The sequence below is a fragment of the Streptomyces sp. NPDC059649 genome (assembly GCF_042734445.1).
Classification (GTDB): domain Bacteria; phylum Actinomycetota; class Actinomycetes; order Streptomycetales; family Streptomycetaceae; genus Streptomyces.
In genome coordinates, this window is record NZ_JBHWDV010000025.1 from 1 (window position 1) to 57,671 (window position 57,671).

Annotated in this window: 41 protein-coding genes and 3 pseudogenes (1 of these 44 running past the window's edge); 27 read left to right on the forward strand and 17 right to left on the reverse strand. The window is 70.1% G+C overall.

What is annotated here, in order from left to right; genetic code table 11:
• Positions 1-80 precede the first annotated feature (80 nt).
• The 4 genes and pseudogenes from ACFV1J_RS23940 to ACFV1J_RS23955 form a co-directional block, all read right to left on the reverse strand.
• The gene (locus ACFV1J_RS23940) at positions 81-800 is read right to left on the reverse strand and encodes a hypothetical protein (RefSeq protein WP_385861106.1); all 720 of its coding nucleotides are present in this window, start codon (positions 798-800) and stop codon (positions 81-83) included.
• A 939-nt stretch (positions 801-1,739) separates the two neighbouring features.
• A complete protein-coding gene (locus ACFV1J_RS23945; RefSeq protein ID WP_385861266.1) occupies positions 1,740-2,981 on the reverse strand; it encodes a hypothetical protein in 1,242 nt (413 codons plus the stop codon).
• 274 nt (positions 2,982-3,255) lie between these two features.
• Positions 3,256-3,362, reverse strand: a pseudogene (locus ACFV1J_RS23950) (universal stress protein); the annotation flags it as partial.
• Positions 3,363-3,627: 265 nt separating this feature from the next.
• A complete protein-coding gene (locus tag ACFV1J_RS23955; protein WP_385861107.1) occupies positions 3,628-4,494 on the reverse strand; it encodes a LysR family transcriptional regulator in 867 nt (288 codons plus the stop codon).
• A gap of 149 nt (positions 4,495-4,643) precedes the next feature.
• Between ACFV1J_RS23955 and ACFV1J_RS23960 the strand changes: the two genes are divergently transcribed.
• Both ACFV1J_RS23960 and ACFV1J_RS23965 read left to right on the forward strand, forming a co-directional pair.
• Positions 4,644-5,501, forward strand: coding sequence for a DMT family transporter (locus tag ACFV1J_RS23960; protein WP_385861268.1), 858 nt, complete (start codon positions 4,644-4,646; stop codon positions 5,499-5,501).
• Positions 5,502-5,660: 159 nt separating this feature from the next.
• Positions 5,661-6,062, forward strand: a complete 402-nt coding sequence (locus ACFV1J_RS23965; protein WP_385861109.1) for an ATP-binding protein — start codon at positions 5,661-5,663, stop codon at positions 6,060-6,062.
• A 17-nt stretch (positions 6,063-6,079) separates the two neighbouring features.
• Here ACFV1J_RS23965 and ACFV1J_RS23970 read toward each other — a convergent pair whose 3' ends face one another.
• On the reverse strand, positions 6,080-6,835 hold the full coding sequence (locus ACFV1J_RS23970) for a TetR/AcrR family transcriptional regulator (RefSeq protein ID WP_385861111.1): 756 nt from the start codon (positions 6,833-6,835) through the stop codon (positions 6,080-6,082).
• Between the two features lie 97 nt (positions 6,836-6,932).
• On the opposite strand from ACFV1J_RS23970, the gene ACFV1J_RS23975 reads away from it, so the two are divergent.
• Both ACFV1J_RS23975 and ACFV1J_RS23980 read left to right on the forward strand, forming a co-directional pair.
• Entirely contained in the window at positions 6,933-7,319 is a 387-nt protein-coding gene (locus ACFV1J_RS23975; RefSeq protein WP_385861113.1) for a darcynin family protein, read from the forward strand.
• A 1-nt stretch (position 7,320) separates the two neighbouring features.
• Positions 7,321-7,821: a hypothetical protein gene (locus tag ACFV1J_RS23980; protein ID WP_385861115.1), complete on the forward strand. Its 501-nt coding sequence runs from the start codon at positions 7,321-7,323 to the stop codon at positions 7,819-7,821.
• Between the two features lie 282 nt (positions 7,822-8,103).
• Here the strand turns inward: ACFV1J_RS23980 and ACFV1J_RS23985 are convergent, their stop codons facing one another.
• A complete protein-coding gene (locus tag ACFV1J_RS23985; protein ID WP_385861116.1) occupies positions 8,104-9,069 on the reverse strand; it encodes an alpha/beta hydrolase family protein in 966 nt (321 codons plus the stop codon).
• Positions 9,070-9,239: 170 nt separating this feature from the next.
• On the opposite strand from ACFV1J_RS23985, the gene ACFV1J_RS23990 reads away from it, so the two are divergent.
• Entirely contained in the window at positions 9,240-9,836 is a 597-nt protein-coding gene (locus ACFV1J_RS23990; protein WP_385861118.1) for a TetR/AcrR family transcriptional regulator, read from the forward strand.
• A 132-nt stretch (positions 9,837-9,968) separates the two neighbouring features.
• Entirely contained in the window at positions 9,969-10,145 is a 177-nt protein-coding gene (locus tag ACFV1J_RS23995) for a hypothetical protein (protein WP_385861120.1), read from the forward strand.
• A 58-nt stretch (positions 10,146-10,203) separates the two neighbouring features.
• Here the strand turns inward: ACFV1J_RS23995 and ACFV1J_RS24000 are convergent, their stop codons facing one another.
• Positions 10,204-11,247, reverse strand: a complete 1,044-nt coding sequence (locus ACFV1J_RS24000) for a PP2C family protein-serine/threonine phosphatase (protein ID WP_385861122.1) — start codon at positions 11,245-11,247, stop codon at positions 10,204-10,206.
• A 500-nt stretch (positions 11,248-11,747) separates the two neighbouring features.
• Between ACFV1J_RS24000 and ACFV1J_RS24005 the strand changes: the two genes are divergently transcribed.
• On the forward strand, positions 11,748-12,647 hold the full coding sequence (locus tag ACFV1J_RS24005) for an aminoglycoside phosphotransferase family protein (RefSeq protein WP_385861124.1): 900 nt from the start codon (positions 11,748-11,750) through the stop codon (positions 12,645-12,647).
• Positions 12,648-13,131: 484 nt separating this feature from the next.
• On the opposite strand, the gene ACFV1J_RS24010 is transcribed toward ACFV1J_RS24005, so the two are convergent.
• On the reverse strand, positions 13,132-14,337 hold the full coding sequence (locus ACFV1J_RS24010; protein ID WP_385861126.1) for a GH25 family lysozyme: 1,206 nt from the start codon (positions 14,335-14,337) through the stop codon (positions 13,132-13,134).
• Positions 14,338-14,476: 139 nt separating this feature from the next.
• Entirely contained in the window at positions 14,477-15,421 is a 945-nt protein-coding gene (locus tag ACFV1J_RS24015; RefSeq protein ID WP_385861127.1) for a peptidoglycan-binding protein, read from the reverse strand.
• Positions 15,422-15,688: 267 nt separating this feature from the next.
• Between ACFV1J_RS24015 and ACFV1J_RS24020 the strand changes: the two genes are divergently transcribed.
• Complete coding sequence (locus ACFV1J_RS24020; RefSeq protein WP_385861129.1) at positions 15,689-19,531, forward strand: helix-turn-helix domain-containing protein; 3,843 nt, start codon at positions 15,689-15,691, stop codon at positions 19,529-19,531.
• A gap of 232 nt (positions 19,532-19,763) precedes the next feature.
• On the forward strand, positions 19,764-20,129 hold the full coding sequence (locus ACFV1J_RS24025) for a peptidoglycan-binding protein (protein WP_385861131.1): 366 nt from the start codon (positions 19,764-19,766) through the stop codon (positions 20,127-20,129).
• Between the two features lie 539 nt (positions 20,130-20,668).
• Here the strand turns inward: ACFV1J_RS24025 and ACFV1J_RS24030 are convergent.
• Positions 20,669-21,880 (reverse strand): acyltransferase family protein, encoded by a 1,212-nt coding sequence (locus tag ACFV1J_RS24030; RefSeq protein WP_385861133.1) that lies wholly within the window; start codon positions 21,878-21,880, stop codon positions 20,669-20,671.
• 598 nt (positions 21,881-22,478) lie between these two features.
• On the opposite strand from ACFV1J_RS24030, the gene ACFV1J_RS24035 reads away from it, so the two are divergent.
• The 8 genes from ACFV1J_RS24035 to ACFV1J_RS24070 all read left to right on the forward strand — a co-directional run bounded on the left by ACFV1J_RS24035 (position 22,479) and on the right by ACFV1J_RS24070 (position 40,772).
• A complete protein-coding gene (locus tag ACFV1J_RS24035; protein ID WP_385861271.1) occupies positions 22,479-24,752 on the forward strand; it encodes a PQQ-binding-like beta-propeller repeat protein in 2,274 nt (757 codons plus the stop codon).
• A 118-nt stretch (positions 24,753-24,870) separates the two neighbouring features.
• On the forward strand, positions 24,871-25,215 hold the full coding sequence (locus ACFV1J_RS24040) for a winged helix-turn-helix transcriptional regulator (RefSeq protein ID WP_385861135.1): 345 nt from the start codon (positions 24,871-24,873) through the stop codon (positions 25,213-25,215).
• Between the two features lie 607 nt (positions 25,216-25,822).
• A complete protein-coding gene (locus tag ACFV1J_RS24045) occupies positions 25,823-27,148 on the forward strand; it encodes a hypothetical protein (protein WP_385861137.1) in 1,326 nt (441 codons plus the stop codon).
• A 13-nt stretch (positions 27,149-27,161) separates the two neighbouring features.
• Positions 27,162-31,496 carry a DUF6603 domain-containing protein gene (locus ACFV1J_RS24050; protein ID WP_385861139.1) on the forward strand — a complete coding sequence of 1,445 codons (4,335 nt, stop codon included), beginning with the start codon at positions 27,162-27,164 and terminating at the stop codon, positions 31,494-31,496.
• Between the two features lie 798 nt (positions 31,497-32,294).
• Entirely contained in the window at positions 32,295-33,788 is a 1,494-nt protein-coding gene (locus tag ACFV1J_RS24055) for a hypothetical protein (protein WP_385861141.1), read from the forward strand.
• A gap of 14 nt (positions 33,789-33,802) precedes the next feature.
• Positions 33,803-37,609: a hypothetical protein gene (locus ACFV1J_RS24060; protein ID WP_385861143.1), complete on the forward strand. Its 3,807-nt coding sequence runs from the start codon at positions 33,803-33,805 to the stop codon at positions 37,607-37,609.
• 54 nt (positions 37,610-37,663) lie between these two features.
• Positions 37,664-39,193: a hypothetical protein gene (locus ACFV1J_RS24065; RefSeq protein ID WP_385861145.1), complete on the forward strand. Its 1,530-nt coding sequence runs from the start codon at positions 37,664-37,666 to the stop codon at positions 39,191-39,193.
• Positions 39,194-39,242: 49 nt separating this feature from the next.
• The gene (locus ACFV1J_RS24070) at positions 39,243-40,772 is read left to right on the forward strand and encodes a hypothetical protein (RefSeq protein WP_385861147.1); all 1,530 of its coding nucleotides are present in this window, start codon (positions 39,243-39,245) and stop codon (positions 40,770-40,772) included.
• A 264-nt stretch (positions 40,773-41,036) separates the two neighbouring features.
• On the opposite strand, the gene ACFV1J_RS24075 is transcribed toward ACFV1J_RS24070, so the two are convergent.
• Positions 41,037-41,900 (reverse strand): LysR family transcriptional regulator, encoded by an 864-nt coding sequence (locus ACFV1J_RS24075; protein ID WP_385861149.1) that lies wholly within the window; start codon positions 41,898-41,900, stop codon positions 41,037-41,039.
• A gap of 92 nt (positions 41,901-41,992) precedes the next feature.
• Between ACFV1J_RS24075 and ACFV1J_RS24080 the strand changes: the two genes are divergently transcribed.
• On the forward strand, positions 41,993-42,727 hold the full coding sequence (locus ACFV1J_RS24080; RefSeq protein WP_385861151.1) for an SDR family oxidoreductase: 735 nt from the start codon (positions 41,993-41,995) through the stop codon (positions 42,725-42,727).
• Positions 42,728-43,447: 720 nt separating this feature from the next.
• Here ACFV1J_RS24080 and ACFV1J_RS24085 read toward each other — a convergent pair.
• Positions 43,448-44,095, reverse strand: coding sequence for a hypothetical protein (locus ACFV1J_RS24085; RefSeq protein WP_385861273.1), 648 nt, complete (start codon positions 44,093-44,095; stop codon positions 43,448-43,450).
• 291 nt (positions 44,096-44,386) lie between these two features.
• On the opposite strand from ACFV1J_RS24085, the gene ACFV1J_RS24090 reads away from it, so the two are divergent.
• The 5 genes from ACFV1J_RS24090 to ACFV1J_RS24110 all read left to right on the forward strand — a co-directional run bounded on the left by ACFV1J_RS24090 (position 44,387) and on the right by ACFV1J_RS24110 (position 49,307).
• A complete protein-coding gene (locus ACFV1J_RS24090; RefSeq protein WP_385861152.1) occupies positions 44,387-44,545 on the forward strand; it encodes a hypothetical protein in 159 nt (52 codons plus the stop codon).
• A gap of 777 nt (positions 44,546-45,322) precedes the next feature.
• Entirely contained in the window at positions 45,323-46,114 is a 792-nt protein-coding gene (locus tag ACFV1J_RS24095) for an IPT/TIG domain-containing protein (RefSeq protein ID WP_385861154.1), read from the forward strand.
• A 156-nt stretch (positions 46,115-46,270) separates the two neighbouring features.
• Positions 46,271-47,527 carry an IPT/TIG domain-containing protein gene (locus ACFV1J_RS24100; RefSeq protein WP_385861156.1) on the forward strand — a complete coding sequence of 419 codons (1,257 nt, stop codon included), beginning with the start codon at positions 46,271-46,273 and terminating at the stop codon, positions 47,525-47,527.
• Positions 47,528-47,664: 137 nt separating this feature from the next.
• Positions 47,665-48,498 (forward strand): S1 family peptidase, encoded by an 834-nt coding sequence (locus tag ACFV1J_RS24105; protein WP_385861158.1) that lies wholly within the window; start codon positions 47,665-47,667, stop codon positions 48,496-48,498.
• The gene (locus ACFV1J_RS24110) at positions 48,495-49,307 is read left to right on the forward strand and encodes a S1 family peptidase (protein ID WP_385861159.1); all 813 of its coding nucleotides are present in this window, start codon (positions 48,495-48,497) and stop codon (positions 49,305-49,307) included. Before ACFV1J_RS24105 ends, ACFV1J_RS24110 begins: the two co-directional genes overlap by 4 nt.
• A gap of 32 nt (positions 49,308-49,339) precedes the next feature.
• Here ACFV1J_RS24110 and ACFV1J_RS24115 read toward each other — a convergent pair whose 3' ends face one another.
• From ACFV1J_RS24115 to ACFV1J_RS24125, 3 genes and pseudogenes are all read right to left on the reverse strand, one after another.
• Entirely contained in the window at positions 49,340-50,068 is a 729-nt protein-coding gene (locus tag ACFV1J_RS24115; RefSeq protein WP_385861161.1) for an ATP-binding protein, read from the reverse strand.
• Positions 50,069-50,162: 94 nt separating this feature from the next.
• Positions 50,163-50,731, reverse strand: a pseudogene (locus ACFV1J_RS24120) (PP2C family protein-serine/threonine phosphatase).
• 252 nt (positions 50,732-50,983) lie between these two features.
• Positions 50,984-51,946 carry an alpha/beta hydrolase gene (locus ACFV1J_RS24125; RefSeq protein ID WP_385861163.1) on the reverse strand — a complete coding sequence of 321 codons (963 nt, stop codon included), beginning with the start codon at positions 51,944-51,946 and terminating at the stop codon, positions 50,984-50,986.
• A gap of 173 nt (positions 51,947-52,119) precedes the next feature.
• On the opposite strand from ACFV1J_RS24125, the gene ACFV1J_RS24130 reads away from it, so the two are divergent.
• From ACFV1J_RS24130 to ACFV1J_RS24145, 4 genes are all read left to right on the forward strand, one after another.
• Complete coding sequence (locus ACFV1J_RS24130) at positions 52,120-52,773, forward strand: TetR/AcrR family transcriptional regulator (RefSeq protein WP_385861165.1); 654 nt, start codon at positions 52,120-52,122, stop codon at positions 52,771-52,773.
• 569 nt (positions 52,774-53,342) lie between these two features.
• Positions 53,343-53,903, forward strand: coding sequence for a hypothetical protein (locus ACFV1J_RS24135; RefSeq protein ID WP_385861167.1), 561 nt, complete (start codon positions 53,343-53,345; stop codon positions 53,901-53,903).
• 10 nt (positions 53,904-53,913) lie between these two features.
• Complete coding sequence (locus ACFV1J_RS24140) at positions 53,914-55,131, forward strand: MAB_1171c family putative transporter (RefSeq protein ID WP_385861169.1); 1,218 nt, start codon at positions 53,914-53,916, stop codon at positions 55,129-55,131.
• A gap of 9 nt (positions 55,132-55,140) precedes the next feature.
• Complete coding sequence (locus tag ACFV1J_RS24145) at positions 55,141-55,953, forward strand: class I SAM-dependent methyltransferase (RefSeq protein WP_385861171.1); 813 nt, start codon at positions 55,141-55,143, stop codon at positions 55,951-55,953.
• A gap of 219 nt (positions 55,954-56,172) precedes the next feature.
• On the opposite strand, the pseudogene ACFV1J_RS24150 reads toward ACFV1J_RS24145, so the two are convergent.
• Positions 56,173-56,895: pseudogene (locus ACFV1J_RS24150) on the reverse strand (alpha/beta hydrolase).
• A 145-nt stretch (positions 56,896-57,040) separates the two neighbouring features.
• Positions 57,041-57,671, reverse strand: partial view of an MFS transporter gene (locus ACFV1J_RS24155; RefSeq protein WP_385861173.1) — the 3' portion only. 614 nt of this gene lie beyond the right edge of the window; the window shows 631 of its 1,245 coding nt (coding positions 615-1,245); its start codon lies off the right edge, out of view; it ends in the stop codon at positions 57,041-57,043.

Genomic DNA, 57,671 nt, shown 5'->3' on the forward strand with positions numbered 1-57,671 from the left:
CCGGAACAGCACCCACAACTCGTCCGGCACCAACCGCTCCACCAGATCCGCCATGCACAGCTCAACGAGCGATCACGCCATCAGAAACGGCGTCTAAGACCCGACGGGAGCACGGGGAGGGTGAAGGAGACGTCCAGGTTCCTGCGCTGCTGTTGGAGTCGTGCGACGGCCCGGGCGCGGAGGTCGGTGGCTTGGGTGTCCACCAGGGCTGGGCCTTCCAGGTCGAAGTCGACTTTCGTCAGGCGGTAGGCGTCGATGACGGTGCGGTAGGCCTTCACCAGCGCGTCCACCGAGCCGCAGGCCCTGGCGAGTTCGTTGCCGCTCTGCCCGCCGAAGGAGACTCGTACGTCACCGCCCTGGGCCCGGAGCCGGTCTGCTTGCCGTGCCATCGGGTTGGCGTCCAGCGGCTGCCTGCCGCCCCACTTGGGCACGCAGCCGCGCCCCGGAGAGACGAAGGCCAGGGTGTACTCCTTCGCCCCGGTCTCCTCGGCGGCCTTGAGAAGGTCCAGCGAGGGCCTGAGTGAGGTGTCCACGTAGGGCGAGAAGCCTGCGGGCTTATGGGTGGGCGGCGGGCTCGGATGCTGCGTAGCTGTTGGCTTGGGGGCTTTGGGCTTGGCCCGGTGGTGGTGGCTCGTGTTCGGGGAGGGCGTCGCTTGTGGGTGTCCGGGCTTGTGCTGGACGTCGCTCGAGCAGCCGGCGAGCAGCGCCGCGGCGGCCGCCGCGGCCGTCGCCGCCACCGTGGCGGTCCTTATCGGCCGACGGCTCGGGCGGGCGGCGGGCGCGTGGGCGAGGTTCGTCATCGTCGAGCTGTCCTTTGTGCCGTGACGTGGTCGTGCGGTGTGCGGTGCGAAGCGGCATCCGCGCCGCGGCGGACAGCGGTGCTGCATGCCTCGAACGCCGCCGAGGACGGGCTGATTCAAGGCCTCAGCTGTGATCCTACGTACCCGCCCCGCGCAGCAGGATCCGTAGAGGTGAGCGACGTCACCGAAGGGCGGGTTCCACGCGGTGATCTCTGTGCGTGACAAGGGCAGCGTGTGACGCCAGTCCGAAGGTCGCGGTGGCGGCCGGCGCACATCGGCTGCTCCGGACTCTGGGAAGCAGCTGGCGGCGACAGCTAACGGTGGGCTTTGTGCCGCTCGGGAAGGGGCGGGACAAGAGTGCCGACCATGCCCCTGCACGAGGTCCTCTTCGCTGGTACTGCAACGGCGTTTGTGCTGATGCGCCGTCAGTCTCACGGACTGTGGCCGCGTCGTTTGTCGGTCATCGGTCCATGAGAGGGGCACGCACAGAAACCTCCCCATAGTGACCGAGCGCTCGGTCGACCTCGAAGCAACCCGGCTCGCTGCACCGAGCAACGCTTACGTCGACATACAACGCTCAAGGCTGGGGTTTTCCTGGCTCGCCCGGAGTCGGCAGAGCACCTTGTCGGGGTTATAGACGCAGGTCAAGAAGGCATTCGGGTTGTCGTGAACGGCCAGGGTGGGGTTCGTCAGGAGCTTGCGGGCCTGCCGGGCGGTGAAGACGACGCCCTCGAACGCGGGGGCCTGGCTGGCGGCGAGGACAGCCCGCCGCGCGGCCGGTCCGGAGATCCCGCCCCCGGCGGCCCGGTCCGCGGCGAGGGTCGCGAGGGTCGGCGGCGACCGTGCACTCTTCCGGCTCGGAATAGTGACGCGGAGGGCCCCGCACGAAACCGGGAGGTCGGGGGTTCACGTGCGGGGCCGCTCACGGGGTGTGGGCCGTCAGACTCCGGTCAGGGTGTACGTACCCGTACCGTCCTGCCTGCCGCTGGAGTACTGGCGTATGAACTCCCCGTCCGCGTACCGGTCGTGGCCCATCATGGAGCCGGTGTACTTGTTCTGCACACCGATCTTCGAGCTGCCGGGTACGTCGCGGTAGATGTAGAACCGCTGGAGGTCGTCCTCCGTGCAGGGGGCCGTCTGCAGGACCGCCCGTTCGGTGGCCGCGTTCTGCTCGGCGATGGTCGCGCACCCGCCGTTGCCCCAGTTCCACAGGGACGCCTCGAGGACCCCGTTGTGCTCCGTCACGTTGCACAGGCGCCAGTTGTCCAGGTGGGCGCTGAAGATCGTCGAGGGCCGCAGGCGGACACCGTCGGCCGCCAGGAGCGGCGCGCCCCACGACAGGGGCTGGCCGGGTACAGCGATCTTGTAGGCGCCGGACTCGCAGTTGAGAGCGGCCCGCGCGCTACGCCCGGTGGCCTTGGGCTGTTCGGCGAACGTGCCGCTGGTGAGAGCCGGGCGCTGCACGAGGCGGTCCCGCATCTGCTTCGCCGTCGGCGCCACCGCACCCGCCGGGTGCTCGGCCTTCGCGGCGGCCGAGCCGCAGTCGAGGAGGCTCTGTGCCTTGGCCATGATGCTGTCTGCGGGCACCTTGTCCTGGCAGCGCACCGCGCCTTCCTCGAGGGTGGTGTAGGTGGTGAAGTTGCCGCTGCCGGGCCCCTCGATCCACTTCAACGCCCAACCGCCGTCGCCCTGTTGGACGCGGTTGCAGTTGAGGCTTCCGTACGTGCCGGTGACCTTCTTGGTGCCCTTGTAGACGCCGTAGTAGCCGGGCTGGTTGAAGTTCCACGTGACCGCATTCGACTCAGTGCTGGTGGAGGAGTAGTCGACCTTTACGTTCAGGCCCAGGCTCGCGCCGGCCTTGCCGAGGGTCTCGACGGCGAAACTGCCCTCGACATTGCCGTTGAGGCCGACGGAGACCGAGATGGTCGTCTGGGTGCTGGTGCTGACGGTCTGGTTGCCGGTTGTGCCCTCGGTGACGTACCAGCCCTTGAAGTGGGTGATGGTCGGGGACACTTCGGTGGTCTTGATGTACGGGTGGCGTGTGCCCAGGTCGGCCGCCGCACAGGTGTCGCCGGGCGCGGGCGTCTGCGCCGTCGTGGTGGTGGGTGCTGCAGCAGCCGGTGAGGCGGCAAGGCCCATGGCGGTGACCGCCCAGGCGGCCGCCGTAGCGGTCACCGCCATGAGTGATCTGCCGTTGCGGCTGACGGGTCCTATGGGGCGCATCGTTGCCCTTTCCCCCTGGTCGTGTGGTTCGGTCAAGGGGCGAACGTAGCGGCCACGGGGGTCCCGGCGGGAGCCCGGAACGGGCCAAAAATGATCATAGAGGGTCTTATTTCGCCTCTGTCGCGCACGGGCGGCGGACCGGTTCCGTCCCTGACGGACCTGTACGCCACCGAACAGGGCCGGCTCTCCAGATGATGCTGACGCCGCAGACCCAGCGGACGGACGGCGGTGGTCATTCCTTGCCGCGGACCACGGCGACGGAGCAGTGCGCGTGATGCAGCAGAGCCTGGCTGACCGAGCCGAGAACAGGCCGGTGAAGCCACCGCGGCCCCGCGCACCGGCCCTGGTCTGGTCCCCCTCGGTCTGGTCCAGCACTTCGGATGGGTCGAACGTCGTTGGATGCGTTGGGGTTTTGCAGCCGAGGAGGTCGTTGCCTGTCCGCCCGGCGGAGACGCCGCCCAGTGGGCTGTCGCCGTCGGCGTCCACCACAAGCCCTCGCCACCTACAACGCCGAAGTGGCCGCAGCAAAAACTCCTGGCGTCGTCAGCCGCCTTGTCCGACAAGGCTCGCCTCGGTGGCGGTTCCAGCCGGCGGCATCTACTTGTCAGGTGCCGTCGCGATAGAGGTCGGCCAGGAGGGCGGTGGCGGCGTGGGTGGAGGGGTGGGGGGCTTGCCGGTGCCAGATGAGGTGGACGGGGACGGGGTTGGCGTCGCGTAGGGGGCGGTAGGCGATGCCGTCGCGGCGGTACTGGGTGGCGGTTGCCTGTGGGGTGATGCCGACGCAGCGTCCGGTGGCGATGGCGGCAAGCCAGTCGTCGACATCCTGGGTGTACTCCACGATGGGGCGGGCGCCTTCGGGCCACAGGTCCAAGCTGGTCGTTCCGGTGCGGCGGTCCACCACGAGGGTGCGGTCGCGCGTCTCGGCCAGAGGGATGCTTCGGCGCTTTGTCCACGGGTCGTCGGAGGCGAGAGCGAGGTACCGGGGTTCGTGGCCGACGCAGTGGTGGGCGTAGCGGCGGGTGTCGATGGCAGTTCGGACGATGGCCATGTCGCACAGCCCCTCGGCGAGACCCCCGGTGGGTGAGTTGTGGCGGACGAGGTGGAGTTCCGTGTCGGGGTGGAGGTTGTGCCAGCGGCGTTGGAACTCAGCGGTGTGGCGGCCCATTGCAGACCAGGCGTGGCCGATGCGCAGCCGTGTGCGGCCGGTGGTGGCCTGGCGGACCAGTTCGTCGGACTCGGCGAGTAGGTGTCGGGCGCGTGCGATGACCTGCGCTCCAGCGGTGGTGGGGGTGACCGTGCGGCTGGTGCGGTGCAGGAGCCGCATACCCAGGATCTGCTCCAGGGCGAGCAGTGTGCGAGAGGCCGTTGCCTGAGAGATGCCCAAGTCGATCGCTGCGTCGGTGAAACTGCCGGTGTCGACGATCGCCACCAGACACCGCAAGTGCTTCAGCTCCAAGTTCCCACGGTCCATGCAGCCAGCGTATAGATGGTGTACCGGATGCATTATGCGGATGCGGTGGCGTGCCAGAGGGTCATGGCATGACACTCGATGCTCGGGCGCAGACCATCAGGGCCGATGCCACGCCTGCGATCGCACCGCGGTGGCCGGGTCTGGCACTGATGATGGGCAGTGGCCTGTCCAATCAAGCCGGAGCGGCGATCGGCGCACTCGCCTTCCCGGTCCTTGGGCCGGTGGGGGTGGTGGCGGTGCGCCAGTGGGTCGCCGCGGCGATTTTGATGGCCGCCGGCCGGCCGAGGTTGCGCTGCTTCACCCGCGCGCAGTGGCGTCTCGTACTGGGCCTGGCCGCGGTTTTCGCGACGATGAATGTCACGCTGTATGCGGCGATCGATCGCATTGGCCTCGGTCTCGCCGTCACCCTCGAGTTCCTTGGTCCGCTCACCGTGGCCTTGATGGGCTCCCGCCGTCGCATCGACCTGGTGTGTGCGCTGGCTGCCGGGTGTGCCGTCGTCGTCCTTACCCGCCCCCAGCCCAGCACCGACTACTTCGGCATCGCCCTGGCACTGCTCGCGGCTGGCTGCTGGGGCTGCTACATCTTGCTCAACCGTACGGTGGGTAAGCGTCTTCCGGGCCTGGAGGGATCGGCCGCGGCAGCGGCGGTCTCAGCCGTGTTCTACCTGCCCGTCGGCGCCGGCAGCTTGCTGGCCCACCAGCCCACCGTCGAGTCCTTGATGTGTGCGCTGGCTGCTGGAGTTCTCTCCTCTGCGGTGCCGTTCCTGTGTGACCTCCTGGCACTGCGCCGGGTTCCCGCGAGGTTCTTCGGGGTCTTCATGAGCATCAACCCGGTATGCGCCACGTTGATCGGCATGCTCGTCCTCGCTGAGCGCCTCGATCCGGCCTCGTGGCTGGCGATGGCCGTGATTGTCACCGCAAATACGGTCGCCGTGGGGAGCTCGGCGCGCCGCGAAAGAAGCAGCCCTCGTGACCTGAGGGACACCTCCGCTGCGCGATCCGGCTGACGGTCACGGGAATGCACACGGCGGGCGTGACGCGACTGGGGCCGCGCAACCCGCGACGACCAGCCCGCTCGGCTCCCGTGCCGGCATACGACGAGGAAGCCGGACGATCCGTCCGGCCCCTTCGGGCGTGCATCCAGGTGTCCCCGTACCGCACCAACCGTGACGGCTTTTCAGCAGGTCAGAGTACGCATCGCCCTCGGTTTCGCATCGCTCGCCCTCGCGAGCGGTGGTCTCGGCGGGGGTGTCGTCGTAGCCGCCGACGACGGAGAAGCGACGACACAGCAGCCCACGACGGAGGTCTCCCGCTCCGCACGGGCCGGGGACAAGCAGACGACGGGCCGGGCGTGCCGCACGCAGACCGGGAGCGGGTCTTCGAACGGTTCGTCCGAGCGGACGACGCCCGCGACTTGCGATGCCGGAGGGGCTGGCCTGGGGCTGGCCATCGTCCGCGACGTCGTCCTCCGGCATGCCGGAACCATCTCCAACGACGAAGCGGACGGCAGCGGCGCCCGCTTCACCGTCACGCTGCCTGCGGCCCCTACGGCAGACCCGGCGGGCTGAGCGCGCCGAACGCCCGGTCAGGCCCCACCATCGGGGCTGGAAGGAGCGTTCGTCTTCGGCGCAGACTCGCCCAGCGCCGTGAGGATGTCGCGGACGGTGTGGTCGAAGAGCGGTTCGGGGTCGGTCAGGGCGAAGTCGAGGTGGCCGAAGACCTCCACGGCCACCGCCCCGTACAGCCGCGCCCAGCAGGAGACGAAGACGTAGATGCCCTCCAGGGGCACGGGCTCGCCGGAGAGGTGCTCGCGTACCTCCTCCAGCTGGGCGGTCCAGGCCGGGTCCAGGTCAGTGGGCGGCTGGATGTTTCCGCGGCGCCACAGCTGGACCATCAACTCCAGCAGGACACCGCCGAACCGCCAGCTGGGGTCGTGTGCGGCGGCGCCGGGTGCGGTGTCGGCGTCCGTGAGCGGTTTGGCGAACAGCAGCCCGAACTCCTGGGGATGGGCCAGTGCCCAGCGGCGCAATTCGCGGCAGGCTTCGCCCAGTTGCTGCCCCGGTTCGGAGGCGGGGTGGCGGTCGCGGGCCGCTGCCAGGGCCGTGGCCAGCTCGTCGTAGAGGGACGAGGTCAGCGCCTGGATCAGGTCCCGGTGAGCGGCGTAGTAGCGGTAGAGGCCAGGCGCCGTCATGCCCATCTCGCGGGCGATGGCCCGCAGCGTGACGGCGGCCGGTCCTTCCTCGACCAGCAGTCGCCGGCCGGTTTGCAAGATCTCGGCCAGCGCCTCTTCGCGGACGCGGTGGCGGCGTCGGGTCGGGGAGGTTCCTGGAGTGCTCGGCACAGCGGCCCGCCCGCCTTCCACTTGACAAAGTTAACGCCTATCACTTTACCTTTCTCCCGAAAGTTAACAGTGTTAGCAATCTCTTCGGGGGAGCCCCATGAAGCACGGCACGAAGCACGGCCTGAGGTATGGCATCGTCCTGACCTACACAGTCACCCCGCGGTGGCTGGCGCTGTCGCGCGAGGAACGCAACGCGATGCGCACGGAGCATCTGGAGCCGGTCTTCGCCGCCTATGCGGACCGGGTGACGGCCCGCTTCTTCGACGCCGAAGCGTTCACCGGGCGGGTCTCGGACTTCGCCGTACTGGAGACCGATGACCTGGGCGCGTACTACTTCCTCGTCGAGGCCCTGCGCGACACCCCCGTCATCAGCGAGGGCTACCTCACCTTCGCCGACATCTTCCTGGGCGTCGAGGACGGCTTCCAGGCGTATGAGGAGTCTCTGTCGCACGGGACCGTGTCGAACGGGGGCGGATCCCGGTGACGTGACCGCACCAAAGGGATACGAGCGGCAGTGGCCGATGCGGCTGCTGCGGGGCACAGCGGTTCTGGTGTTCCTGGACACGCTCGTACAGGCAGCCCTGGCCGGTCTGTTCGTCACCGGGGACCTCGACCTGCTGGCCTGGCACGCGGCCAACGCCGGTGTGCTCAGCGCGCTCACGGTCATCCAGACCGCGCTCGCGGTGGTGGTGTGGCGGCGGTTGCGGGGACCGGGCTGGCCCGCGGCTGTCAGCGCGGCGCTTGTCGGACTGGTAAGTGTGCAGCAGGGGTTGGGCGAGGCGCGGGTGCTGGCCGGGCACATACCGCTGGGCATGGCGGTCTTCGGCTGCGCGACGGCCACGGTCAGAACTCTTCTGAGGACGCCTGATGGGCCGCCAGGCCCCTATCGGACACGCCCGCCGACCCGGTGCCGGCACACACCACCCCTGCTCAGCGGGGGCGACACAGCTGAGACAAAACACTCCGGCCAGAAATCTCCTGAGTAAGACCCGGCTCCGGGACAGCACCCGCCATGCTCCCAGCAGGACGCCGTGGCTGCTTGGGCTGCGTCGAGAGCTCTAGTTCGGTTGTCTTCCGTGTCCCCCGCGCTCTCGCCGTCGGAGGAGCCGCCCCGGCGGTCCGGTTGCGGTCCATCAGTTCCGGTTGCGGTCCATCAGGTAGGCGCGTGCCGCGTCGGGCACAGGCAGGGGCGACTGGGTGCGGATGAGCCGTTCCGCACCCACGAGGACGGTGGGGACCGCCCGTTTGCGTACGCGTCCGCGGCTGGGTTACTTGACATCGACTCGTCCTACCCGGTCGGGGCCGGTCGTCAGTGCCTCGCATGTGGTCTGCCACACGGGGGCGCCCGGGTGGAGTTGGGTGTAGAGGTAGGCCGCGGTGAGCCGGGCGAGGGCGGCAACTCGCTCCGGGTTCTCGTCGGTGGTCTCGGCGGCGTCGTATCCGGCAATGCCGCCGAGTCCGTGCTCCGCGTCGAACAGGGTGAGCAGGGTCTTGGGGCCGGGGGCGAGGGCGTAGGGGTCGGCGTGCCAGTCCGGTCCCATGTCCGTGAAGTGCCGAGAGTCGTCCTTGTCGCCGACGACGACCAGCGCGGGTGCGGTCATGGTGGAGAAGTCGACGGCCCCGATGATGGGCCACTGCTCGGCCATGGGCCCGTTGAGGATGTCGCCGCCCCTACCGGGCGCGGCGAGCAGTACGCCCGCCTTGATCCGGGGCTCGACGAGGTGCACCACGTTCCCGGTGTCGGGGTCGGTGAGCCCGGCGCCCAGCAGGAGGGCGGCGGTGAAGCCGCCGAGCGAGTGCCCGGCGAGGGCGACCTTGGCGTGGTCGATCCGTCCGGCGAGCTGCGGCACGGCGTTCTCGATCACGTCGAGCCGGTCGAGGATGTGGGTCATGTCCTCGGCACGGGAGCGCCAGAAGTCGGGTGCGCCTGGTGCGTCGGCGACCAGGTGGCTCAGTGTCCTGGAGGTGAGGTGGGTGGGCTGGATGACGACGAATCCGTGTGCCGCCCAGAAGTTGGCGAGCGGTGCGTAGCCGTTGAGCGAGGAGAGGTGGTTCGAGGGGCCGTGGCCGTGGGAGAGGAGGATGACGGGGAGGCTGGTTCCGGTCACGGGGGCGGAGACGCGTACCTGGAGGTCCACGGGACGTCCGGGCACGGAGAGGACTACGGGGCTGAAGGACAGGACCGGGACGGGTGTGCCCAAGGTGTCGGCGCTGGTGGCGGTGGTTGTGCTCACGATGTGGGTTCCCTTTCGGTGGCGCCTGCCGCCCGCCCGGTCTCCTGCGGCCGGCGGGCGGACAAGACGGTCAGGAGCGCCCCGTTTCGGTTAAGGTGAAACGGAACACTGCTCCATTTACTATCTGGAGCGGTGCTCCGTTTTGTCAAGTGGTGTCGAAGGAGAACGTGATGGCCACCGAGGGCCCCGCAGGAGAGTCGCCGTCCCGAAGCAAGCGGTCCGATGCCCAGCGCAACCGGCAGACGGTACTCACCGCTGCCGCCGAGGTCTTCGTCACCTCCGGCGTCGACGCGCCGATCCGCCAGATCGCGGCCCAGGCAGGCGTCGGGATGGCCACGATCTACCGCCACTTCCCGACCCGGGCGGATCTGGTCACCGCCGTCTACCACCACCAGATCGAGGCATGCGCCGAGGCCGGCCCCCGTCTGCTGGCGAGTGCCGACTCCCCGCTCGACGCACTGCGCCAATGGATCGACCTTTTCGTCGACTTCCTGGTCACCAAGCACGGACTCGCCGACGCCCTGCAGTCGGACAGCGACCGCTTCGCCGCGCTGCACGCCTACTTCCTCGACCGCCTGCTGCCCGTCTGCGCCCAACTGCTCGACGCCGCGGCCGAGGCCGACGAAATCAGGCCCGGCACACGGCCCTACGAGCTGATGCGCGGCATCGGCAACCTCTGCATCGGACGCGACAACGACCCCCGGTACGACCCCCGGCGCCTGATCGCCCTCCTCCTCCAGGGACTCCAGCAACCTCAGGAGTGCTGATGCCGACGAGCGACATCGAGACTCGGTGCTCAAGGCCGCGGTCGGGGGCGGGGTAGCCGAGCAGCGGATCAGGGAGGTCCGCCCAGCTCTCGACGCCGCGCGACGGCTCTCGGTCGTCGAGCAGACCCACAGGTGCTGCGTGCGGTGCGGCGCGACCTGCGCTCCGTCTACGCCGACCACTACCGCATCCTCGGCGCCCCCTCCACCGGCGAACCCTTGAAGGTCCTGGAGACCCTGGACGAACGCGGCCACGACTCCGCGTTCTTCCTCGTCGACCAGTGGATATTGATCAAGCCGAGCGGGTGTTGACAACGCTCGTGATCAATGCACCGGATGAAGCGGCGCATGGCCGTGGTCAGGGTCGGGGTTACTGCGCGGGGTGGTGCAGGCGCAGTGCGAGGGCGGCGATGTCGTCGTCCAGGCGTCCTTGGCTGTAGTGGAGCAGGTCGCGGTGCAGAGCCGTGAGCAGTTCGTCGGGTGGTGTGGGGGGTTGTTGGCGCATCCAGGTGGCCAGGGGGAAGAATGCGCCGTCGCGGGCTCGGGCCTCGGTGACTCCGTCGGTATAGAGGAGCAGTAGGTCGCCGGGGGTGAAGTCGAAGGTGTCGATGGTGTAGTGGTCGCCGATGACTTCGGCGAGGTTGAGCAGCGGGGAGGGGGTGGTGGGTTCCAGGGTGCGGAGGCCGCCGCGGTTGAGGAGGAGCGGTGGGGGGTGTCCGCAGTTGAGGATGTTGATGTGTCCGCTCTTGTGGGGGATTTCGGCGAGGAGGGCGGTGGCGAAGCGTTCGAGGGGGCCTTCGGGGGGAAAGGCGGCGTTGTATCGGGTGCTGGTGGCGTCCAGCCGGCGCGCAATGCTGGCCATGTCGGGCTCGGTGTGGGCTGCTTCGCGGAAGGAGTTGACGATGGCCGCGGCAGCTCCTACCGCTGGTAGGCCTTTGCCGCGTACGTCACCGATCAGCAGCCTGACCCCGTATCGGGTGTCGACCACCTCGTAGAAATCTCCGCCGATACGGGCCTCCGCGGCGGCTGCGAGGTAGAGGGAGTCGATTTCGATGCTGCCCAAGCGGCGTGGCATCGGGCTGAGGACCACCTGCTGCGCCGCGTCGGCGACCAGCCGCACCTGAAAGAGGGTCCGCTCCCGCTGGAGACGGACATGACTTCCGTACGCGGCCGCCACGGTGACCGCGATGATCCCCCCAGCCGTCCACCATGTCCCCAAACCAGGAAACACAAGGCTCAGACCAATCATCAAAAACAAGCAGACCGTTCCCAACAACACCGTGGGAAGCACCGGCCACATCGCAGCAGCGAGAGCCGGCGCCGCCGGCAAAAGACGACTGAACGCCACCTCCGGAGGCGTCACATACGCCAAAGCAGCGATCACCACCGTCAAAACCACCGGCGACAAACGCACAAACCACCCCCACCCGCGACCGCCACCCCACCACCACCCAGACCCAATCACGCCCCTACAATATCCACACAAACGAGACACAGCGCCCCATGTCGCCCCACCAACACCGACAGTGTGTCGCGCCAGCCCCACACACCGCCGACAAGACCACCGAAAACCCCAACACCCGCAGCAACGCAACCACCACCCCGACGGATCTCCGCCGTCCCCGCGCTCGAGCCACCGCCACCACACGTACCAGCGCGGTCGTCCCCACCAACGTGGGGTGATCCGTTATCCGTCGTCGCGCCCTGAGACGCCGTGCTTGTGGCCCCGAAGTCCTGGCCAGACACCAGCCGCAAGGTGACCGGTGGCCTTGGGTCGGCTTCGACAGGCGGGCGCCTGGAGTCCGCGTGGCGGAGGACGGCCGGTCGAGAAACCGATCGACAGACGGGTCCACGAGGCACTGGGATGGCTCCAACTGCCCGCTGCATGGACCGGGCCGACCGCAGGAGTTGCTCTTGGCGACAGGGAGAACCGCGGCCCCCCGCCCCGCGATCGATGCCGCACTGGCCAGGCGTCTGGTCGATACGCAGTTCCCGCAGTGGGCCGAGCTACCTCTCACGCTGCTCGACCCGGCCGGTTCGGACCATGTGATCTACCGGCTGGGCGAGGACCTGTCCGTCCGGCTGCCCCGCCATGCGGGAGCCATCGGGCAGGCGAGGAAGGAGTCTGAGTGGCTTCCCAGGCTCGCCCCGCACCTGCCACTGGCCATCCCCGTGCCGGTGGCGGTGGGTGAGCCCGACTTCGACTATCCGTGGCCGTGGGCGGTGTCCCGCTGGCTGGACGGCGAGGTGGCGACTGCCGAGGCCTTGGCCGACTCGTCCCGGGCTGCCGTCCAACTGGCGGAGTTCCTCACCGCCCTTCAGGCATTCGCGCCAGAGGACTCCCCCGTCGGGGACGCGGGCGAGGACCTCGCCGGTCGGCCGCTGGCCGACCGGGACCGCGCGACGCGGGCCGCTATCGCTGAGGTCGATGGTGCGTTCGACGCCGCGGCCATGACCGAGTTGTGGGACGCGGCGCTGAGCGCCCCCGAGTGGGATCGCCCTCCGGTCTGGTTCCACGGCGACTTCCACACCGGCAACCTGCTCACCGTCGACGGCCGCCTCAGCGCGGTCATCGACTTCGGCGGGCTCGGCATCGGCGACCCGGCCTGTGACCTGACCATCGCCTTCACCCTGATGTCTGCCGGGAGCCGGGCTGCCTTCCGCGCCACGCTCGGCGCCGACGCCGCCACCTGGACCCGGGGCCGCGGCTGGGCCCTGGCCACGGGCCTGAACGCCTACACCTCCTACGCCGCCACCAATCCCCGGATCGCCGCACAGACCACCCGCCAGATCACCGAGGCTCTGATCGGCTGATCAACTCAACCCAGGACATGTGGGTTCATGGAGAACGCCCTGAGCCCATTTCGGGCTCCGATCTGTACGCCCGAGGGGCGAGGCGATCGTGGCCCAGATGATGCTCTGGTCGGACGAGATACGGTCCGTCACCGGCCTGATCGAGCCGGCCCCGGAGCCCTGGCGCCCGGAACTCCCGGGCCCTGGCACCACGAGACCGCCAGAGAGCAGCTGGAGAGCATCAGTGGATGCAGCAAGGCCTCCAACTGGGTTCGAGACCAGATGAGTTGCTCATTGCTGCATCAAGACGTTCGGACAACACGTCGTCTCCGCAACGACCCATCACCGCCGAGGCCACCGGCCACCGGCCACCTGGCTACGGGACGTCACAGATCATCGGTTCAAGCTTCTCACTTGACCGACGCCCACACCCGATCCACCGCGACCAAGCGTTGGCGTCGGCCGGGCGGATCGGGTCGGTGGACTGAGCGACTCGGTCGCCGTATCAACTCACCAGGTTCATCCACGTGCTCGGGCCGACGATGCCGTCGGGGGTCAGCCCCTTGGACCTCTGGAAGGTGATCACGGCGTCCCGGGTTCCGGCCCCGAAGCGACCGTCCACCGTGACAGCGGCGCCATGGGCCTTCAACTCGTCCTGGACTGCCCGCACGGCCGCGCCGGTGTCGCCGTGCCGCACGGTGACGATCAGGTGCTGCCAGGTCTTCGGCCCCACGATCCCGTCGGCGGTCAGCCCCTGGGCCCTCTGGAACGAGACCACCGCGTCCCGGGTTCCCGTCCCGAACCGGCCGTCCACCGTGAGGGACGCCCCGTGGGCGCCGAGCAGGTACTGCACGGTGGTCACCTGCCGGCCTGCCTGCCCCTGCTGCACCAGGGGCCAGCTGGGAGCCGGCAGCGGAGGCGTGTAGTCACCCAGGGCGAACGTCTTCAGGTCCTTCAGGCTGCCGTTGAAGACGTCCTGGTCCCCCGGGAAGGCGCCCGAGGCGGCGGTCTGCCAGACGGTGTAGGTGTTCCAGCCGGCGGGCAGCGGGGTGGGCGTGCCGGACTGGTTGACGATCCACAGCGGGTCGGTCCTGCCGAAACCCCGGTAGTTCCCGGTGCAGGTCGCCCACCAGCTGGCGGCGGTGTAGATCGCCGGATGCCGGCCCGTCCGGGCGTGGTACTCGTTCACGAATGCCGCGATCCAGCTGGTCATCGCGCTGCGGCTGAGTCCCCAGCAGGAGTCACCGTGCGCGTTGGCCTCGATGTCCAGGGCTCCGGGGAGGGTCTTGCCGTCGCGCTTCCACTTGCCGCCGTGGGCCAGGAAGTAGTCGGCCTGCGCACGTCCACCGGAGACGTCCGGGCGGGCGAAGTGGTAGGCGCCGCGAATCAGACCGGCGCCGGCCGCCCCGTTGTACTGCTGTGAGAAGTAGCTGTTGGTGTAGCTGACCCCTTCGGTCGCCTTCACGTAGGCGAAGGCGGCGCCCTTGGCGGCCGTCGCTTTCCAATCGACATGGGGGTTGTGGCCGCTCACATCGAGCCCGCGCACCTGAGCCGTGGACCGGGCCGCGCCGGTGGCCACGGTGGTGTCCGCGTGGGCCACACCGTGGACGCCGATGCCCAGGGCCGCGAGTCCGGCGGCGAGCACCGCCGCACCGCGGACCCGCCACCCGGCCCTGCCCACCGCTCCGCTGCGGGCGTGGGGATACCTCATCGCTGTCTCTCCGTTCTGGTTCCGTGGTCGGTCATGCACGGCGTCGCCGGCCCTCCAGGGCATGCGACGCCGTGCACCGGTCCCTGCGGGGGCGCCGGACGCGCCGGCAGGGACCGACGGGCCTGTCAGGCATGGCCCGCTACGGGCGCACCAGGCCGTAGAAGACGGATCCGGACAGCGGGTAGCTCTTGTCGTAGACGCCGTGCTGACCGGGACGGGCGGGATTGGACGTGTTGCCCGAGATCACGCGCACGGTTCCACCGCTGACCTGGTCGACGACGCCGATGTGGTACCGGTTGTGCGCGCTGCCGAAGATGATGAGGTCTCCGGGCTTAGCGGTGCCGAGACCGCTGGTGCCGACCCACCTGTGGTGCGCGACGGCCCACTCGTAGACGCGGGGCACGTAGGTCATGAAGGGGATGTCGGCACCGGACTTGCGCCAGGCCCAGGTGGCGAAGGCCGCACACCACTCGTCACACACGCTGTACGGCTTGCCGGGAACGCACTTGTGGGAGTCAGCCGTGACGCCGATCTGGCTCTTGGCGGTCTTCACGATCCGGGCCCGGAGCCCGGTCGTGGCGTGGCAGCTCTTGACGAGCCGCTCGATGCCCATGGCCTTCATCGTCTGCTCTCCGGCGATGCCGTCCGCCGAGAGGTGATGGGCGGCCTGGTAGCTCTTGACCGCGCTGGTCGTGGGCGTCCCGTAGTCGCCGTTGGCCGGGGCACCGGCCTTGGCCTGCACCTGCTTGACCACGGACGTGAGGCCGGCGAGCGTCTGCGGGCCGATGACGCCGTCGGCACCGAGGCACCGGTCGCTCTGGAAGGACTGCGTCGCCGCCTTGGTCTTGGGGCCGCCGACACCGTCCACGTCACCGGCGTTGTAGGCCAGTCCGTTCAGGTCGCGCTGGGCCAGCTTGATCTCCGACGAGGCGGCGGCCGGCCTGACCGTTGACGAGAGGGCCGCCGAAGCCTGGCCCGGCACGGCCGCCAGGGCACCGGCCGCGACCGCGGCCGTCAGCAGACCCACCGCAGCCCGCCGGGAGCGCCGCAGCGGCTGCCGGGGTGAAGGAGCGTTCGTCAGCATTTTCGGAACTCCTCGTGTTCAGGGAGAAGAGCAGGTGAGACCCGGGAAGAGCGTTCACACGGCATGCGTTCCGGCCGTACGCCCGCTGATTCGCCCCCGGAGGGCGACGGCGGCTCCCCCGCGTCCGCCGTCGCCAAGTCGGTTCTACGGCAGGCCACGTTGTCCGGTGTCGGCGAAGCGGCTCCGGACAACCGGCTCCGGACAATAGGCTCGCCGCGACACCTCACGGATTCGGGGGCAGTACAAGTGCCGAGGAAAGAAACGCCGTTGGAGGACGCCGGCAGCGCACTGACCGACTTCGCCGCGGGGCTGCGCCTGTTGCGGGACAAAGCGGGGAAGCCCACCTACCGCCAGCTCGCGACGAAGGCGCATTACTCGTCGACAACGCTCGCGGACGCGGCCGGGGGCCGGAAGCTGCCCAGTCTGGAGGTCACCCTCGCCTTCGTCCGGGCCTGCGGGGGCGACGAGGAGGAATGGCGGGCGCGCTGGCACGAGGTCGCCGCGGGCCTCGCCCCCGCGTCGCCGAACGGGCGGGACCACGCGGGCCCGGAACAGGACCGGCCATGCCCCTATGTGGGCCTTGCCGCCTTCCAGCCGGAGGACGCCTCCTGGTTCTTCGGGCGCGAAAGGCTCACGGACGACCTGGTCACCCGGGTCCGCGCCGACCGGTTCGTCGCGGTGTTCGGGGCGTCGGGATCCGGCAAGTCCTCGCTCCTGCGCGCCGGTCTGGTCCCGCGCCTGAGCGGGGGCGCCCCGGACGGCGACCCGGGGTGGCCGGCCCTGCTGTTCAGCCCGGGAGCCCATCCACTGGAGGAGTGCGCGGCCCGTCTCGCGGCCTTCGCCGGAGGCTCGGCCCCGGCACTGCACCGGGAGCTGAGCGGCGACCCCCGGGCCCTGCACCAGGCGGTGCTCCAGGCGCTGGCCACAAGGGACTGCCCCGACGGCACGGATCTGCTGCTGGTCGTCGACCAGTTCGAAGAGGTCTTCACCCTCTGCCGGAGCAAGGACGAACGCGACCACTTCGTCACCGCGTTACTCACTGCGGCCCAGGCCGCCAACAGCCGTACCCGGGTGGTCATCGGCGTCCGGGCCGACTTCTACGCGAGTTGCTCGGAACACCCCGAACTCGTCGCGGCCCTGCAGGACGCCCAGTTGCTCGTCGGCCCCATGTCGACGGAGGAACTGCGCCGTGCCGTCAGCCGGCCGGCCGTCCGCTCCGAATGCGCCGTGGAGACAGCCCTGCTGGCCCGCGTCGTGGCGGAGGCCACCGGACAGACCAACGTCCTGCCGCTGGTCTCCCACGCCATGCGGGAAACCTGGCTACGCCGCCGCGGCAACACCCTGGCCCTGAGCGGCTACGAGGCCGCGGGGGGAATCGCGCACGCCCTGGCCAACACCGCCGAGTCCCTCTACCAGGAGTTGACCGCCGAGCAGCAGCGGCTCACCCGGTCCGTCCTGCTGCGGATGGTGGCCCTCGGCGAGGGCACCGACGACACCAAACGGCCCGTACCGCGTGCGGACCTCGGCCCGGACGCCGACGCCGTGCTGGAACTGCTCGCCCGGGCGCGGCTGGTCACCCTGGACAGGGACGGCGCCGAGATTACCCACGAGGCGCTGTTGCACGCCTGGCCCAGGCTGCGCCGTTGGATCGACGAGGACCGGGCCGGTCTGCTCATGCACCAGCAGATCACCGAGGCTGCCGCCGTCTGGCAACGGCAGGGGCGCGATCCAGGCGCCCTGTACCGGGGCGGTGTCCTGGCCGCGGCGCGTCAGTGGGCCGCCACCCGCGGCGACGGGCTGGTCCCCGGGCCCCGCGTCGAGGAGTTCCTCGCCACGTCCGTCCGGCACGCGGGCCGCGCGGCCCGGCTGCGCCGCGCCGGAATCGCCGCCGTGTGCGTCCTCGCGCTCGTTGCGTCCGTGGCCGCCGTCGTGGCGTTCAAGAAGAGCGCGACCGCCCAGGCCGAGCGCAACAACGCCATCGCGGGAGAGGTGCAGGTCGAGGCCGGCCAGCTGCGGGAGACCGATCCTTCGCTCGCCGCCCAACTCGACATCGCCGCCTACCGCATCCGCCCGCAGCCGGAGGTGCGCACCGACCTGATCAGCGCCGCCGGCGCCCCGGTGTCCAGGCGCCTGGCCGCCGGCAGCGGCACCGTGTACGCGGTGGCCTACAGCCCCGACCGCCGCACCCTGGCCGCGGCGGGAGCGGACGGCATGATCCGCCTGTGGAACGTCGCGGACCCGGCCGACCCGGTGCCACTCGGCCGCCCCGTCGCCAGCCACAGCCAGTGGGTCTACTGGCTCGCCTTCAGCCCCGACGGCCGCACCCTGGCCTCCGCCGGACGCGATCGCACGGTCCGGCTGTGGAACGTCACCCGCCCGGCACACCCCGCCCCCTGGGGGAAGCCGCTGACCGGCCACGGGAGTTACGTCTTCTCCGTCTCCTTCAGCCGGGACGGCCACACGCTCGCCAGCGCGAGCGCCGACGGCACGGTCCGGCTGTGGAACGTCGCCGATCCGGCCCACCCACAGCGGCTCGGACAACCGCTGAAGGGCCACGACCACGGCGCCGTGGCCTCGGCCGCATTCAGCCCCGACGGCCGCACCCTCGCCAGCGCGGGGCACGATCACACCATTCGGCTGTGGGACGTCACCGCCCCGGCCCGCCCCCGGCGGCTGGGACGGCTCACCGGCTTCAAGGACACCGTGTACGCCGTCGCCTTCAGCCCCGACAGCCGCCTCTTGGCGGGCGTGGGCAACGACCACACCGTCCGGCTGTGGAACGTCGCCCACCCGGCCGACCCGGTGCAGCTCGGGGCACCCCTGACCGCTGCCCACGACACCGTGTACGCGGTCGCCTTCAGCCCCGACGGACGCGTCATGGCCACCGCCGGAGCGGACCACACCGTCCGCCTGTGGAACGTCATGGACCCCTCCGCACCCGTCCCGATCGGGCAGCCCCTCACCGGTCACACCGAATACGTCTACTGGCTGGCGTTCAGCCCCGACGGGCACAGCCTGGCCTCGGCCGGAGCCGACCACACCGTCAGACTCTGGCACCTTCCGAGCACCCTGCTGCCGGACCCGAGCTACGTCAACACCGTGGCCTTCAGCCCCGTACGGCACATCCTGGCCAGCGGCAGCACCGACAGCACCGTCCGCTTGTGGAACGTCGCCGACCCGGCACGGCCCACACCCCTCGGCCGCCCTCTCACCGGCCATCACAACGCCGTACGGAAACTGGGGTTCAGCCCCGACGGCAGTCTCCTGGCCAGCGCCAGCCGGGACGGCACCATCCGGCTGTGGGACGTCCGGCACCCTGGGCGGGCCGCGCTCGTGGGGCAGCCGCTCACCGGCCACCGGGGTGAGGTCAACTCGGTCTCCTTCAGCCCGGACGGCCGGACGCTGGCGAGCGCGGGCCTGCACGACAGGCAGGTCCGCCTGTGGGACGTCTCGCGGCCGGCGCACGCCACCGGCCTGGGTGAGCCACTCACCGTCCACCGCGGACCGGTCACCGCCGTGGCGTTCGGCCCACGAGGGCACGTGCTGGCCACGGCCTCCGCGGACGACACCACCCGGCTCTGGGACGTGGCCCGTCCGGCGAGGCCCGTCCCACTGGGCCACCCCCTCGCCGCCCGGAGCGGCGGTGTCTACGGCGTGGCGTTCAGCCCCGACGGCCGGACCCTGGCCACGGCCAACGTCGACCACACGGTACGGCTGTGGAACGTCACCGACCCCGCCCGTCCGCTGGCCCTGGCCGAGCCCCTGACCGGCCACACCAGCTTCGTGTACGCGGTCGCCTTCAGCCCGGACGGTCACACCCTGGCCAGCAGCAGCGACGACCACACCGTGGACCTGTGGAACGTCACCGACCCCGGCCACCCGTCCCAGCTGGGTACCGCTCTCGTCGGCCACACCGGGCCGATCGACGACGTGGCCTTCAGCCCGGACGGCCACTCCCTCGCGAGCGCGAGCGACGATCGCACCGTACGACTGTGGACCCTCGACCCCGACCAGGCGATCCGGCGGCTGTGCGCCGCGACCGGCGGTGTCACCGCGCGGCAGTGGCATCAGTACGTGCCCGAACTGGCCCTGAACCAGCCGTGTTCCTGACCCGGCCGACGGCGCCGAGCGCACCGGCCCCACCCGTCTGACCTGCGGAGCTCCGTCGTCATTGTCCGGACGATGCTGTCCGGTGCCGGCTCGCCGACACCGGACAACCACATCGGGCTAGACAGGATTCGGTGGCACGAGCGGGACCGGCCGGCGCAGCCGCTGGCCCCGCCTGCACGGGCCACTGCTTCCATCCCGACGAACGAACGGAAAGCAGATGTCCACTCGGAAGATGACTGCGAGGCTCGGCCTGCTGGCCGCTGCCGTGACCATGCTCACCGGCGGTCTGTCCACGACGGCAAACGCCTCGCCCGCCGCGGCCACACTCCAGTACGGGAGCCAGGGCTGGGGAGTGAAGTGCGTCCAACAGGCCGTCAACGACTGGGCGTGGCGGACCGGCCGCGGCTGGCCGCTGTCGGTGGACGGCGGCTTCGGGTCCGGGACCCGGGCCTGGGTCAAGAAGTTCCAGTCCGCCTCCGGCGTCTCCGCCGACGGCGTCGTGGGCCAGCGGACCGGCAACAGCGTGCTGGCCAACCTTCAGGGCGACAGCACATGGCGACACGACTGCTACGACTACGTCCCCAGCACCCACGGCTGACGGGCCCGTCCTTCGCTCGCGCCGGAAGGGCGACCTGCCGGCCGGTCGGTGACAATGACCGCGCCGCGACCGCCGCTTCCCAAGAGGCGGCGGTCGCACGGCGGCCGACCGTCACGCCCTCCTCAAACCCAAGTCCTGGCGGCGCAGCGGAGGCATGCGCGGTCGAGCGGCAGCAGCTCCATCACCAGCGCTAACGGATCAGTGGTTGTGACACAGCTTCTCAGCTTGCCCCTGACCTCGGTAGAGAGTGCCCCCGGGGGCAGGGCGCGCCGGTATCGGAGCCCCCAGCACCAGGAGCCGACACCGTGACAACAGCCCTCACCGTCTGGGAGGACTTCGACGTCCCCGCGTACGCCCGCGGCGGCCAGGTCACCCTCAACCTCCGACGGTCCCCGCCGCAGAGTCCGGCCCCACCCCGGCGACCCGCGCACTGCGCGCCGCCCTCCCCGACGACGCCGACTTCCCGCTCCGTCCGGTCGACGCTCAGGCCCCGGCGCAGCTTGGTGCCCGCCCAGTACGCCAGGTATGCCAAGGTCGGATCACCAGACGGGCCGTCCAGCCTGTTGGTCCGCAAGTTCACTGTCGGACTTACGTGTCTGACCGCTGAGGGAGCGTGCGGAAACGGCGTCAGCCGTGCCCGTCCGCGTCCGCGCCAACGCGGCCGCATCGCCCCGGAACGCCCAGGACATCTTCGGCTCCATCACGTATCGGAACACCCGCCGTACCGGCCGCGTGCACAGCAGCGTGATCAGCGTGACGGCCAGCAACGTCACCACGACCTCGCCGACCGGCGTGCGCACCCAGGGGAGAGTGTCGTACCAACCGGACCAGCGTGCCATCTTGATCGCGAAACCGTGCAGCAGATAGCCGTACAGCGTGCCCGCGCCCAGCTTCGTGAACCACGTCTGTCGCGATGGCACCAGGGCCAGGAAGCACACGGTGAGTACCAAGGCGCAGCCGAACAGCGCGAGTTCCATGACCGGGGAGACCCACGCCGGCATGCCCAGGTCCTGTACGGCGTTGTTCTGCCGGAGCCATGCGGAGTTCATGCGCGGCGCCGCCCAGTACGCGAAGACGACGGCGGCCAGCATCACCGGCGCTGCCGCGACGCGGATCGCGCGCTGCCGTAGCAGGCCGAAGTGGGCCGGCTTCAGGTGCAGTCCGAGGACGAAGAACGGCAGGAACTGCAGTACCCGCCGCATGGCGAAGTCGTTGCCGACCTGAGGTGAGGCCGCCGCGAGCACGGCGATCACCAGCGCCAGTGGGACGGGCCAACGCACGAGGTTCCAGAGAGGGGTGGTCAACCGCCAGATGAAGAGAGCCGCCAGGAACCAGTCCAGGTAGTACGGGCTGGTGAGGCTGATCGGCTCGTCCGGGGTGTCGTGCACCCAGCGCTGGAAGTAGGCGTAGAGAACCTCGAACACCACGTACGGCACGGCGACACTGGTGATGAGCCGCTTGAGCTTGGCCGGGCTGAGGTCGAATCCGCGGGAGAAGTAGCCGGAGATGAGGACGAACGCCGGTATGTGGAAGGTGTAGACGGTCATGTACAGCGCCATCGCCACCCGGCCACCGTGGGTGAGCGGCTCCCACGTATGCCCCATGGCGACGAGGACGACCGCCAGGTACTTCGCGTTGTCGAAGAACGGATCTCTCCCGCCGGACTGGGGATCGATGCGTGGGGCGGGAGCCTGCCGCCCCTCGGGCGCCGGGTCCATAGAACGTTCGAGGGGGATGGCCACGCGGAACATTTGAGGCACCCTAGCTGGACAGCTGTAATGCGCAAAACCGTCCACACGACTGATCCGTCGTCCGCCCGTCAGTTCGGCGCAACGACCGGCCAACGTGATTGTTCCGCCTGCTTGATGCCGCATCATCTGCCTCAAGGAGGCGTGTACGCGGCGAACTGGGCCAGCCGTTGTCGCGCTACGGCGGAAGAGCCGCTCCGGGCATCGGATGGCGCCCGAGCAACGGCGCCGCCGCGAGATCCAGCCCTCGCACGCGCCCGGCTCTCCCGCCTGGACAGCTACCTCGCCGGGCGGCGGGCCCTCGCACAGCTCTCACCAACTGCGCCGACTCCCCCGGACTGGGGTGTCTGACCTGGCACAGCTGGTCACCCACCCTGAACGGGACACTCACGGCGCCTGGTTGGACCAGGGAGAGGGGCACATCAGTGGTGACGGCAGTTGGCCGAGCAGGCGGGCCTTGCAGCACTTCGGGGAGGTGCTGCAGAAACTGACGGAGTGGGAGGGGTGTCAGGCACCGGCGCTGGAGCGGCTAGTTTGGGTGCAGGACTGGTACGCGGGCCCGTGGTGGCACGGGTACACGGGGGACGAGAGGTCGGGAAGAGTGTCGCTGCGCGAAGGTGATCCAGCCGAGATCGGTGGTTATCCACTTGAGGCCCGGCTCGGCTCGGGTGGCATGGGCACGGTCTTTCTCGCCCGTACGAGTTCAGGGCGACCTGTCGCGATCAAACTGATCCACCCGCAGTTCGCGGCGAACGACGAGTTCCGCACCCGCTTCCGGCAAGAGGTGGCGGCGGCGAGGCGGGTGAGCGGCGCGTTCACCGCCGCCGTGGTCGACGCTGCGCCTGAGGCCGAGCAGCCGTGGATGGCGACCAGCTATATCCAGGGGCACACCCTCTCCCGGCGCATCGCCACGAAGGGCCCCCTGAGCGGAGCGGAGCTGAGGAGGCTCGCCATCGGGCTGGCGGAGGCGCTGCGGGACATCCACCGGGTGGGGGTCGTCCACCGTGACCTGAAGCCCTCGAACGTCGTGCTCTCACCCGAGGGCCCACGCGTCATCGACTTCGGCATTTCGCGCGCCGTGGACCAGCAGACGCTGACGGTGACAGGGCGGGTCATCGGTACGCCGCCCTTCATGTCTCCGGAGCAGTTGCAGACGCCGCGTGATGTGGGGCCGCGGTCCGATGTCTTCTCGCTGGGGACGCTGCTGGCGTACGCGGCGACGGGCTACGGGCCCTTCGACGCGGAGAGCCCATACATAGTGGCGTATCAGGTGGTGCACGGGGAGCCGTCGCTGGAGGACGTGCCGCTGGCCTTGCGCACGGTCGTCGAGTCGTGCCTGGCCAAGGAGCCCAATGGGCGCCCCTCGGCGGACGAACTCCTCGTGCTGCTACGGGACCTGCCGGCCGACCTCGGCCAGAACGACGCGGGGGAAGGTGGCACGGGCCGCACCCGCGACATGATCACCCAGCATCACCTCGCGACGCCGGCCACCCCGGCGCCGACCGCCCCGACCACACCGGGGCCGACTGCCCCGACCACCACCCCGGCCGGTCCCGATACGGGGAGCGTCGACACCTCCATCGGCCGCCGGCCGCGTGGCCGATGGCGTCCCGTGCTCGCGGCTGCGGTCGCGGTCACGGTGGCAGCGATCGGTGGCGGAGTCGCGGCACTGACGGCAGGCGGCTTAGGAGGGAACAGCGGCGGCGACAAGGGCAACAGCCTTGCGGCCCCGGTTGCCGCACTTCCGGACGGCTTCAAGCCGTGGCACCGGACCGTGCGGGGCGGTCGCGAGGACCTACCCGACGAGCTGCGTTGCGTCGCGCACGGCGACGCGCTGTTCTGCGGGGGCGGCGGTGTCGTCGCGGCCCGTATCAGGGCCAAGGACGGCTCGCGGGTGTGGACGGCGAAGAGCCCCGGCGTCCCCGTCAATGGCATGTACCTGGTGGGCGCCACCGACGACACGGTGCTCGGTTACCGCTTCGCCGCCCAGGACGCCCCGCAGGACCCTCGCAGCGAGGTGGTGGCCATCGACGCGAACAGCGGCCGGGAGCTGTGGTCCGTGCCGTCCGGCGCCCAGTCGACGGCCGTCACGGGTCGGACTCAGGACGCCATTGTGGTCGGCTCCGACGTCGTGACGGTCGACGCTTCCCACTCCCGCTTCGAGGCCCGCGACGCGCACAGCGGTCAGGTCACATGGACGTCGCCGTTCCCTGCGGGTAAGCAGTGCGCTCCCGTCCCGGTGGGCCCAGGGCTCGTCGCGATGTGCGCGACGGATGGGGAGGTGGGTGCCTTGGCGGTGCGCCACCCCACCCTGTACCCGGTCGACCGCGCCTCGGGGACACTGGGCAGGCCCATCGCGGTCAACGGCCCCGCCGTGCCGATGGGCGTCGCCGACGGCAAGCTCGTACTCCTGCACGTACACCTGGGGGGAACGGAGCTGGACCGCTTCAACGGGGTGGCACGGGTCGACCCGGCCTCGCACAAGGTCACGTACTCCCGACTGGCGAAGACATACACGGGGACGCCCGGCATGGTGGGCAGCACCGTCTACGTGAGCGGGCAGACCGGTCTCATCACGGCACTCGACCCCGCGACCGGCCGGAAGAAGTGGTCGCGGCAGACTGGCGTGGAGGGCGCGTCGGGTCCTGTCGCGGGAGCCGACGCACTGTATTTCAGCTCGGCCACCGGCCGGGTGGTCGCGCTGTCGCCGCACGATGGCAAACCCCTGTGGACAACAGATCCGCGGGCCGATGGGTTGACGGGCGAGGGGGGCGCAAGCCCGCGGGTGACTCTTTCGGGGCGTGCGGTGATCGTGGCCGCGGACAAGAACACTCTCTTCGCTTTCGACGCGCAGAAACCGCCGAAGTCGGGCTGACCCGGGCGGCTGGGCGGCGGCTGCCATATCGGCAGGGAGTACCGCGCGAACCTCCGCCGCCGGCACCACGTACCAAGATCCGGGCCAGGTGCGGCCCAACTCGGCTTCGTATCGGGTCATGCCGCAAACGTCGAAGGCCGAGCTGTACGCGGCTATCCGGCGTGACCATCGCGGCGGCATGTCGATGCGGGAGCTTGAGCGCAAGCACGGCGTGACGTGGTGGAGGGTGCGGAAGGCGCTGGGCTCGGCCTGGCCGGAGCCGCGGCTCTGCGCGGCCATCGTCGACCGGCTCACCTTCAACGGCACCCTTATCGGCAAGGAGGTCCTGCCCGTCCTACGCGACCGCGCTCCATATGGAGGGGCGCCGCCAAGGGTCCTCTACGCACTCACACCAAGCGGACAGGCCCTCCGCCCGACGTTCGGCGCACTCGTCCGGTGGAGCGGCCACTACCTCCGGGGCTGACCACGGGACCTTCTCAACCGTCCGGCGATTTCCAGGTGCTGGTCCAGCGCGGGACGCTGCGTGTGCCGAGTGCCGGCGGTCTGCGGGGAGCGGTAGCGCCGAGAGGGGTGGCGCTCGGCGAAAGCCCGCAGCCGGCAAGTCGGTCGGCAAGAGTCAACGGAGTGGTCCCCCCGGCGGCTCCAGAGGCAACAAGCGTGTGGCAGGCATCGCCGCGGGTCGTGGCCCGGCGGTGCGTAGTCGGGGGCTCCGGGCTGCGTTCGGCCGGATATCCGGACTCTTGGGCATGGCTGGATTCGAGCCCAATTGTTCGAAGGTGCGTGCGATGTCCTATGTATGGGGCATGGATCCGGTTTCGGCCAAGGTGTCATGCCGTCTATCGCGCCGCAGTCTTCGGATTCTAGGCTTGGTGACTCGCTACTCGGTGTGAGCGTGCCCGCCCTGGGGTGCCATGCACCCGTTCCCGACTTCCTCCCCACTCCGCTTCCTGCGCCCTGCCATGCCCGGGTTCGGCCGGCCCTTCTGAACGGTGTCCAGGCCGCCCGGTCGCTCCCCGCTGCCCGCTGCCCGCTGCCCGCTGCCCGCTGCCCGCTGTGCAAGGAGGACGTTTGTGCCCGCAGAGGTGATCTTCTTCAACGTAGGCCAAGGGGACTGCACGCTGATCGTCTTCCACGACGGCGATCCCGCCAGAGGCGATTCCGCGGTGCTGGTGGACGCCGGATCCAAGAAGGAGGTCGGTCACGCCTCGTTGGGCGGAACGGACAGCAAGGCGAAGGCGGAGAACAGGAAACGGGTCAAGGACAAGATCGCGGGCTACCTGGGCGGCCTCAAGAACCCGAACACGCTCGACTACGTCGTTGTCACCCACCCCGACGTGGATCACTACAACCTGATTCCGTACATGCTCCTGGAAGACGACGAGTCGGCGCTGAAATACACCGTCAACAACCTGCTCTACGTGGGAACTCCCGCCGAGCACCATACGAAGCGGGCCACCAAGGCGACCACCAGAGACCTCCTGATCCCGACGAGCAAATACAACCCAAAAATCAAGAAAAAGGAAGTCGTGGCCTCCCCCGCCACTCCCCGGAGACTCGATCTGGCGGGCAGCGGCAGCGGTGCTGCCGGCCTCTATGTGATCGCGGCCAACACCGTCTGCACCAAGAACGAGGTGACGGAAGCCAAGAAGCGCCGCACCGATGGCACCACCTCCGGCCTGCGGATCCCACTGGCCGGATGGCCTGGCGTCGCGGTGCGGGCCGGATCGGATGACGAGGAAGAACTCGACCTCCCCGCCGAGGCGGAGGACAACCGGAAGTCGATCTGTCTGATGCTGGTCGGCGCAGCCGCCGGGGGCAAGGAACAGCGGGTCTTCCTCATGGCGGACGCCGGCCACGAGGTCGAGGACGTCCTTACCGACAAGCGCAACAACGCGCGGTGGACCCCGAAACTGAAGCGCACCGGGAACACCTGGCTGAAGGTGGGCCACCACGGCAGCGACACCGCGACCTCTCCCAAATGGCTGGACCACATCACGCCCGACGGCATGTTCATCAGCTCCGGGACGCTGCCGTTCGGCGTCTCGGGCATCCCGAAATTCTCCCACCTGAAGACGATCGTCCAAAGGTGGATCGACAAAAAGCTGCCTGCGGTGGTGGTCGACCCGGACCCGGCGAACCCGCTGCTCCCGGACATCGCCTACTACGGGGACGCCACGGGCGAACTCCCCCGCCCGATGTTGGCGCCCGCCGCAGCCTCCGAAGGCGCCTATTACCGGCTGGAGGGCGGCATCAAGGGAGTCGCCACGACGCTGACCCGGATGCCCGGAAAGGGACGGGACAAGGACTCCAAGGCGCTCAAGGTATCCCTGGGTCACGATTGGCATCTCGCCATCGATTCCAAGGGGCCCAACACCTATTCGATCACCTATAAGTGAGGGGCCGGCGCGCATGACGCTGTCCGTAGCCGCATTGCGGGAGAAGCTCACGAACAGTGCGGGTGGTGAATTCCGATTGACGGCACAGGAATTGGGGATTCCCGCCGCCTCCACCCTCTTCGACGACCATCTCGGCACCGATTCCCTCACCGTCACGGGCGCCGACCCGCAGGTCGAGCAGCTGGCAGTGGGCGGCGAGCTGAAACTGCGCCATCTCGACACGCCCGTCCCGGTCTTCGCCTCCTTCCTGGCCGACGAGACCGGTGAGGACGTCACCGGGGTGCACCTGGACACCACGCTCCCGGGCTGGAACATTCCGTCCGGCCACCTCGCTATGGATCCCGGCGTTCTGCGCGGTTCCGGATTTGATGTCCTGCACCTCCTGCTGGACGCCACACCGGACCCGGAGGGCACCGTCGCGCCACGCACCGGGATCGGTGCCGAGCGCCCCCTCTCCGGTGCCTCCGGCGGGCCGAAGGCGTACGTCGCCGGGCTCCAGCCCCAACACGAGTGCTCCTCCTGGCAGTTGGCGGGATTCTTCACGCCGGTTCCGCTGGGCGCCCTGGGTGATCTGGCCACGCTGGCGCCGGGACTGACGGGCACGGCGTTCGACCTTCCGGAGGAAATCGGAAACGTCGGCGACCTGCATGTCAGTGCGCTGTCCGTCAGCTTCGCGCCGGCCGGCGGCGGGAGCGACGGCGAGCTGCTTTCCTTCTGGATCCGGGTCCGGCTGGGCGTCGACTGGACGGTGATCCCGGACACCTTCACGATCTCCGGGCTGCGGGCCGAGTTCGACATCCGGCCTTCACCGGAGGGCTTCAAGGTCGGCGCGCTGTTCGGCGGCGTACTCACCCTCGGCGACGGCATCGAGGTCGCCGCCGCGTTCCGGGTTCCCGGCCGCCAGGTCTTCGCGCAGCTCACCAGGCCGATACCGCTGGCCCCGCTGCTGGCGACGTACTTCCCGGGCCTGGACCTGCCCGCCGACGCGCTGACCGTGGCGGAACTCCGGCTCTACGCCCAGGCCGGGAGCGGACCTCCCGCCTACAGCCTCGCTCTCGCCCTGGACGGTGACTGGCCGCTGCCCGTCCACGGCATCACCCTCCGCGAGCTGGATCTGACGATCGACATCGGGGGCGGCACCAAGAACGCCTCGGTGACCGCCGGCTGGGCGGTCGGCGAGGGCACGGTCCGGGTCGCCGCGGCGTACCAGGACGGCGGCTGGCAGTTCAGCGGCGCGGCTTTCGGCATCACCGCGGCCGACCTCTTCCGGATCTTCGATGCCCAACCGCCTTCGCTCATCGCCGACTTGACCCTTCGGGAGCTCGGCATCGCCTTCGACAGCCGCGGGGAGGGCATCGAGCTGTCCGGTGCGCTCGGCTTCCCTCTCGGCGACGCGGACGCGGCCCTCACACTCACCGCGACCCTCACCCGAGGCGACTCCGGCTATGACAAGACCGTGACCGGGCGGCTCGCGGTGGTCGTACCCGGATCGCCTGCCACGGACCCCGATGCCGCCGGGGCGGACGACGTACACCTGCTGGACGACGGAGAGCGCGCCGGGTACCGCCTGCTGACCTTCGAGGTGAACTACCAGGAAGACGGCATCGGGTCCGTCGTCAGCGGGAAGTGGGAGGGAAAGCCCGGTGTACCGCTCACCGATCTGGTGGCCGCACTGGGACTCGACCTCCCCGAGGTGCCGGACGCGCTCAAGCCGGTGCTGGAGTCCTTCTCCGTCCAATACCACTCCCCTACCGGTGCGTTGCTGCTCACCGCCGCAACCGAGCACACCGGGTGGGTCTACGCGGGACTGCCCGGCGGGCCCAACGGGAAGCGGCTTTCGGCCGTCGCCGTACGGGGGCGGCTGGACGCGCGTGCCTCCTCCCTCCCGCTGATCGGGGACGCGATCCCCAAGGAGCACGACGTGGTGCTGGACGGGGTGGCGTTCACCGGCACCCCGCAGGGCTGGACCACCGCCAAGGCGCAACAGGTCAACGCCGCACTGGACGTCCTCGACCCCGTCGTCCCGCGACGGCTGCCGCGGTTCGGGACGGAGCACGCCGGGCCCGGGTACGCGGTGCAGATCGAGCTGTCGCTCGGCGGGGTGCCGCAGCCGCCACTGCTGCTGCCGATCACCGGGAAGCCCGGTGGTGCCGGCGCGACGGCCACCGGACCGGACCGCCCGCCCCTCGCGCTGCCGTCCGGCGCCCGCGGTACGGCGGACGACACGGCCTCGCGCGAGCTGGAGCTGACGTTCGGACCGGTGCGGCTGCGCCGCCTCGTCCTCGGATTCGCCGACGGCGCGGTCTTCGTCGCCTTGGACGCGCTGTTCACCGCCGGGCCGGTGGAGTTCGCGCTGCTCGGCCTCGGCATCGGGATCGATCCCGAGCTACGCCCCGTCCCGGTGCTGCGCGGTGCCGCGCTGTTCGTCGACAAGGCGCCGCTGAAGGTGGCCGGGGTGCTGGAGCGGCGGAAGACCGAGGAGTACGACGAGCTGGTCACCGGCATGCTGGCGGTGGAGACCGGTTTCTTCGCCCTGCAGGCGATGGGTTCCTACGCCCGCAGTCGCGCCGGCTGGGCGTCCGTCTTCCTCTTCGGGGAGGTCGGCGCACAAGGCGGGGCCGCGCTCTTCGGGCCACCCGCGTTCACCGTCAACGCGCTCTCCGGGGGCTTCGGCGTGAACAGCACCGTACGCACCCCCGACATCACCGAGGTTCCACGATTCCCGCTGGTCAACCGGCTCACCGGCGGCGGTCCCGACGACCCGGCGCCGGAGCAGGTCCTGGAGGAACTGATGGGTCCCGGGGCCTGGGTGCGGCCGCATCCGGACCGCTACTGGGGCGCGATCGGCTTGGAGTTCACCACCTTCAGGTTCCTGCACACCCGGGCCCTGGCGCTGGTGGAGTTCGGGGACGCGTTCAAGGTGATGATCCTGGGCCGCACCTCCCTCACCTTCCCCAAGAACGCGAGCGCCGACCGGAAGGTGCACGCCCGCCTCAACATCGATGTCAAGCTGGCCTACGAGGCGGTCAAGAACCTGCTGTCGCTGGACATCGCGGTCGCCGAGGGCTCGTACGTCTTCGATCCGGCCATCCGGCTCACCGGCGGTATCGCCGTCTACGTGTGGACCGGTGGGCAGCACGGCGGCGACTTCGTCATCAGCGCCGGCGGCTACCACCCGAAGTACCGGATCCCGGCGCACTATCCGCGCCCGGCACCACTGGGATTCGTCTGGTCCCCGGACGACAAGCTGCGGGTCTCCGCACAGGGCTACACCGCGCTCACCCCGAACGCCCTCATGCTCGGCGGCCGGCTGGATGCCCGCTACGACCGGGGGCTGCTCTCGGCGTGGTTCACCGCCCACCTGGACGCCCTGATCCAGTGGAACCCCTTCCGCCTGGAGGTCGCACTCGGCATCCGCATCGGCGTGGCCTTCACCATCAAGGTGTGGTTCGTGAAGGTGCGCGTCTCCATCGAGGTCGGTATCGACCTGGCGCTGTGGACACCGCCGCTGGGCGGCCGGGTGAGCGTCAAGGTGTGGTTCATCTCCTTCTCGTTCTCCTTCGGCTCCGGTCGCACCGGCCCGCCCGCGATCTCCTGGAGCGAGTTCCGGCAACAGCTGCCCGAGCCGCTCACCATCGCCCCGCTGCGCGGTGTGCTCGCCGATGTCGCCCCCTCCGAGCTCGCCGCCCGCAGCGCGGCCGGCAAGCCCACCCTGGTCTCGGCGTTCGGCTTCGCCCTCAGCACCGAGGCGGCGCTGCCCGCCAGCCGTATCACCGTCAACGGTGCGGACCTGCCGATCGACACCCGGCAGGTCGACATCCGGCCGATGAAGGAGCAGAACGTCACCTCCGAGCACAAGGTGACGGTGTATCAGCGCGACACTGTCTTCGACTGGAACCGGTACGGCTGGAAGATCACCCCGGTCGCCAAGTCGGTGTCCCAGGCGCTCTACGGCGTACCGCGGGACGAGCCGACGCTGGCCGACCCCGATCTGCTGCCGGACCGCCCCGGCGGCGTCCGCATCGAGGTGCCCCCGCCGGACGAGGGTGACGCGGTCGGCCCGATCACGGCCCGTGCGCTCGATGTGGAACGGCTCGACGACGGCCGGATCCCGCTGCGCCACGACGCCGTCGACGGCCCCGCCCCGCGCGAGGACGCCGACAGCATCCGCACCCTCACCGAAACCCTCGCCACCGCCGCCACCGCGGCCCGCCGCAGCGCCGTCCACACCGCGCTCATCGGGCTCGGCGTGGCCCCGGCCGGCGACTGCGACGGCCCCCTTGACCACTGGGCCGAGCAGGCCGGCCACGCCCTCACCGACCCGCCCCTGACCACCGCCGCGAGGTGATGCGCCGATGACCACCGCACCGAAGACCGCCGGCCCACCGCCGGTCGCCGCCCCCGACCTTGACATCACCTTCCTCGACCATCTGCGGCCCCGCGCCACCGCGGGTTCCTACCGGGTGACCGTCGAACAGGTCCTCAAGGACTCCGACGGACAGACCCTCAACCCCGGCGACCCGCTCACCGCCGAGCACAGCTTCGAGATCCGGGCCCCGCAGTTCGTGCTCGACGCCGCCAGCGTGCACGCCTTCCATCCGGCCCCCGGTGCCGCCGGCGACTTCACCCGTACGCTGCCGCACGTCACCCTGACCAGGGCTCCGCTGCCATGGGAGCGGGAACAGCGCTGGTCCCGCGCCGACCGCCGCGCCCCCTGGATGGCGCTGCTGCTCTTCCGGGCCGGCGAACTCCCCGACGATCCCGAAGGGCTGGCGCACACCACCAAGCGCACGGTGGCCAAGCTGGTCACCCCTGAGCCGGGGGTGCTCGGCCCGGCCCTCACCGGCCTGCCGCCGGAGACGCTGGGCAGCGACTGCCACACCATCGACGTCCCCGCCGCGCTCTTCAACGCCCTGGTGCCGCGTGAGGAGGAGCTGTACTACCTGGCGCACGTGCGGGACGTGCGGCCCGCCGCGCTCCGCGACGACGGCGAGACGTTCACCGGGGCACGTTCGGCGTCCTCACCGGCAACCGCTTCCCCGTCACCACCGGCGACTACGCCGCTCACCTGGTCTCGTTCGAAGGCTTCGCCGGGCGACTGGAAGGCGAACTGCCGCCGGAGACCGAGTTCGTCCGGCTGGCCTCCTTGTGGGCCTGGTCCTTCCGCTGCGACACCAGGGCCGCCTTCGACGCCCAGGGCATCCTGCAACAGCTGGTCTCCCCCGGCAATGACGACCCGGAGAACCTGGCGCTCCGTCTCCCGCCGCAGACCGACCCGCCGTCGGATCCGGACGACGCCCAGCAGCTCGCCCTGGAGCGGCTGCGCCGCGGCTTCGTCCCCGTCGCGCACCGGGTCCTGTCCGGGGAGCGGACCTACGGCTGGTATCGCGGGCCCGCCACCCCGGTCACCGCCCCCGAGGTGCCGCCGGTGGTCGGCGAGCGCGGCACCCACACCACCGCCGACCACGCCCTGATCTACGAGGCCGAGCACGGCCTCTTCGACGTCAGCTACGCCGCCGCCTGGACCCTCGGCCGGGCCCTCGGCCTCGCCGATCCGCAGTACGCCGCCGAGACCGTCCGCGCCCGGCGCCAACTGGCCAACGCCGCCGCCCAGTTGATGGTGCGCGGCAGCACCCGCGGCGCCGGCCCGTCCGACCTCGTCACCGGCCGCCGCGGCCTCCGGGCGCTGCACGAGCTGGCCCGCGAACGCGGCGGGCGGTCTCTCGCCGAGGCCCTCGCCGCTCCCCAGATCCCGTCCCGGCCCGCCAGCGACGACGCCGACGTCCGGGAACAGCGCCCCCGGATCAGCCGCGCCGAGGCCCGCGCCGCCTCCCACGCCCTGCTCGCCGGCGAGGACGGGCAGGCGGTGCTGCGTGCCACCGCCGAGAGCACCACCGGAAGCCTCCCGCAGTGGCTGGACCAGCTGACTCTGCTCCGCGGAGTGCCGTTCCCCTACCTCGTACCGGACGCCCGGATGCTGCCGCCGGAATCGCTGCGGCTGTTCCGGATCGACCCGGCGTGGCTCGCCGCGCTCACCGCCGGGGCCCACGATGTGGGCGTCCACACCTCCCTGGACCATCGGCTCGCCCCGGCACTCCGCCAGGCCGCCGCCGGCCGCACCGCGGTGGCTCCGCCCGCCGCCGGGCTACTGATCCGCTCCGCGCTGGTCCCGGCCTGGCCGCAGATCCGTGTCAACGCCCACCGCAACGGCGTCGCGCTCGCCGAGCTCCGCCGCGACCACCCCGACCACGACGTCCTGCTCTGCCTCTTCGACGGGGTACCGGACGAACTGGTACTGCGGGAGCCCAGCCAGGGCATCCGCTTCGGCATCGACTCCGGGGACCTGATCAACCTCCGGCAGCTCGAGGCGGGTGGCGACCCGGAGCTGGGCGCGTCGCTGCCGGGGCGACGCTTCCCTTCGGACGGTTCGAGCACCGTCTTCACCGCGTATCTGCGCGACGGCGGCGCCGGGGACCCGGACGGGGTGCTCCGCCTGCTCGACGGCGACGGACGGGAGGGCCTGATCACCGGCCTCGCCCGCGAATTCGGGCTGGACTCGCTACGGCCGTCCCAGCTCGCCGTCGAGCTCATCAACTCCCCGATCGAGCAGCCGCTCACCGTCCGCCCGGCAGACCGGTGAAGGAGCCGACATCGATGAGCGCGACCGATCTGATCGTCCCGATCGAGCTGCACGCCATGGTCTACAACTGGGGCGTGCAGGGCTCGGAGCCGTTCCACCGCTGGTTCCCCACGTACCAGCAGATGCTGCGCGACCAGGGCACCGCCGAGCCCACCCCCAGTCCCTCCCCTCCGCAGCAGGACCTGGTCGACAAGTACGGCGTCTACTTGCAGTGGCAGCTTCCCGAGGCGCTCGCCACCGGCCACTACGACCCGGAGAGCCGGGAGACCACGTTCCCGCTGATCCCCAACCGATGGCTGATCGTCCGCTACTACGACGGCACGGACGGCACCCGGAAGGCGGCCGGCTGGGTGGTGGCCTCCGACTTCCTGCACTCCGAACACCCGGACTGGAACCCCGGCACGGAGCGCCGTACCCAGTACGTCAACCCGCGCGGCGACAACGCCCCGTTCCTCGACTTCATCGGCCGCGCCGACAAGCTCGAGGCGGACCGGCCGTGGCGCGAACCGGCGCGCCGGGAACCGCACTTGACCGCCATCGGCCCCGGCGTTCCCGCCTTCGCCGCGTTCGAGCCCTACCACCGCAATGTGCTCTCCTTCTACGACAGCCTGAACGACCTGCGGCCGCACCCCACCGCGCCGGCCCCGGACAACACCTTCAGCTACCTGGCGATCGGCTGGTACACCGAGCGCGGCATCGACCTGCTCACCACGGCCGCCGGCATCCCCGGCCTGCTGCCGCCGGACGCCGAAGGCCCCGAGGACGTGATCCGCGCCCTGCACTGGGCCCTCCCCCAGGGCGCCGACGGCAGCGCGCTCACCGATTCCCGCTATGTCGGCACCGCGCTCGGCGTCCCCTGGCAGCAGGGTGCCTCCGCGCCGCCGTCCGCCAAGCCGGACTACGGGCGGGTGAAGGTCGCCCTGGGCCACAGCACCGATGACGCCGCCGGGGCCCTGACAGCACATCAGACACGCTCCGGCCGCACCGCCGACCTGCTGCGTGCCCTCTACCACGGCACCATCGACACCTTCGACGGTGCCGACGGCGCCTGCGAACTGGACGACGCCACCCGCAAGACCTGGTTCGCCGGGCGCACCGGCGGCTATGCCTGGGAGATCGTGGACCGTCCGACGCAGAACGGCGAGCCGCCCGCCCGGCACCGGCGCGCCGAGGAACCCGACTGGCTGCCCGAACTCAATTCCCGTCAGGCCGCGTACGACGCGATGGAGCCGCGGTTGCGCCACAGCCAGCAGCGGTACTGGTCGCTGCACTGGCTGCGCGGGCTGCCCGGCCGGCAGCGGCCCGAGGGCTTCGCCGAGGCGGCCTGGGAGGAGCTGCGGCCGGACCGCCCCGGCAACCTGCACGACCGCACCGCCGCCCTGCACCAGCAGGCCGCGACACTGCTGGCGCGGCTCCCGCACGGCAGCACCCCGAAAGAGCTTCAGACCGCCATCGACGCCTACGCGGCGGCTCACGGCCTGCCCGAGCACCTGGAGCTGAAGCGGGTCGCCGCCGCCCCCTTCCATCAGCCCGCCGACCCCGTGCTGCTGATCGAGGGCTCCGGCGCCACCCAGCCGCTCACCCGCGACGCCGATCATCCGCTGCCCTGCCGGATCCCGGGCCGGCTTCTGGCGTCGGCGTACTTCGACGGGGCGTGGCACGACGTCCCCGGCTCCCCGCCCGCGCCCGAGCTGGGTGGGGACGTTCCCGCGGTGTGCGCGGCGATGCTGCCGGAGTTCGCGCTGCTCGACACCGCCGCCCGCACCCCCGCCGCCGGGCCCGGGCCGACCGCCCTGCACAACCTCGTCGCCGATCCTTCCGGGCTCACCCGGGGTCTGCCGGCCGAGTACACCGCGGTGTGGCGGCAGCCCTGGCTGCCGATGTTCGTGCAGTGGGACCTGCGCTACAGCCCCACCCCGTACCACAGCGGGAACCGGGAGAACTGGGAGTTCGACGGCAACGACTACGCCTGGCGGGGCACCGGCTCGATGGTCGGCAGCGAGGAGGACGCCCGCCAGCGGGTGTTCCGCGGCCGGGCCTTCCTCGCCCCGACGACGGTGCATGTGCTGCGCGGGCAGCTGCGCCGCTATCTGGAGACCTTCCCCGAGCCGGAGACCGCCGGGCTGGAGGCGCTGCGCGAGGACTGCAAGGAGCTCGACGTGCTGTCGCAGAGCCTGGATGGCCTCAACGACTGGCTGCTGCGGCAGGACGGCGCGGCCCGGCTGGTGCCCGACGCGCGGAGCGCCGACCTCACCGGCGACGGCAGCACCGTGCCCCGGCCCGGCCCGCGGGAGCAGTCCGCCGCGCCGGAAGAGGTCTTCCAGCCGGTGCGCGCCGGACAGTTCTTCTTCACCGACCTGCGGATCATCGACCGGTACGGGCGGGTGCTCGACATCGTCGCCGACAACGAGGGCCGCCCCGAGCGCTTCGAGCCCCGGCGGGCAGTGAGCGTCACACCGACGCGGGGCCGCAAGCTGTTCGAGGACGTACGCGGAGACCAGCGCTTCATCCAGCTGCCGCCGCGGATGCTGCACGAGGCCCGGGTGCGTCTGGACACCGTGGACGCCCATGACGGCAGCCGGTACGCCACCGGGCCGCGAGCGGCGGACGTCGGGACGGTGTCCGCCGCCCCGGCCGATGTGGCGGCGGGCCGCCTGGGCGCCGGGGCAGGTGCGGGCGCCGGCCCGGTCGCCGGCTGGCTCCTGCTCAACTACCTCGACCGGACACTGTTGGTGTACGGGCCCGACGGGGCGCCACTGGGCGAGCTGCGGGTCGTACGGAACGTCTCCGGGGGCCGGGCGACGGCTTGGAATCCGTTGCCGCACTCCCCGTACGACAACCCGGGATCGGACGCCTTCAAGGCGGCCTTCCCGCAGTTGAGCGGCTTCGCCACGGAGCTACTGGGCCAACCCGCGCCCTCGTTCGACGACCTGATGGAATCGATCGACGAGGCGCTGGAGCGGGTCGAGTCACCGCACGCGGAGGACGACCGGACCGCGGCCCGGCTGCTCGGCCGCCCCCTGGCGCTGATCCGCGCCGACCTGGGCATCGACCTGCGCGGCCCGCTGCTGACCAACGCCAGCTGGCAAACCGTCATCGATCCGCCCCAGGAGGAGTATCCGGACTACACATGGCCGGTGCGGCTCGGCGAGGCCGAGCGGCTGTCGGACGGGCTCATCGGCTACTACGCGACGGACGGCGAGCCGGGAGACGCCATCAGCTACCGCCGACTGCATGCCGTCGCGCCGGTGGACGGCAGCGACTACACCGTACCGATCGGGCACGGCGAGGGGCTGGCGCTGCCCGCACGGATCACCACGGACGATCCGGTGACCCACCATCTGACGCTGCTCGCCGACCCCCACGCCCCGGTGCACGCCAGCACCGGCATCCTGCCGATCGAGGCGCTGGAACTGCCCGCCGACCTGGTGCACCAGGCGCTGTTGCGGATCCGCGCCTCCTTCCGCCTCAACCCGCTGCTGGCACCGCTGCGCGACGGGCAGTTGGACGCCCGGCGGACGCCGGACCTGCACTCCGTGCGTACGGCGGCCGGCCCGGGCGGCGCGGACGAGTTGCCCCAGGGCCTGGTCATGCCGCAGCCGGCCCAGTGGCACGGCACCTGGACCTGGGCCGAACCGGACCTGGCGGACGGCGCCGAACTGCCGGCCTGGTCCGAAACCCCCATCGCCCCCGCCGACACCCGCTTCCACGCCGACGACCCGGCGCCGGCCGCCCGCGCCGGCTACCTCCAGCTGCACCCGGTGCAGGAAGTGCCGAACCGATCCGGAACCGGCAGCGCCGCCACCCGACCTGCCACCTGAGACGCACGAAGTAAGAGGCAAGAGGCAAGCGGTACGACGTAAGGAGCACCTCCGATGGGGCGCATCATCCGCGGCGGCAGCGCACTGCTTCCGCTCGACATCTCCACCTATCCGCCCGAGCTGAACATCGGGCACCCGGATCCGGTGACGCTGAAGGTCACCGTCGGCGCGGACCTCACCGGGACGGTGCTCTGCGACAAACTCACCGTCAGGCTGCGGATCGGCGAGGGCGGATCCGCGTGGACCGCGAACCGGGGCGCCCTGAAGTCCGGCGTCACCGGCGGAGAAGGCCCGGGACAGGGCGACGGCTGGACTCCGGAGGACGGCTACGACGACGGCGAATGGCAGGTCTTCGCATTCGACCCGACGACCCAGGCCCGCTTCGACGGCACCTGGAAACTGACCCTGAACATCTTCGACATCGAACTCAACGACGCACCGGGCTGGGCCGAGCTCCAGGTCGTCGAGCAGACCTCGACCAGCGGCCCGACCAGCGAGAAGACCACCAACGCCCAGGTGCAGAAGGCCCCGGACACCTTCGTCTTCCACAGCTTCCACCCGGAGCACCTCATGGTCGGCAACGGCGACCGGGCGAAGCTGGAATGGCAGGGAACGCAGGACGCCGCCTACACCATGTTCTGGGACAAGAACGAGGAGCAGTTGCGGTTCGGCCCCAGCAAGCCGTTCGGCGAGTGGTTCTCCCCGGCACTGCACGAGCCCACCGGCTTCATGCTCCAGGCCCGCTACACCAAGGACGGCAAGACGTTCGAGCGGACACTGACGACGGCTGTCGGCGTCGTCGACCCCGACCTGACGGTCTCGAACCTGACCGTGCTGGGCGCCCTCACCGCAGCCGGCGAGGTGACCACCACCGGCGCCCTGACCAGCAAGGGGGCGCTCACTGCCGAGGCCGGTCTGACCGCGTCCGGCGGCATTACCGCCACCGACGGCATCGTCCGCATCCGCGACCTCCGCGGGCCGTACGGCGAGCATCTGACGATCGACAGCCCGACGGACTTCCTCGCCGGCGACGATGTCACCGTGGCGGCCAGCCTCACCACGAACGGCTCGTTCTACCCGACCGGCGGAATGACCGCGACCGGGGACATCGTGCGGATCAAGGACCTGCGCGGCCCCTACGGCCAGTGGTTGAAGATCAACAGCTCGACGGAGTTCCTGCCGGACAACGACGTGCTGGTCAACGGCGGCTTGGGAATCAAGGGCACGCTCACCACCAACGGAGCCACCGACCTCGCCGGCAGTCCCCAGCAGTGCGGGCTGACGTGGAACACCACCCGCGGTTGGACCGCCCCGACGACCGGCCTCGCCATCGCCGAGGTCCGCTGCGGCGGCGGAGACCGCAACCCGAAGGTCACCATCACCTCCGACGGGCAATCCGTCGATGCCAGCACCTTCAAGTTCAACGATCCGGTCCGCCCCGGGTACTCGGTCGCCGTCCTCGCGATCCGGAAAGGCGCGGACTTCACGGTCTGGTTCGGCGACGCCGGCGGTGACGACGGCCCCGACTGGAAGGCCGCCTGGTTCACCTGGGTCCCGTTCGGAGTCGGCGCACTGGACATGTGACGCGTACAAGAAGGCACGTGACACACGAGCTGGAGAAAGGCAGAGCTCCATGAACGAGATCATCCGGTCCGGCACCGCGCTGCTTCCGTACGCCGTCGAGACCTTCCCGCCCGAGCTCAACGCCAGCACACCCGGCAAGCCGGTCACCGCCACGCTCAAGGTGGTGGTCGGCGCCGGGCTGACCAGGTCGGTGCGCTGCGACCGGCTCACCGTCAAACTCCGCATCGGCGAGGGCGCCGCGGCCTGGACCGGCAACCGGACCGCGCTCGACTCCGGAGTCGTCGGCGGGGAATCCCCCGGACAAGGCGACGGCTGGACCAAGTACGACGGCTATCCGGAGGGCGACTGGCAGGTCTTCGAGTTCGAACCGACCACCACCGCCGTATTCGACGGAAATTGGCGACTCACCCTCAACGTGTTCCACATCGAGGTCAACAGCGCCCCGGGATGGGCCGAGTTCCAATTGGTCGAGAAGACCTCGACCGGCGGCACCACCAGCGACAAAGTCACCAATGCGCAGGTACAGAAAGCGCCCAGTGCGTTCATCTTCCACAGTTTCCATCCCAAGGACCTGTTGGTCGGGAACGGCGATCGCGCGACACTGCTGTGGCAGGGCACCCAGGACGCCGCCTACACGATGTACTGGGGCGAGACCCACGAGGAACTGAATTTCGGACCTGACCAGCCCTTCGGCCAATGGCGGTCACCCGAACTCCACACCCCCACCGGCTTTATGCTCCAGGCCCGCTATACCGAGGACGGAAAGACGTACGAACGGACGTTGACGACGACCGTCAGCGTCATCAAGCCCGACCTGGAGCTGCGCCACCTCACGGTCAACGGCACACTGACCGCCAAGGGTGCGGTGACGGCCGAAGGCGCACTGACCGCGAACGGCACGCTCACCGCCAACGGCACTCTCCACGCGAACGGCGACGTCAACGCGGTCGCCGCAGCAGGCACCGTCAGAATTCGCGAACTGCGCGGCCCGTACGGAGTCGCCCTACGCGTCAACAGCAACACCGAGTTCCTGGTGAACAACACCGTCACCGTCAACGGCAACATCAATGCCAAGGGCGGTCTCACGGCCACGGAGAACAACTTCGTCAGGATCCGCGAACTACGCGGCCCTTACGGCGAACCACTGAAAATCAACAGCCACACCCAGTTCCTGCCCGGCAACGACGTGACCGTCAACCGGATGCTGGAGACCAAGGGCCTGCTCAGGCTGTCGGGGCCGACCGAACTGCTCGGTCAGCCGCAGTCCTGGAGCCTGACGTGGAACACCTCGCGGACATTCACCGCCCCCACCTCCGGCCTGGCGATCGGCCATGTCTACTGCGGCGGCGGAAACCGCAACCCGATGGTCACCATCTCCTCGGAGGGCCGCACGACACGCGCCAGCGCACTGAAGTTCAACGGCCCCGAGCGCCTCGGCTACGAAACCGCCGTCCTCGGCATCCGAAAAGGAAAATCCTGCACGGTGGAGTTCAAGGACTCGGGCGGGGACTCCGGCTCGGGATGGAAGTCCGCCTGGTTCATCTGGATTCCCTTCGGGGCCGGATCCCTCTCGCTGTAGCTCCTGCCACTGCTTCATCGACGAGAAACGCCCCTGTTACCAGGCGCCCGCCGGGTGGTGCGGTGCCGCGGCTGAGCCGCATCCCGAACACAGAAACCTCCGCCGTCGCCAACCGACGGGGGCCTCACTGTCATGGCGGCCTGGAGTGGGAACTGTCGGACGAGGACGAGCAGCACGCGATCACTCTGCTCTTCCAGCTCCTGGACGAGTTCGCCGCCGAACAGGAAGTCTCGAAGGGTGCTGGCCGATGGGGGCAGGAGCTGGTCATAGCCGTGCGGCCGTGCGGATCAGGCCGGCCAGGGCGAGGGAGCGGCTGTGGGCGGGCCAGGCGATGTGGGTCACGACGGGAGGCGCGTCGGTCAAGGGGACGGCCGTGTGCTCGGCCCACAGCCAGGAGCGGGCGGAGTCGGGGACGACCGCCACGGTGCGTCCGAGGGCGATCAACTGGGCCAGTTGCGTCTGGTTGTGGATCTCGGGGCCCGGGCCGGGTGCGTAGGTGCCGTGGGTGGGCCAGCGGGCGAGCGGCAGATCGGGGACACCCCTGACATCGGCCAGGGACAAGGTCTCGCGGGCGGCGAGGGGGTGCCCGGCAGGCAGGACGGCAACCTGCCCCTCGGTCGTCAGTGCCTCGCTGTCGAACCCGGCGAGGGAGTTCCACGGCGTGTGCATCAGCGCGACATCAGCGCGTCCGTCGCGCAGCAGCTCTTCCTGCTCGGAAATGCCGCACGGCAGCACCTCGATCTCGGCACTGTCGGGCTCGGCCGCGTAGGCGTCGAGAAGTTTCCGCAGCAGTTCGTGGGACGCGGCGGCCTTCACCGCGAGGACCAGCCGACCGCGGGGGCCGCCAGGGCTGTCGGCACCGCCGGCGCGCCGGGTGCGGCGAGCGGCGGCAGCGGTCGCGTCGAGGGCCGCCCGGCCCTCGTGCAACAGCACCTCTCCGGCACCGGTCAGGCGGACACCACGGCGGTTGCGCTGCAACAGGCAGACCCCGAGGCGCCGTTCGAGCTGCTGGATCGCCCGCGACAGCGGCGGCTGGGCCATGCCGAGGCGCTCGGCGGCGCGCCCGAAGTGCAGTTCCTCGGCGACGGCCACGAAGTACCTCAGCTCGCGGGTCTCCAGGGTGTCCACGGCCGCAGCCTACGCGGTGATACCCGGCAGGTATGACAGGACACCGTATCGGTGTTGGCCGCGCCACTCGTCCGCGGGCCAACATCATCAGCATGAGCGAAACGATGATCGCGCTGGTGACCGGCGCGAACAAGGGCATCGGGTACGAGATCGCGGCCGGGCTGGGCAGCCTCGGGTACCGCGTGGGCGTGGGAGCCCGCGACGCCGCCCGACGCGAAACCGCCGTCGGGAAGCTGCGCGCCGTCGGCGTGGACGCGTTCGGGGTACCGCTGGACGTGACCGACGACCAGAGCGTCACTGCTGCCGCGGAACTGATCGAACGGCTGGCCGGGCGCCTGGACGCCCTGGTCAACAATGCCGGTATCTCGGGCGAGATGGGCCCGGGGTGGGTGCAGGACCCGACCGCGCTCGACCTGGAGGTGCTCCGCACGGTCGTGGACACCAACGTCATGGGTGTCGTCCGGGTGACCAACGCGATGCTGCCACTGCTACGGCGCTCGGCCGCGCCACGCATCGTCAACGTCTCCAGTAGCGTCGGCTCCCTGGCCCGGCAGGCGGACCCAGGCATCGAGATTCCGATCATGGCGGCCTACGCGCCGTCGAAGTCGTTCCTCAACGCCCTCACCGTGCAGTACGCCCGGCAGTTCGCCGGTACGAACATCCTGATCAACGCCGCCTGCCCGGGCCTGGTCGCGACCGACTTCACAGGCTTCCAAGGGCCCCGCACTCCTGAACAGGGCGCGGCCACAGCGATCCGGCTCGCCACCCTGCCCGACGGCGGCCCGACCGGTTCGTTCTTCGAGGACGACGGCGTCGTCCCCTGGTGATCACGAACCCGCCGTGAATCGACGAGGCTCCGGTAGGTCCACGAAACGGTGGAGAAGGACCAGATCGACTGAGACAGCGTCAGGCATCTACCCGACAGGGACCAGACCGACTGGGATTCCGGCGACGCGGCGTCTCAACCGATCTGGTCGCCGCAGGCAACGGCCCCGATCCCGGACCAGGTCGTCGGAGACGGGACACCCGATCACGGGACGCCCTCGGTAGTTCGGATCGGTCGCGGCGTGGGGTACGGGAGCCGCCAGGCCAAGGCCGCCTGCCCGCGGCCGGCGCTGACCCGCTGTGCGCCGCCCGGTTCAACATCGAGCCGGTAAACCTCCGGTTCGCCGGCGGCCCGCCAACGGAGGGTCGTGTCGTGGATCTCTGCCCAGATGTTCCGCGGTCCACGGGCCGTGACCGACCATGCGCCGGTCACGGCCGGGCGGGTAACCATCCAGGAGCCACAGTCGGGCGCGCCGATCGCCAGGTTTTCGACGCCCCGGTGCCGCACCAGGCCCGGGTACAGGGCGTCCAGCGTGAGCCAGAAGCCGCGGGCGTCCTCCGGTGGCGGCTCCTCGGACGCGCGAAAGACCTGGGCCTGTGCGTCGTCGGTGCGCTCGGCCTAGATGTCTGCGCGGTCGACTGCCGTCAACGGCGTCATCGCATGGAGGCAAGCCGGCTCGGGGAGGCCGCTGCCCGGTGCGGGCAGCGGCGAGGCGAGGAAGTCAGCAGTCAGGGAGCAGCGGCGGGGTGGCGGCACAATTGGCCGGCGAGTTGTTGGTAACCGGGCTCACGAGCAGCAAGACGCTGCCGGCGTTCTTGTAGATGCCACCGCCGGCGACGGTGGCGATGTTGTCGTGGACGGTACTGGCGCTGGCCACCAGCGAGTTGTCGCTGTAGATGCCGCCGCCGTACGAGGCCGCGCTGTCGCGTATGGAGCTGGCGGTCAGGTTCACGATGCCGCCGAGGTTGGCGATCCCACCACCCACACCGAGGCCGGCGTCACCACGGGTGATGGTCAGCGTGTTGAGGCTGAGCTGGCCGTGGGCGGCCGGGTCGTGCGACGGACCGTCCACCTCGAAGATCCGGAACGGGGCGGCCCCCGGCGCACGGACGATCTCCGTGACCAGCCCGGTCATGGAGATCGAAGTGGTGATGTTCGGAACTCCGGCCGGTCCCCCGGCGCCGCCTGCACTGTGCGCGCTGGTGAGGGTGTAGGTGCAGAACGGTGCCAGGTTCAGACTGCCGCCACCTGCGGCGTTGGCCCCGTTGACCGCGTCGACCAGAGCCTGCTCGCTGCAGGCGACGAGCGTCGGGACCGCTGCCTGCGTGGGCGGGGCGCTGACCGCGCACAGCGTCAGAGCACTGGCCACGGTCAACAGTCGGAGCATACGGACGGCTCGCACAGCGCCTCCTGGGACGTATGTCTGAGCCACCCACACGGGCCGAGGTCTCCGCACGAGACCCAGCAGCTGATGCCTCCTCCGACAAGGCGCGACAAGGCGCTGCGATGCGCCGCGAACCGAGGCCCCTCGGGGACCGGCGGCCGCACTTCACTCCCTGACGGAGGGATGGGCAGCCCACCTGGTCGGACACCGGAAGTAACTCATCCGGGCGATACAGCCGGCAAGGAATAGGGCCGACGGTCACCCTTTCGGCGGAGCGTGCACGGCGTTCACCACGCCCACCGCCCGGTCCCGCCGCCTCAACGGCCGGTCGCGGAACCCGCCCCCGGCGGCATCGACGGGTGGGGGTGGCTGATCCTGGCCATCGGCGCGCTCGTCGTCATCCGGTTCCTGGTCAAGAAGTTCACCTCCGACTGACCCGTCAGGGGGCGTCGCCCCCACCCATGCCCGTCCCTCCACCTACTCCCGCACAGCCAGCCGCCGCCCCGGCTCTCCGCCATCCGCAGCGCATCGGTCAACTCTCGGTCTGGAAAGCGAAGTTCGCCGGCTCCGGCCGAGTGCCCCTCCAGCATGTGGTCCACATGCCGGAGAAAATGGTCCGCCGTGGTGAGCTGCGCGAGAGGGCCCCGCCAGGCGGCCACGACACCGCCGATCGATGCTGAGGCACATCGGCCGGGCACTCACCTCCGGCTCCCGACGGGGCTCCGGCGCTGGGCACGGAGACGGCTCTCACGGGGCAGCTGATGCCGGGCGCCAAGGCGCCTTGGGCTGGACGGAGGAGGCGCCTTGCGGCCGTCGGGCAGGAGCAGGGGCCGGCCCGGCGTGGACCGTCCGCCCACCCGACCCCGTCGGCTGTTTCGCACCTCACACGCAGGGGCGTGCAACAGCGCACGGAATCGAGAAAGGAACTCTTAGCCTACGTTCATACAAAGCCCTCAGTGCGCCAGTTTCACCTGTCGCCTCCTTCACCCCATGGCTTTAATCAAGGCAAGCGAGATTGACGGCGCACCTGATGTGGCGCCGCGTCGCTGCGTAAGGACGACCCGCCCCCGGGCACCGGCCCCGAGGCAAGGGGTCTCCACATGCCTTCCCGCCCCACTGCCCGCTGGGGCCTCCCTTGCGGTTGCCGGCCGCGTCAGCCATCCGCCCTGCTCTTGCAACCCAGCAGCGCGACACGTTCGAAGGAGAAAGACCATGGCAACCATCACCTCGTTAGTGGACACGACCACCACCACCAACCAGGGCAAGCCCGGGGACACCGTTCAGATCAACGGAACGGGTCTCGCCACCACCACGCGGGTCAACTTCGGTGCGGCAGTGGTCACCCCGACAGGCGTCACCGCCAACCAGGTCACCTTCGTGGTCCCCAGCGCGGCGCCCTGCTCCGGCCAGGTCTCGGTCAGCGTCACCAGCAGTGCCGGCGCCACCAGCAACGCGCTGCCGTTCTTCGTCGCCGCGACGCCAACCACCACGGCGCTGAGCGTCACCTGTGTGTCGGCCGCCACGGGTGGCCCGGTGACACTGTTCGGCACCAACTTCCTCACCGGAACGCAGGTCGGGGTGGGCACCGTCGGCAACGTAGCGGTCACCCCCACCCAGTCGAGCCAGGTCGCCTTCACCGCACCGGCCAACCCGGGCCAGGTCGGTACGGTATCGACCCAGCCGGTGACCATCACCACCGCCGGCGGTACCAGCACCTCGGGCACCACCCTGATCGACTACTACCTCGCGCCGGCCATCACCTCGGTGCTCCCCACCTCGGGTACGGTGGGGGACCAGATCACCATCAACGGAACCGGCTTCATCGGCGTCGACACCGTCACCTTCACCGACAGCGCCGCCGCCACCGCCACCGCGGTCTTCACCCCCGTCAGCGACACCCAACTCGTCGCCACCGTGCCCGGCGGACTCGCCACCGGCGCCGGAACCATCACGGTCCACACCTGCGGCGGCAACTCCAACGCCCAGGCCTTCACGATCACCTGACCTCGAGGACGGCCGGGCTCCCGCAGCGCGACCACCAAGTCGCCGCCCGCCCCGCAGCGCTTGGCGCTGACGGTTGGCCACACGAGCCGCGCCCTGGCCGACAACTGCCGGCCGGGGCGCGGTCCTCTCAGGCATGACGAGAAGGAGAAGAGCATCATGGCCCCCGTAGTGACCAGCGTCAGCCCCAGCCAAGGGCCCCCAGCGGGAGGCACCAGCGTCACCCTCACCGGATCCGGCTTCACCGGCGCCACCTTGGTCAGGTTCGGCCCCACCGGCACCAACTTCGTCATCGTGAGCGACACCCTGATCACGGCCAAGACCCCCGCAGGAACCGGCACGGTCCAGGTCACCGTCACGGCGCCGACAGGAACCAGCACCCAGAACGTGCTCTTCACCTACACCTCAGTCCCATCCCTCAGCAGTCTCAGCCCTCCCTCGGGCCCCGCCTCGGGTGGCAATACGGTGACTCTCAACGGCACCAATCTTTCCGGAGCCGTGGCGGTGTTCTTCGGTTCCAGCCCGGCGACCATCTTGACCAACACCGCGACGCAGATCACGGTCGTTGCGCCGGCCGGGCCGCCCTCTTCCGTCGGTGTCACAGTCATCACGGCCGGCGGGATCAGTAACGCCCTCAGCTATACCTACGTCGCTGCTACAACGCCGGTTCTCAGCAGCCTCAGTCCCACGTCGGGCCCCACCTCAGGCGGAAATACGGTGACACTCAACGGCACCAACCTCTCCGGAGCCACCTCGGTGAAGTTCGGCACGAACCCGGCCACCATCCTCACCAACACCGGCACCCAGATCACCGTCAGCGCACCAGCCGGCCCACCGTCGCCGGTCAACGTCACCGTCACCACCCCCAGCGGCACCAGCAATCCACTGCCCTACTTCTACATCGCCGCGCCCACCGTGAACGACCTGTCCACGCACCTCGGCCCGGCCACCGGAGGCAACACCGTCACCGTCTTCGGCAGCAATCTGACGCTCACCAGCGCCGTGAACTTCGGGGGGAATCCGGCCACCGGCATCAACGTGGTATCCGACAACCAGTTGACCGTGACCGCTCCGGCCGGATCCGGCACCGTCGCCGTCACCGTCACGACACCGGGCGGGACCAGCACGACGGCCACCGGGAACCCGTACTACACGTACCTCGCAGCGCCCGTCCTGACCAGCCTCACCCCCTCCCACGGTTCTGACCTCGGAGGCGACGCGATCGTGCTGGGCGGCAGCGACCTCACCTACACCGATGCGGTGACCTTCGGCGGCGTCCCGGCCACGTTCGCGGCGATCTCCGACACCCAGGTCGTCGCCACCAGCCCGGGCGGAGCGCCCGGCACGGTGAATGTCGTGGCGCACACCCCTGCCGGGAACAGCAACCCCCAGCCGTACGTCTACGACCCGTCCTGAGCCACCGCAAGGGTGTTCCGTCGGTTCCGCGAGCAGCAAGAGGAGCCGCCCGGCAAGAGTGGCCATTTCGCGGGCAACCGTACTCAGGCGTGCAGGCCTCTGCATGGGCGACACTGTCCGATCGCCATGGAGGAGCCATGAACGCAGCGAGATCACGCCAAGGTGCCCTGGCGGGCGCGGTGTTGATGGGAGCGGCGCTGGCCGCCATGACTGCCCCGCCCGCCGCCGCGGTCGTCGGAGGTGACCGGGCCGCCATCACGAAGTACCCCTGGACGGTCGCCCTGACCTCGTCGGACGACATGAAGACCGCGGAGTGCGCGGGCACGCTCGTCGCGCCGGACAAGGTGCTCACCGCGTCACACTGCGTGAAGCAGGCCACCATCGACACCGTTCGGGTGATCGGCGGACGCGAAGACCTCCGGCAGACCGGCAAGGGCAGGGTCCGCAAGGTCGCGAAACTGTGGATCCACCCCAAGGCCCACACCCAAGGAAGCGGCGCCATCTACGCGCATGACATAGCCGTCCTCACCCTCAACTCCCCCATGCCGTACCGGACTCTGCCGCTCGCTACGCCGGCGCAGCAGAAGCTGTACCAGGAAGGGACGCCCAACCGGGTCCTGGGCTGGGGTTCCACCACGGGCCGGGAGGACGACGACCGGGTGCCGCCGTTGCAGACGGCGCTCATCCCCAACCGGGGCGACGAGAGTTGCGTCACCGCGTACGGCAGCCGCCGCTACGACAAGCGCTACACGATGTGCCTGGGCTACCCGACCGGCGGCGTCAGCGCCTGCCACGGGGACAGTGGAGGCCCCGTCATCGCAGGTGGGCGGCTGGTCGGCGTCATCAGCGGCGGTGGCAGCTGCACCGACCGCCGCTACCCGGGCGTCGCCAACAAGACCGCTTCTTACTACGCGCTCCTCCAGAGCCAGATAGCCGGACGGACAGCCGGACAGGAAGGAGCGTCCCGATGATGGAGCGACACACCTGGGCGCGTGTGTCCGCCCTGGTTGCCGGTCTCATGACGCTCGTCGCACTCGGCGTCGTCGTCCTGCCGGCACCGACCGCCCACGCCATCGTCGGCGGGCGGAGGACGAGTACGGCCCAGGCACCCTGGACCGTCGCGATCAACCTGTGGCGGCAGACCAACACGTACCCGCGCTCGGGGCAGTTCTGCGGCGGCACCCTGGTCACCCCGACGAAGGTCGTCACGGCAGCCCACTGTGTCGTCGACGAGGCGCCCACCGATCTGGGGGCCGTCGCGGGCCGCACCGACCTGCGCCGCCATGACGGCACGCTGCGCAAGGTGACCAGGGTGTGGATCCACCCGCGGTTCGGCCGCCATCTGGAGAACGACGTCGCCGTCCTCACACTCGACGCACCCATGCCGGCGACCTACACCCCGCTGCCCATCGCCACGGCTTCTGACACCGATCCGTACCGTCCGGGTACCAGGGCACGGGTCTACGGCTGGGGTCTGCTGGACTACGAGAACCATGCGGCGAACGCCCTGCGGTCGGCGCCCCTGCGCGTCCTGCCCGACAGGACGTGCCGGCGGCTCAACCCCGACGGCGACTTCGACCCCCGGATGCACGCCTGCGCCAACGACCCGGTCACCGGCGCCCACCACACCGAAGGGGACAGCGGCGGTCCACTCGTCGCCGACGGAAAGCTGATCGGGATCGTCAGCTGGCTGGCCAACAGCAATGCCTCCACACCCACCCCCGGTGTCTACACACGCGTCTCGGCCTTCTCCCGCGAGATCGCCGACCAGCTCCGGTAGTGAGGCGAGGAGCACGTGTGCGGTGGCTGTGTTCACGAGTTCGGCCAGCACCCGAGCCCGAGTGAGGAACTGGCCAAGGCTGGTTGATCACTCCAGGTTGCCGCTTGCCGGCCCGGCACCGGGCCGGCACCGCGCACTGCCCATACGAACGGCCACCGCGCCGCCCATTCGACCAGGGCACGGGTTTTCCCGTGCAGTCCGTCGCGTTCGTCCTGCTCGTCGACGTCCGACGGCTCCGTCCAGGTCACCACAGCAAGCCGCTCAAGACCGAGCAACGGAGCAATGCACTCGTTCGCGTCAACCATCCACGTCGTGGCCCGGACCAGCTCACACGGAAGCGCGGACAGCTTGACTCCTTGACTCCGTACTGGGGGTTCATCCTGGTCAGCAGTGGGTTCACGTCGGCTGCACGCAGATGGGGACCGGTCGCACCAAGTCGTCTTGCCGCGCCCGGCGGGGGAACTGCCCCATTCGGCCGCGAGGGCATCGACGATCAGCAGTCCCCGCCCGGACTCGGCCTCCTTGTTGTCGGTCTCACCGGCGGTGAGGATCTCGATCGGCACAGGTGGATGCGGATCGCTGTCCCGTACTTCGACACGGAGCCGGTCCGGGTACTCCCGCAGCCGTAGATCCACGTCGCTGTGCGCATGGATGAGAGCGTTGGTGACGACCTCGGACGCCAGCAACTCCAGAGTGTCCAGCAAGGGCATCAGGTCCCATTGGCCCAGCGACTCCCGCAGGAAATGGCGTACGTGCGCCACGCCGCGCAGATCATGACGCTGAACCGAGGTGCGTGCTACCCGGCGTTGACCACCAGGCTGAGCTCCTTCGTACCGCACCACCAGCAGGGCGACGTCATCGCCCTGCTGCGGGGCGCGGAGTGCAGTGCTGCATCAAACGATCCGCCGGCACCTCAACGTCCTCCGTGCAGTTGTCGGCCAGCACATGGGCCAGTCGCTCGACGGCGGCATCCACCCCCAACCGACGTGTGTCCAGCAGACCATCGGTGAACAGGGCCACCACCGACCCCGGCGACAGAAGGGCCTCACTCTGCTGGTACACGGCATGCGGGTCAACGCCCAACGGCGGTCCCATGGGTGGCTGCGCCTGGACGGTCCGGCCCTGGGCGTCGCTGATCAGCGGCCCCGGGTGGCCGGCGGTGGCGAGGCTGGCGCTTCCGAGCGCCAGATCCAACCACAGGCAGCAGCAACTGGCGTACAGGCCGGTGTCCAACCCCGCAAGCAGATGGTTGCTCCGCTCCAGCACCCTGCCCGGTTCGTGCCCCTCGGCGGCGTAGGCCGTGTCGCGCTGCGCAGCTGGCCCATGGTGCCCGCTGCTTCCAGGCTGTGGCCCTGCACATCCCCGATGACGAGCCCGATGCCCCCCTCAGGCAACCGAAGGTTGTCGTACCAGTCACCACCCACCTCCGCCCCCTCGTTCGCGGGCTGCCGCAGGGCGATGAGCCCCTCGGGCTGACGGATCAGAACGTACCGGCGACTTTCCGCCAACTCGCCGCCGCGACCGCATCGTTCTTACAGCCGAGGCAGGCGGCCATCGTGCCGGACGACAAGTGCCCCCAATTGGCCGTAGATGCCAGTCATGCTCGTGCAGCCGCGGCCGAGTTGGGAGACCCCTAAGCCGTCGGGTTCAGCAGGATGGGGTCCATCGTTCCTCCGTCACTCTGTCAGGGCCGCGCGGAGGAACGCGAGGATCTCCGTCTGGGCGGCCTCGGCCTGTGGTTCCACGCCGGGCAGGGTGAGGAACGCGTGTCGCGCTCCCGGGTATTCGGTGAGCCGCACGGAGGTCCCGGCCGCCTGGAGTCGCTCGGCGTAGCGGCGGCCGTGGTCGGCGAGCGCGTCCTGGGTGGGCACCAGCACGAGCGCCGGGGCGAGCCCGCTCAGGTCGTCCGCGTACAGCGGCGAGACTGTGCGGGCGTCGACTCCCGGCGGGACGGCGAGCCGCTGGACGAACCGCAGTTGCGGCAGGGCCCGGGTCGGGTGGTACGCGTACTCGGCGATCGAGGGGTGGTCGAACATCGTCTCGGTCACGTCGACCGCGGGGTTGACCAGCACCTGCGCCCTGAGCTCCAGGCCGGCTTCCCTGGCCCGGATGGCCGTCAGTGCGCTGATCAGCGCGCCGCAGCTCTCACCGAAGACGGCCGCGCGCGCCGGGTCGACGCCCCACTGCGCGGCGTGCCGCACCACGTGGTTGAGCACGTCCCAGCCGTCGTCGGCGGCGTTCGCGAGCGGGCTGCCGGGGGCGAGGAGGCGGTGCTCGACCGAGACGACGACAGCGGGCAGTCGGGCGGCGAGGCGGCTGTTGGTCCAGTCGCACTGCACCGCCGTGCCCACGAAGCCGCCTCCGTGGACATGGACCACGAGTGGCAGGTCGGTGCGGGCCACGGCTTCGTCGTCTCCCGCCGGCGTCGGCCGGTAGACCCGGACCGGTACGTCGCGGCCGGGCAGCGCGATCTCCTGCCAGGCGATCGCGGCGCCGGGGTCCGGCTCTCCGAGGATCGTCCGCGCCGCACTGGAGGCCCGGAAGCGGTTCTCCGCGTCGCGGTAGGCGCGCAGTTCCTCGGTCGTGATCACCGAGAAGTCCGGCTCCGGCGGCCGCGTCGTGGTCGTGCTCTCGCTCATGTCTCCTTCTCCCCTCCCGGCCGGATGCCGGGTGCGTCGTTGCGATCTGACAGTGCGTCGTCGCGGTCTGACAGTGCGGTGAGTGCGTTGACCTCATTATGCACGCGGTGCGTGCATCAGCAAGTGCATAGGTTAGGCTGAGTCCGAACGGGAGGGGCGACGAGAGGGGCGAGATGACTGGCCGCAGGCGATGGTCGACCGAGGAGATCCTGGACACGGCGGCGGAACTGCTGCGCACGAGCGACGCCGAGTCGTTCAGCGTGCGCAAACTCGCCGCAGTGCTCGGGACCGACTCCTCCAGCCTCTACCGGCACTTCCGCAACAAGACCGAACTGCTGCGTGCGGTTGCCGACCGGATCCTGCTGGCCGCCATGGACGGCTACCGCCCCGAAGGCAACTGGAAGCAGCGCGTCACCGCCTTGGCCCTGCGCCTGCGCGAGGTCTTCGGCGAGCAACCCCAACTCGCCGCGGTGTGGGGACGCTATGGGTCCGGCGGCACCGGATCCCGATTGGTCATGGAGGAGCTGTTGCAGGCCCTGCGCGCATCCGGCCTGCCCGACGAGGAGGTCCCGGTGCGATACCACCGCATCGTGATCCTCCTCGCCGCGCTGATCGCCTCCGAGGCCGGCATCAGCACCATCACCCCGAACGAGTACGAACAGGGCATGGAGCAGTTCCGCGTCGCGGTGCTCGGCGCCGACCCCGAACGCTTCCCCGCCCTGGCCCACTTCGCCCGCGACATCCGCCCCCTCGGAGCAGACCGCCGCGCCGCATTCGAAGAAATCCTTGCCGCCCAACTCGCCCACATCGAGGCCCAGATCCCCTGACGTGCCGGATGACGAGTGCGATGGGGTCGGGCCGGGTCGGATCGGGTCGCGTCGCTGCCGCAGGCCGGTGCCGGACGCCGGGTGCAGGAGACCCGGTGCAGGACGCCGGGTGCAGGAGACCCGGTGCAGGAGACCCGGTGCAGGAGTAGCGGCCGAGGACGTTGATGTGGTCGTACCGGAGCGAGGAGAGCCGGGGGGTCGTTCAGACCGAGCCCGCCCAGCCGCCCAGCCGCCCACCGACTGGGCAGTGGGCACTCCGGGCACGGGGCGCGGGCCGGGCACCTGGCCGCCGCCTCGGCGGCGGCCAGCGCGGTGAGAGCGATGTGGCGATGGGTCACCTGTCTCGGTCTACCGACCCCCGACAGACGTTGCCCATCGGCGCATTGTGTGATCACCTCGGCCTGCTGTGCGGGTGCGCGGCCCGGCCCACCAGCGGTATCGGCGGCGCCACTACTAGCCACTACTGGTTCGTATTTGCTGCGTCACGCGGCGCCGGCCACCGGCGGGAAGCAGCCAGCTTGCGGCGACCGTCCTCGAAGCTGTTGGGCAAGCTGCTAGGGAGGTTGGCCATGCGCTATGAAGATGACGTCTACTTCCACCGGTGTCCGATCGAAGGGCAAGGCGACACCATGACCTCACGACAGGTACGCAAACGGTGTCAGGCGCTCGTCAAGACGCTCGACCTACCCCGGCCGTTTTCCGTCGATGCATTCGTCAAGGGGCTGTCGGCGCAGCGGGGGCGGCCGATCCTGATCCACACGCTGTCGATCGGGGCCGCCATCAACGCCTGCGGGTTGTGGATCGCCACCGATGCCAGCGACAACATCTACGTCGAGGAGAAGACCACCAAGTTCCATCAGGAGCACATCATTCTCCATGAAATCGGGCACATCCTGTGCGAACACGGCCGCAGCGACCGGGAGTTCCACGAGGTGCTCGCCATGCTGTTGCCCAGCATCCGGCCCGAGATGATCAGCCGGCTTCTGCGTCGCAGCAATTACACCAATGAGCAGGAGCGGGAAGCCGAACTCGTCGCCAGCCTGATCTACTCGGCCGCGGGGATCCTCACACCCTCGCCGTCGAGCGGGGTTCGGGGCAAGCTCGAAGCCGCACTCGGGATCCGGGAGTAGAGGCCGAACCATGAGCTCACTTTCCCTCTACGAACTCGGTTCCCGTGTCGAGCTTTCGGGCGCGTTGGCGCTGTGGCTGGCGATCATCCTGCGAGTGCCTGGTGCCCGTCACTCCCGTCAGCAGAAGATGTTGCTGGTCGCCGTGGTCGGGATCGCCGGGTCGATCACCGTCTATCTCGACCCCGTCACCGCGGCCTTGAACCGATCCTTCACCTTCGCCCAGAGCTGCGGGTTGTTCATGAACGCCTGGGGCGTCCTCAGCTCGGCCCTCATCCTCGATTTCGTCCTCGCGGCGATGTCCCGGCGCCGGCCGTGGCTCATCTACGGCACCATGATCGTCACCATCGCCGCGCTGATCGCCCTGAACTTCACCATCGCGCCGCACGCCGGCTGCGTCACTGCGCAGCCCGTCCCGTGGTACAGCCCCTTCTGGTGGATTCTGGTGGCAGCTCATCTTGTCGGCACGGTCCCCTGCGCCGTGCTGTGTGTGCGCTACGGCCGCCGGGCCCACGACGACCGGCCGTTGCGCACCGGCCTGTTGCTGCTCGCCGCCGGCTTCACCTCGTCCTCCCTGTTCTGGTGCGTCGTTCTGGCCTTCCTCCTGGCACGCCCCGTCTGGCTGGGCGCACTGTTCCCACTGAACATCGGCGTCACCGCCTGGCTGATGACCGCAGGGGTCTGCCTGCCCCTGGCACTGACCATCCGCCGCACGGCCCGCGACGCACGCGCCCTGTGGTGTCTGAGCCCCCTGTGGCGTGACCTGACCGAAGCCGTCCCGCACGTCACCCTGGACGGAGCCCGTCCCCGGATCCGGGCGGTGGTGGGAAGCCCGCAGTCGATCCGGCTCAGGCTCTACCGCCAGGTCATCGAGATCCTCGATGTCCTGCTCGTTCTGCAGGATTACGTGCGGCCCGAGGTGGTCGATCGTGCCCGACGTCACGTCACCGAGCACGGTGTCCCCGAAGAACACATGGAGCCGATCGTCACTGCGTGCTGGCTGCAGAGTGCCCTCCAGGCCGTGGCGGCCGCCGGCGCGACCCAACCGAACCCGCTCACGCCCGTGAACCTCAAGGACGACGGGCTCCGCAGCGAGACCGACTTCCTCCTCGCCGTCCTGCGCGCTCGCACACATCCCGCTGTCCGCTCCTTCGACCCCTCCCCCACCGCACCCGCACCCGCCATGCCGGAGGGACGCGACCACCACACCCCGACCAACACCATCACCTAGGCGACATTCATGACACAGCACTCCGCCACCCCGGCCCCCTACCGCACCGGCTTGCTGAGCAACGAAGCCCCGCACGAACGTGACCGTCTTCGGTCCATCCAGCGCAGCGTGGATGCGTTCACCATCAAAGTCATCCAGGACCTTCCCCTCGAAGCCTCCTTCAACTGCCTGGAACTGGGTGCGGGCGCGGGTTCCATCGCCTACTGGCTCGCCGCACGCTGCCCCGAGGGACGAGTGGTCGCCGTCGACCTCGACACCCGACACCTCGATATGCGCCGAGCCGAGAACCTGGAGGTCCAGGAAGCAGACATCACCTCTGAGGACTACGCGCCCGGAAGCTTCGACCTCATCCACGCCCGCTACCTCTTCTGCCACCTCCCGCAGCGCGACGAGGTCATCGCGCGAGCCACCCGCTGGCTCGCCCCCGGCGGATGGCTCATCGTCGAAGAGCCCTACCACCTGCCGGCCGACACCTCACCCTCTCCTCTGGTCCAGCGCGTCCTGGCCGCCTATCAGCGCGCGTACCGCGACAACGGCGCAGACATGACCTGGGCGCGGAGCCTTCCCTCCCTGCTCGCCCACAACGCTCTGAGCGAGGTGTCCTTCGCCGGAAACCTCGGCTGCATGGGCGGCGGCACCAAGGACCGCTGGCTCCCCCTCATCACCCAGGCAGCCCCCGCCATGCTCGCCGACGGAGTCATCACCCAAGAAGACCTGACGCAATTCACCACCCTCCTCGAAGACCCGGCGTTCATCGACATCCCGCAGGTCACGATCGCCGCATGGGGCCGGCGCCCCGAAGCGACAGCGAGCACGCACTGAGCCGGAGACCGACTCGTCTCGGCCTCCCGGCGCCCGTGGTCTTCCGGCCCGGCCGGTGCCTCGACGACCGGCCGCGACCGGTCGTGGCCGGTCGTGGCCGGTCGTCGCCGGTCGTCGCCGGTCGTCGCCGGTTCGTCGCGGCACCGGCTCGTTCGGCCAGCGCACCTGGCTCGCAGCGCGGCACCGCCTACCGCCTGCTTCCGGCCTGGCGGCACGACCTCACTTCAGGTGCCGGCCGAAGAACCGGGTCCCGTCGTCCACCTCGAACCACGGGGTGCCGGCGTGCCCGCCCAAGTTGGCATGCAGCGTCTTCTCCTTGGAGCCGAAGGCGTCGAACAGGTCCAGGGCCCACTGCCGGTCGTTCCCTTCGTCGTCCCACTGCAGCAGGAACAGCAGCGGAATGGTGACCTTCCGGGCCTCCTCGCGCAGGGCGCGGGGCACGAAACCCCCGGCGAAGAATCCGGCGGCCGCGATGCGCGGCTCGACCACCGCCAGCCGAATGCCGATGGCGGTCATCCCCGAGTACCCGACCGGGCCACCGATCTCGGGCAGCGCAAGGAGGGCGTCCAGAGTGGTCCGCCGTTCAGGCACCGCCTTTTCGACCAGCGGGACGATGAAGGACTCGAAGATCTCGTCGACCGGCTCCCCTGCCGCCATCGCCCGACGGAGGTCGGCGCGAGCCTGCTCGTCGACGGCGGAACGGGGCCGCTCACCGTGCCCGGGGTGGTCGATGGCGGCCACCGCGTAGCCGTACTCCGTCGCGGAGTGCCGGGCCCGGGCCACCAGCCGCGATTCCCGCTTGTGCAAGCCGCCGTTGTGGCCGATCAGGATCAGCGGGGCAGATGCGGATCAAGGCGTCCACAGGATGCCGGGGATCTCGCCAAGGGTGAATTCGCGTTCGAGGACGCCGTCGTCGAGTTGGCGACGTCCCCGGCCGCGCACACGCCGGATACGACTTGGCGGGTGGGACTTGGTGGGTGGGACTTGGCAGGTGGGACTCGGCGGGTGGGATCGCACAGGACCTGCGGCCTGCTGCCTGCTGCCTGCTGCCTGCTGCCTGCGGGCTTCGGTGGCGAGTTGCGGTGCCTCATGGGTGGCTGTGGGACAGTTCCGGCTCGTGCTGTGATGTCTGGTCGTGTCGGGGCAGCAGGAGCGGGGTGGTCAGGATGAGCAGTCCCACGGCCGTGAGAGCGGTGCGTGGGGTGGTGACGTCGGCGAGCAGCCCGGCGAGCGCGGTGAGGCCGGCGATGGACGCCTGCTGGCCGATGGACCAGGCCGACAGGGTGCGGGCGACGAGATGCTTGGGGGTGTGTTCGAGCCGGTAGGTGGCGAGCACCGGGGTGTAGAGGCTCATGTTGACGATGATCGCCAGCTCGACAGCCATCACGGTGACGAGGCCGACGATGCCGGGACGGACGAAGGCCAGGCCGATCAGCCAGATGGCGCGCAGGGTGCCGACGGTCCGGAAGACCGCGTGCCGGCCGTAGCGGGCCACGACACGGCGGGCCAGCCGCGAGCCGATGAGTCCGCCGAGGCAGGGGGCGGCGAAGGCGAGGCCGTACTGCCAGGGTGGGAACCCGAGCTGGCGAAGCAGGAGCACGGCCAGCAGCGGCTCGGTGGCCATGATCAGACCGGCGACGAGCATCTGGTTCAGGTAGAGCGCCCGCAAACCGGGATGGCCCATGATGTGTCGCCAGCCGTCAAGCAACGCGCCCGCC

What these genes read in the sequence shown, in the direction of transcription:
- ACFV1J_RS24065 (WP_385861145.1), top strand. Translation starts at nt 37,664, where the DNA reads ATGGGGCGCATCATCCGCGGCGGCAGCGCACTGCTTCCGCTCGACATC.
- ACFV1J_RS24010 (WP_385861126.1), bottom strand. Translation starts at nt 14,337, where the DNA reads ATGAGGTATCCCCACGCCCGCAGCGGAGCGGTGGGCAGGGCCGGGTGG.
- ACFV1J_RS24040 (WP_385861135.1), top strand. Translation starts at nt 24,871, where the DNA reads ATGCCGCAAACGTCGAAGGCCGAGCTGTACGCGGCTATCCGGCGTGAC.
- ACFV1J_RS23945 (WP_385861266.1), bottom strand. Translation starts at nt 2,981, where the DNA reads ATGGCGGTGACCGCTACGGCGGCCGCCTGGGCGGTCACCGCCATGGGC.
- ACFV1J_RS24110 (WP_385861159.1), top strand. Translation starts at nt 48,495, where the DNA reads ATGATGGAGCGACACACCTGGGCGCGTGTGTCCGCCCTGGTTGCCGGT.
- ACFV1J_RS24140 (WP_385861169.1), top strand. Translation starts at nt 53,914, where the DNA reads ATGAGCTCACTTTCCCTCTACGAACTCGGTTCCCGTGTCGAGCTTTCG.
- ACFV1J_RS24030 (WP_385861133.1), bottom strand. Translation starts at nt 21,880, where the DNA reads ATGTTCCGCGTGGCCATCCCCCTCGAACGTTCTATGGACCCGGCGCCC.
- ACFV1J_RS24130 (WP_385861165.1), top strand. Translation starts at nt 52,120, where the DNA reads ATGACTGGCCGCAGGCGATGGTCGACCGAGGAGATCCTGGACACGGCG.
- ACFV1J_RS24135 (WP_385861167.1), top strand. Translation starts at nt 53,343, where the DNA reads ATGCGCTATGAAGATGACGTCTACTTCCACCGGTGTCCGATCGAAGGG.
- ACFV1J_RS24100 (WP_385861156.1), top strand. Translation starts at nt 46,271, where the DNA reads ATGGCCCCCGTAGTGACCAGCGTCAGCCCCAGCCAAGGGCCCCCAGCG.
- ACFV1J_RS23955 (WP_385861107.1), bottom strand. Translation starts at nt 4,494, where the DNA reads ATGGACCGTGGGAACTTGGAGCTGAAGCACTTGCGGTGTCTGGTGGCG.
- ACFV1J_RS24025 (WP_385861131.1), top strand. Translation starts at nt 19,764, where the DNA reads ATGACTGCGAGGCTCGGCCTGCTGGCCGCTGCCGTGACCATGCTCACC.
- ACFV1J_RS23960 (WP_385861268.1), top strand. Translation starts at nt 4,644, where the DNA reads ATGATGGGCAGTGGCCTGTCCAATCAAGCCGGAGCGGCGATCGGCGCA.
- ACFV1J_RS23975 (WP_385861113.1), top strand. Translation starts at nt 6,933, where the DNA reads ATGAAGCACGGCACGAAGCACGGCCTGAGGTATGGCATCGTCCTGACC.
- ACFV1J_RS24145 (WP_385861171.1), top strand. Translation starts at nt 55,141, where the DNA reads ATGACACAGCACTCCGCCACCCCGGCCCCCTACCGCACCGGCTTGCTG.
- ACFV1J_RS24015 (WP_385861127.1), bottom strand. Translation starts at nt 15,421, where the DNA reads ATGCTGACGAACGCTCCTTCACCCCGGCAGCCGCTGCGGCGCTCCCGG.
- ACFV1J_RS24095 (WP_385861154.1), top strand. Translation starts at nt 45,323, where the DNA reads ATGGCAACCATCACCTCGTTAGTGGACACGACCACCACCACCAACCAG.
- ACFV1J_RS24050 (WP_385861139.1), top strand. Translation starts at nt 27,162, where the DNA reads ATGACGCTGTCCGTAGCCGCATTGCGGGAGAAGCTCACGAACAGTGCG.
- ACFV1J_RS24080 (WP_385861151.1), top strand. Translation starts at nt 41,993, where the DNA reads ATGAGCGAAACGATGATCGCGCTGGTGACCGGCGCGAACAAGGGCATC.
- ACFV1J_RS23940 (WP_385861106.1), bottom strand. Translation starts at nt 800, where the DNA reads ATGACGAACCTCGCCCACGCGCCCGCCGCCCGCCCGAGCCGTCGGCCG.
- ACFV1J_RS23990 (WP_385861118.1), top strand. Translation starts at nt 9,240, where the DNA reads ATGGCCACCGAGGGCCCCGCAGGAGAGTCGCCGTCCCGAAGCAAGCGG.
- ACFV1J_RS24105 (WP_385861158.1), top strand. Translation starts at nt 47,665, where the DNA reads ATGAACGCAGCGAGATCACGCCAAGGTGCCCTGGCGGGCGCGGTGTTG.
- ACFV1J_RS24125 (WP_385861163.1), bottom strand. Translation starts at nt 51,946, where the DNA reads ATGAGCGAGAGCACGACCACGACGCGGCCGCCGGAGCCGGACTTCTCG.
- ACFV1J_RS24070 (WP_385861147.1), top strand. Translation starts at nt 39,243, where the DNA reads ATGAACGAGATCATCCGGTCCGGCACCGCGCTGCTTCCGTACGCCGTC.
- ACFV1J_RS24060 (WP_385861143.1), top strand. Translation starts at nt 33,803, where the DNA reads ATGAGCGCGACCGATCTGATCGTCCCGATCGAGCTGCACGCCATGGTC.